Annotated in this window: 45 protein-coding genes and 1 pseudogene (2 of these 46 cut by a window edge); 27 read left to right on the top strand and 19 right to left on the bottom strand. The window is 55.2% G+C overall.

The features are described 5' to 3' along the window. From FF011L_RS02045 to FF011L_RS02080, 8 genes are all read right to left on the bottom strand, one after another. A protein-coding gene (locus tag FF011L_RS02045) for a hypothetical protein (protein ID WP_145349808.1) crosses the window boundary here: on the bottom strand, positions 1-1,828 show its 5' portion. It extends 11 nt beyond the left edge of the window; the window shows 1,828 of its 1,839 coding nt (coding positions 1-1,828); the start codon lies at positions 1,826-1,828; its stop codon lies beyond the left edge, outside the window. Positions 1,829-1,841: 13 nt separating this feature from the next. After that, positions 1,842-2,813 carry a hypothetical protein gene (locus tag FF011L_RS02050; protein ID WP_246109673.1) on the bottom strand — a complete coding sequence of 324 codons (972 nt, stop codon included), beginning with the start codon at positions 2,811-2,813 and terminating at the stop codon, positions 1,842-1,844. Positions 2,814-3,312: 499 nt separating this feature from the next. Then, on the bottom strand, positions 3,313-4,911 hold the full coding sequence (locus FF011L_RS02055; RefSeq protein ID WP_145349810.1) for a permease: 1,599 nt from the start codon (positions 4,909-4,911) through the stop codon (positions 3,313-3,315). Next, positions 4,908-5,387, bottom strand: coding sequence for a hypothetical protein (locus FF011L_RS02060; protein WP_246109674.1), 480 nt, complete (start codon positions 5,385-5,387; stop codon positions 4,908-4,910). The genes FF011L_RS02055 and FF011L_RS02060 overlap by 4 nt, the downstream gene beginning before the upstream one ends. Beyond that, a complete protein-coding gene (locus FF011L_RS02065) occupies positions 5,387-6,316 on the bottom strand; it encodes an AAA family ATPase (protein ID WP_246109675.1) in 930 nt (309 codons plus the stop codon). The genes FF011L_RS02060 and FF011L_RS02065 overlap by 1 nt, the downstream gene beginning before the upstream one ends. An 8-nt stretch (positions 6,317-6,324) precedes the next feature. Next, positions 6,325-8,544 carry a DUF3488 and transglutaminase-like domain-containing protein gene (locus FF011L_RS02070; RefSeq protein WP_145349813.1) on the bottom strand — a complete coding sequence of 740 codons (2,220 nt, stop codon included), beginning with the start codon at positions 8,542-8,544 and terminating at the stop codon, positions 6,325-6,327. Then, complete coding sequence (locus tag FF011L_RS02075) at positions 8,525-9,730, bottom strand: DUF58 domain-containing protein (protein ID WP_145349815.1); 1,206 nt, start codon at positions 9,728-9,730, stop codon at positions 8,525-8,527. Before FF011L_RS02075 ends, FF011L_RS02070 begins: the two co-directional genes overlap by 20 nt. A gap of 60 nt (positions 9,731-9,790) precedes the next feature. Continuing rightward, positions 9,791-10,243: a hypothetical protein gene (locus FF011L_RS02080; protein WP_145349816.1), complete on the bottom strand. Its 453-nt coding sequence runs from the start codon at positions 10,241-10,243 to the stop codon at positions 9,791-9,793. Positions 10,244-10,449: 206 nt separating this feature from the next. Here FF011L_RS02080 and FF011L_RS02085 point away from each other — a divergent pair, with 206 nt between their 5' ends. The 18 genes from FF011L_RS02085 (at position 10,450) to FF011L_RS02165 (ending at position 27,944) form a co-directional block, all read left to right on the top strand. Continuing rightward, positions 10,450-10,962: a DUF2946 family protein gene (locus FF011L_RS02085; RefSeq protein ID WP_246109676.1), complete on the top strand. Its 513-nt coding sequence runs from the start codon at positions 10,450-10,452 to the stop codon at positions 10,960-10,962. A gap of 38 nt (positions 10,963-11,000) precedes the next feature. Then, positions 11,001-11,345, top strand: coding sequence for a hypothetical protein (locus FF011L_RS26100; RefSeq protein WP_218933253.1), 345 nt, complete (start codon positions 11,001-11,003; stop codon positions 11,343-11,345). Between the two features lie 28 nt (positions 11,346-11,373). Beyond that, positions 11,374-11,685, top strand: a complete 312-nt coding sequence (locus FF011L_RS02090; protein WP_246109677.1) for a Flp family type IVb pilin — start codon at positions 11,374-11,376, stop codon at positions 11,683-11,685. 196 nt (positions 11,686-11,881) lie between these two features. Beyond that, positions 11,882-12,313: a prepilin peptidase gene (locus FF011L_RS02095; protein ID WP_218932957.1), complete on the top strand. Its 432-nt coding sequence runs from the start codon at positions 11,882-11,884 to the stop codon at positions 12,311-12,313. Positions 12,314-12,408: 95 nt separating this feature from the next. Next, positions 12,409-15,027, top strand: coding sequence for an RcpC/CpaB family pilus assembly protein (locus FF011L_RS02100; protein ID WP_145349819.1), 2,619 nt, complete (start codon positions 12,409-12,411; stop codon positions 15,025-15,027). Next, positions 15,027-16,214, top strand: a complete 1,188-nt coding sequence (locus tag FF011L_RS02105; RefSeq protein WP_145349821.1) for an AAA family ATPase — start codon at positions 15,027-15,029, stop codon at positions 16,212-16,214. Before FF011L_RS02100 ends, FF011L_RS02105 begins: the two co-directional genes overlap by 1 nt. Beyond that, positions 16,211-17,680, top strand: coding sequence for a CpaF family protein (locus FF011L_RS02110; RefSeq protein ID WP_145349823.1), 1,470 nt, complete (start codon positions 16,211-16,213; stop codon positions 17,678-17,680). The genes FF011L_RS02105 and FF011L_RS02110 overlap by 4 nt, the downstream gene beginning before the upstream one ends. A 2-nt stretch (positions 17,681-17,682) precedes the next feature. Continuing rightward, positions 17,683-18,573 carry a type II secretion system F family protein gene (locus tag FF011L_RS02115; RefSeq protein WP_145349825.1) on the top strand — a complete coding sequence of 297 codons (891 nt, stop codon included), beginning with the start codon at positions 17,683-17,685 and terminating at the stop codon, positions 18,571-18,573. 4 nt (positions 18,574-18,577) lie between these two features. Continuing rightward, positions 18,578-19,504: a type II secretion system F family protein gene (locus tag FF011L_RS02120; RefSeq protein ID WP_145349827.1), complete on the top strand. Its 927-nt coding sequence runs from the start codon at positions 18,578-18,580 to the stop codon at positions 19,502-19,504. 2 nt (positions 19,505-19,506) lie between these two features. Then, a complete protein-coding gene (locus tag FF011L_RS02125) occupies positions 19,507-19,881 on the top strand; it encodes a DUF192 domain-containing protein (protein ID WP_145349829.1) in 375 nt (124 codons plus the stop codon). Further along, positions 19,878-21,965, top strand: a complete 2,088-nt coding sequence (locus FF011L_RS02130) for a tetratricopeptide repeat protein (RefSeq protein ID WP_145349831.1) — start codon at positions 19,878-19,880, stop codon at positions 21,963-21,965. The genes FF011L_RS02125 and FF011L_RS02130 overlap by 4 nt, the downstream gene beginning before the upstream one ends. Further along, positions 21,962-22,699, top strand: a complete 738-nt coding sequence (locus FF011L_RS02135; RefSeq protein ID WP_145349833.1) for a glycosyltransferase family 2 protein — start codon at positions 21,962-21,964, stop codon at positions 22,697-22,699. Before FF011L_RS02130 ends, FF011L_RS02135 begins: the two co-directional genes overlap by 4 nt. Continuing rightward, the gene (locus tag FF011L_RS02140) at positions 22,696-23,085 is read left to right on the top strand and encodes a DUF2304 domain-containing protein (RefSeq protein WP_145349835.1); all 390 of its coding nucleotides are present in this window, start codon (positions 22,696-22,698) and stop codon (positions 23,083-23,085) included. The genes FF011L_RS02135 and FF011L_RS02140 overlap by 4 nt, the downstream gene beginning before the upstream one ends. Beyond that, positions 23,082-24,284, top strand: coding sequence for a glycosyltransferase (locus FF011L_RS02145; RefSeq protein ID WP_145349837.1), 1,203 nt, complete (start codon positions 23,082-23,084; stop codon positions 24,282-24,284). Before FF011L_RS02140 ends, FF011L_RS02145 begins: the two co-directional genes overlap by 4 nt. 17 nt (positions 24,285-24,301) lie before the next feature. After that, positions 24,302-25,642 (top strand): capsular polysaccharide export protein, LipB/KpsS family, encoded by a 1,341-nt coding sequence (locus FF011L_RS02150; RefSeq protein WP_145349839.1) that lies wholly within the window; start codon positions 24,302-24,304, stop codon positions 25,640-25,642. A gap of 35 nt (positions 25,643-25,677) precedes the next feature. Beyond that, positions 25,678-26,568: a capsular polysaccharide export protein, LipB/KpsS family gene (locus tag FF011L_RS02155; RefSeq protein WP_145349845.1), complete on the top strand. Its 891-nt coding sequence runs from the start codon at positions 25,678-25,680 to the stop codon at positions 26,566-26,568. A 21-nt stretch (positions 26,569-26,589) separates the two neighbouring features. After that, on the top strand, positions 26,590-27,261 hold the full coding sequence (locus tag FF011L_RS02160) for a class I SAM-dependent methyltransferase (protein ID WP_145349847.1): 672 nt from the start codon (positions 26,590-26,592) through the stop codon (positions 27,259-27,261). Between the two features lie 50 nt (positions 27,262-27,311). Next, a complete protein-coding gene (locus tag FF011L_RS02165; protein WP_218932958.1) occupies positions 27,312-27,944 on the top strand; it encodes a class I SAM-dependent methyltransferase in 633 nt (210 codons plus the stop codon). Positions 27,945-27,994: 50 nt separating this feature from the next. Here FF011L_RS02165 and FF011L_RS02170 read toward each other — a convergent pair whose 3' ends face one another. Then, positions 27,995-28,954, bottom strand: a complete 960-nt coding sequence (locus FF011L_RS02170) for a KpsF/GutQ family sugar-phosphate isomerase (protein ID WP_145349851.1) — start codon at positions 28,952-28,954, stop codon at positions 27,995-27,997. After that, complete coding sequence (locus FF011L_RS02175; protein WP_145349853.1) at positions 28,951-29,985, bottom strand: lipopolysaccharide biosynthesis protein; 1,035 nt, start codon at positions 29,983-29,985, stop codon at positions 28,951-28,953. Before FF011L_RS02175 ends, FF011L_RS02170 begins: the two co-directional genes overlap by 4 nt. Before the next feature lie 793 nt (positions 29,986-30,778). Here FF011L_RS02175 and FF011L_RS02180 point away from each other — a divergent pair. The 6 genes from FF011L_RS02180 to FF011L_RS02205 all read left to right on the top strand — a co-directional run bounded on the left by FF011L_RS02180 (position 30,779) and on the right by FF011L_RS02205 (position 38,453). Further along, the gene (locus tag FF011L_RS02180) at positions 30,779-31,276 is read left to right on the top strand and encodes a hypothetical protein (RefSeq protein ID WP_145349855.1); all 498 of its coding nucleotides are present in this window, start codon (positions 30,779-30,781) and stop codon (positions 31,274-31,276) included. 588 nt (positions 31,277-31,864) lie between these two features. Beyond that, positions 31,865-33,712 (top strand): type II and III secretion system protein family protein, encoded by a 1,848-nt coding sequence (locus FF011L_RS02185; RefSeq protein ID WP_145349857.1) that lies wholly within the window; start codon positions 31,865-31,867, stop codon positions 33,710-33,712. Then, positions 33,712-34,563 carry a hypothetical protein gene (locus tag FF011L_RS26105; protein WP_218932959.1) on the top strand — a complete coding sequence of 284 codons (852 nt, stop codon included), beginning with the start codon at positions 33,712-33,714 and terminating at the stop codon, positions 34,561-34,563. The genes FF011L_RS02185 and FF011L_RS26105 overlap by 1 nt, the downstream gene beginning before the upstream one ends. Before the next feature lies 1 nt (position 34,564). Continuing rightward, positions 34,565-35,302 carry a tetratricopeptide repeat protein gene (locus tag FF011L_RS02195; RefSeq protein ID WP_145349859.1) on the top strand — a complete coding sequence of 246 codons (738 nt, stop codon included), beginning with the start codon at positions 34,565-34,567 and terminating at the stop codon, positions 35,300-35,302. 83 nt (positions 35,303-35,385) lie between these two features. Then, a complete protein-coding gene (locus FF011L_RS02200; protein ID WP_145349861.1) occupies positions 35,386-37,131 on the top strand; it encodes a hypothetical protein in 1,746 nt (581 codons plus the stop codon). A 614-nt stretch (positions 37,132-37,745) separates the two neighbouring features. Beyond that, entirely contained in the window at positions 37,746-38,453 is a 708-nt protein-coding gene (locus FF011L_RS02205; RefSeq protein ID WP_145349863.1) for a HoxN/HupN/NixA family nickel/cobalt transporter, read from the top strand. A gap of 282 nt (positions 38,454-38,735) precedes the next feature. On the opposite strand, the gene FF011L_RS02210 is transcribed toward FF011L_RS02205, so the two are convergent. The 5 genes from FF011L_RS02210 to FF011L_RS02230 form a co-directional block, all read right to left on the bottom strand. Then, entirely contained in the window at positions 38,736-39,398 is a 663-nt protein-coding gene (locus tag FF011L_RS02210) for a PEP-CTERM sorting domain-containing protein (protein ID WP_145349865.1), read from the bottom strand. Positions 39,399-39,450: 52 nt separating this feature from the next. Beyond that, a complete protein-coding gene (locus FF011L_RS02215) occupies positions 39,451-49,614 on the bottom strand; it encodes a choice-of-anchor M domain-containing protein (protein ID WP_145349867.1) in 10,164 nt (3,387 codons plus the stop codon). 20 nt (positions 49,615-49,634) lie between these two features. Then, positions 49,635-50,387: a type II secretion system protein gene (locus FF011L_RS02220; protein WP_218932960.1), complete on the bottom strand. Its 753-nt coding sequence runs from the start codon at positions 50,385-50,387 to the stop codon at positions 49,635-49,637. A gap of 141 nt (positions 50,388-50,528) precedes the next feature. Then, positions 50,529-51,152 carry a MerC domain-containing protein gene (locus FF011L_RS02225; protein ID WP_145349871.1) on the bottom strand — a complete coding sequence of 208 codons (624 nt, stop codon included), beginning with the start codon at positions 51,150-51,152 and terminating at the stop codon, positions 50,529-50,531. Further along, positions 51,152-52,402: a GTP-binding protein gene (locus tag FF011L_RS02230; protein ID WP_145349873.1), complete on the bottom strand. Its 1,251-nt coding sequence runs from the start codon at positions 52,400-52,402 to the stop codon at positions 51,152-51,154. The genes FF011L_RS02225 and FF011L_RS02230 overlap by 1 nt, the downstream gene beginning before the upstream one ends. 737 nt (positions 52,403-53,139) lie before the next feature. Here FF011L_RS02230 and FF011L_RS02235 point away from each other — a divergent pair. Continuing rightward, positions 53,140-53,449 (top strand): annotated as a pseudogene (locus FF011L_RS02235) (Rho termination factor N-terminal domain-containing protein). A gap of 140 nt (positions 53,450-53,589) precedes the next feature. Beyond that, positions 53,590-54,411 carry an alpha/beta fold hydrolase gene (locus FF011L_RS02240; protein WP_145349875.1) on the top strand — a complete coding sequence of 274 codons (822 nt, stop codon included), beginning with the start codon at positions 53,590-53,592 and terminating at the stop codon, positions 54,409-54,411. A gap of 11 nt (positions 54,412-54,422) precedes the next feature. Here the strand turns inward: FF011L_RS02240 and FF011L_RS26110 are convergent, their stop codons facing one another. The 4 genes from FF011L_RS26110 to FF011L_RS02255 all read right to left on the bottom strand — a co-directional run bounded on the left by FF011L_RS26110 (position 54,423) and on the right by FF011L_RS02255 (position 56,849). After that, entirely contained in the window at positions 54,423-54,722 is a 300-nt protein-coding gene (locus tag FF011L_RS26110) for a hypothetical protein (RefSeq protein WP_218932961.1), read from the bottom strand. A 245-nt stretch (positions 54,723-54,967) separates the two neighbouring features. Further along, entirely contained in the window at positions 54,968-55,579 is a 612-nt protein-coding gene (locus tag FF011L_RS02245; protein ID WP_145349877.1) for an exopolysaccharide biosynthesis protein, read from the bottom strand. Between the two features lie 17 nt (positions 55,580-55,596). Next, on the bottom strand, positions 55,597-56,157 hold the full coding sequence (locus tag FF011L_RS02250) for a DUF421 domain-containing protein (protein ID WP_246109679.1): 561 nt from the start codon (positions 56,155-56,157) through the stop codon (positions 55,597-55,599). 179 nt (positions 56,158-56,336) lie between these two features. After that, positions 56,337-56,849 (bottom strand): ferritin-like domain-containing protein, encoded by a 513-nt coding sequence (locus FF011L_RS02255; RefSeq protein ID WP_145349879.1) that lies wholly within the window; start codon positions 56,847-56,849, stop codon positions 56,337-56,339. A gap of 637 nt (positions 56,850-57,486) precedes the next feature. Between FF011L_RS02255 and FF011L_RS26115 the strand changes: the two genes are divergently transcribed. Further along, on the top strand, positions 57,487-57,671 hold the 5' portion of the coding sequence (locus FF011L_RS26115; RefSeq protein ID WP_218932962.1) for a rhodanese-like domain-containing protein. The gene runs 187 nt beyond the window's last position; the window shows 185 of its 372 coding nt (coding positions 1-185); the start codon lies at positions 57,487-57,489; the stop codon falls past the right edge of the window.

The following is a 57,671-nucleotide window of genomic DNA, read 5'->3' on the forward strand; positions in this document are numbered from 1 at the left end:
GTTTCACGGAATGAGCGGCGCCATCCACTTGAGCGTCTTTTACAACGATCGTATCGGGAGCGTCTTTGCCGGCTCGAATGACAAACGTCTTGCCTTTTGGAGCACCAGGGACAAACGATGTTCCGCTGACACGGACGGTGTAAAGGATGTCACCGCTGTCCGAATCGACCAATTGGACAACGGGTGAATCAACGTCAAATGTCAGTTCACCAAGTTTTCCCCAGGAGGGCGGGCTGTAGTTGTCGAACTGCGAAATCGTCCGCGGCCAGCCTGGGTATTGCTTGGCATCTGGATCGGTAACGTCCACATTCCGAGGCCAGCATTCCATCGTGATCGTGCGTGTGTTTGTATTGATTCGCACGAATCCAAATCCGGCGGCTCGGGTATTCAGCAGGTTTCCGGCAGGCATTTTCTCGGGGTTGGCCGCGGCGTAGTTGGTGACTTTATTGTCGAAGCCGTCGAGAAGGTCTCCCGTGTATTCGGGGCTGCCAGGTTCCCGGTTCTTGCCAGGTTCAAGCGGTTCCCACCAGCGAAGGTAAAGATTGGCGATCGAAGGGACACAGAAGGACCAGATCGCATCACGGTGTTCATCCACGCCATGATGAAAGATGGTGGCCAAGTGTTGGTCGCCTGCATAGTGAAACGCAAAACCTTTTCGTAACGATTTCAATGCGAGATTTCGGCCCGTCTGTGGCCAACCATTCGAATCCATGTCGGCGTGCAGACGGCCGTTGGCTGCGCCATGGATGTGGGCGCCTCCGCAGAAGATGGTTTGTGAAAGAGCGACCTTGACCTTGGCGTTCTGCCAGTCTTGAACCCAGTTATTAATGAAGTCCAGTTGTCTTTGCCCAAGTAAGATGGCTCCTTCAACATCCACACTTGCCGGATCGTATTCGGGGTTGCGAATATGATCGGGACGAGGGCCTTGTTTAGGAACTCGACCGGCCGGACCTGTTTTAAATTTGCGGTCTTCAAGAATCGCAAAATCGATATTGCCCCAATTCAGGTTGGTGAAATAGACCCCAATCCCCTGCCCCACTTTGCGTGGATCGACCGGGTCCGGTAGATGGCTGGTCTGGGCGCGTTCGACTTCTTGAACATAGATGCCAGGTTTGGAGTATCCACCGTCAGCGGCTCCACTGAGCGTTGAGATCTTTCCGCTTTCGCCCCACAGGTTGGGCTGTCCTACGTCATGATCGTCGGGCAGGCAAACGGTGGGTCGGTCTTTGATGATGTCGCCAAAGTCGCGGCCGAATTTCAGCCAGGCCGCGTAGTGTCGATTGTGGTCGTAAACTTGATCGCCTGAGAAAAATAGCACATCGGCGTCGACCTTGTTGACGTTATCGATCAGGTCCTGACGAGCGATGTCGCCGCCATGGGCTGGCTGGATGGAGTTCCCGGTAAATCCGGCGATGATGATTTCTTCTTTGTCCACAGGGTTCTTGCGGATCGTTCCTTCATACTTGGCTTGGGGGCCATGCAGGACACGGTACGCGTACGCTTGGTTGTCCTGCCAGTTTTCGACTCGAAACGGTGCGGTCCAGCCAGGTTCCACAACCGTGGTGCGAGCGACTTCAACCCACTTGCCTTCTTTTTGAATTTCCAGCCGAACGGTTTTGGAGTCACCCGGTTTCAGAGGGTATAGCTGGGCTGTCAGTTTGAGAGTGTTGTCGCTAACCGTGTACAACGCAAAACAAATGATCTCACTACGCTCGACGTCGGGGATCGTCAGGTTGGCGCGTCTCGGTCGTTTTTGTTGTCCGAAAAGCGGCGTGCCAACCAGCAATATCAGAAGGCAGCTGAGGACAATTTGTTTGTGTTTTTGCATGGTCTTTCTTGGCCTATTGATCGGATGGAGTCCTGTCTAGTGTACACAGACGGTTCGTTGCTGGCAGCCCTAAATCGGTCACGTCAGCGTCCGTCACCGTTGGGTTTTGCTGCGGATCATCGGCTGTCTGTCCTGTTTCTGGGCCGCGTCGCTGACGCCAAACAATTAGTAAATAGACAGGGATTAGGAAGTGCGGGGCGCGAAGCACCGCTTCGTGCAGGAATTGATCAGCCCCCCAGTAATGAAGACCCCAGGACATTCCGGCAACCGGTCGAGCGATTGAGGTTAAGAATCCCCAAATGGTCGCGTACCAAGCAGACGGATGACGCAGGTAGGGAATGCAGATTCCGATGCAGACCAGAAAGTCCAGCATTCCCGCAACGCGTAGCAGCGATTGAGCCGTTGGGTATTCAACCTCCAGGATCAAGGAGGTCATGGCATAAAAATTCCCCGGCGTTGGCCAGTATCCAAGTGCGTAGCTTCCATGGCCGGCAAAGGTCATGATCACGGCAATCACCGCGGTGATGACCGTCAGTCGGTGCCGCGGTCCTAGGCTGAGTGCCAACACCAAGAGAATCGGAATTAGCATCTGGCTGCCATGTTCGACGAACATCGGCAACTGACGCTGGGAGGCAACATATTTGGCGTAGCAGAGAATGGTCAACATCCCGCTGCCGAACACCAGTCCAGCCATCTGAAACCAAGACTTCTTGCGGACTGTCAACGTCATCACCGTGCAGGCAAGGTAGAGCCACCAGATTTTGCCGAGCCATTTTTGCACGAACCCGTCGTCGGCACCGGTGCCGACAAACTCATCCCATGTGAGTCCAAGGCGAGTTGCCAGATCGAAGGTGGCGTCTTGCCAAAGAAGTACCCCATAGGGCGCTTCCCAGTAATAATGAACCCAGGTCCAGCCAGCAAAGCAAAGAAACGCACCTAAGCGAAGGGCTGCGATCGGTAGACTGAATGGTTTCGAATCGTTCACATTGGACCTGGAAGGTACGCTCACTTGGGCAGCGTGCTCCATTCTATTCCGATCCACTTCCCCTGCAAAGCGAATCGCCGATCGGCATAGCATTCGTTACGCGAGGGGCACCATTCGACGGTTGGGGGCCCTGCGAACAACCGAATCGACAGGTTGCAATGATGTCGGTTCTCTTCGTTTCAAGTCGATAGCCATCGCCGACTGGTTCTTTCGGGTCGTCGACAGCAGGGGGGCTTCTGAAGTTGCTGCACAAACCTGATGGGTAAACGTACGTCTCTTTCGCGTTTTCCCCGTGGACCGTTGATGGATGTTTCCATCTCCCGTCGTGTCGACGTCAACACGTGAGATAGCGGCCCTCCACCCAAGGGCCGGGACGTCCACGACTTAGACGCCTCCTGCTTTTTCCGAGACGTCGTACCGCTAGGTTCTCAGGTCAAGCGGACGCGCGTGATCGACCCGGTCCGACCACCCGCGATTCTATCGCTGGCGGAGTTCATGTCTATTCTGGTGGTCGAAAGGATCGTACCCACCGGGAATTCGAGGCCTGGATTTCCCGAACAACCTTTTTGGTTTCGTCCGGTTCAAACGGATCGTGCTCGAGTTCATGCTCGAGGTTCTCCAGCTTTTTTCGGATCAGATAGCCTTGCATTCGCTGGTACGGACGAACCTGACCGGTGCGAATGAACGTGCCGACTTCCAGTCGTCGGCTCCAGTCCTCCCAGACCGGCAACCAGAACAAAGCATGATCGATTTGCCCGCTGTTGGCCGCTGCCAGACATTCTCCCCTTGCCAGCCTGATTTCTTCCAAGCATTCGTTTGGCGACGGGTAGTACGCATAACAGGCGACGACGCTCAGCGCGACCAAACCCGCCAGCATCGTCGCACCGATCACTCCCGGCGGGACGACGACATCGAAACCCTGGCGTGGCTGGGCATGTTCGGTCTGCAGCGACGACGCAAACGATCCCGCCTTGGCGTTTTTGCGAAGCGAACTTTCATCAATTTTCAGTACCCGGAACAGCAACCCGAATGCCCCCACGACGGCCAGGACGACCAGGGATGCGATCACGCTGAAGTCCATTTCTTTGGTGACTTTGTCACGGATGATTTGCAAACTCAATGCGTGATTGTTCGGCAAGGGGTTTACATAGATGTCAAACGCATGCGTGTGCCCGGCCGGTTCGACGCCTGGCGGGACGAGCGGTTCATTGATCGCGTAGGACAATCCCACAACAATTATCAGCAGCGATGCAAACCACCACGATGCGGCTTTCCATCCGTAGTGACGTCCGAACCATAGCAGCGTGGCGAAGTTCATGCCCGCACCCAAAATCAAAAGGGTGAACGAAGCGCCGGGCGAATTAGCATGTTGAAACATCATCCCCATCTGACTCATTGCCAGCATCGGCGTGGCATAGACCGGAATCGCCACAAACAACATCTTCAACGGTGCCCACCAATCGTCACGTTCGACTGCATTTTGCATCGCACCGTACGGCAATACCGCGGCGAGCAAAGCCAAGCCCGATAAACCGACCAGAGCGATCAGCATCGTTGTTCCCGTGGTCTCGCGAGCGATGTGGACCATTGTCGCAAAGACTCGGCGCAGTCCGATCAGGTGATCCGACGCTGTCTGTTCTTCATCCATAGCTATCGGCAGCGGCGCAACACGTTTTGAAAACGCGTCCCAGAACAGGCCGAGGGCCGTCACAACCACCAACGACCCCAGCACAAACAGGATGATCACCAACGGTCGGCTGAGCGTTAATCCATACAACAGCGACAGCGGATTGAATAACGGAGCCGACAACGCGAACGCTGACATCGCCCCTGGTTTGATCTTGGCGCGTCGCATTTCGAACAGGATCGGCAGCACGCCGATCGAGCAAACTGGCAGCAGCATGCCGACCAACCACGATTGCGGCAGCGAACGTAGCCCGTCGCCACCAAACAGTCGTCGCGTACCCGCACTGCCCAGGTAATAACGCAGGATGGATGCAATTAGCAGGCCGACCAGCAACGTCGGTGCAGCAGCGGCAAACCCTTGTAGGACGCGAATGAACCCACCGATAAGTATCACGGAAATCGGTTGAATCATGGCGATGTTCCCTTTTGTCTGGCGAGTTGGTCGGGGATTACTAGGACCGTGTCATCGATCAATTTGCAGAACGATTGAATTTGCGATCGGTCATCACTGCTTAAGCCTTGCTTCGCTTTCTCAAGGTTTGCCATTAAGGATTCCGAGTGGTGATATAGCGGCAGCCAATCCGCTTCGGAGAGATTGGTGTCAGCGGCAATTTCCGCCGTCCAACTGACAAGATCTTCGATTTCTTTTTGTGCCTGTTCGTTCACTTCAGGCGAGGCCAGACGTTCACGAAGTTTCGCGGCAACGTCTGAAAGATCCGCGGGCCAATGTTCGGCGACCACGTGATCGTCTTCAAATAACGAGGTCTTTGGTTCGGAGTCTTGGGAACCACAACCGACCATCAGTAGAACGACCAAGGCAACTGTCATGGACCTTGCGAAAGATCTTTGCTGAGGAGGTGTCGCCGCGTCCTTTTTATCGAGAGGCATTATTTGTACTCCGGTGAAGGAACCTGGGTCATGATGCGATCGATCACCAAATCGGTATCGTCTGTTGTTGTCAGTAAACGAACCGACAAAACCGGATGAGCGACTTTTGCTACGTCGCTGGGCGTGACAAAGTCGCGACCTTGCAGTACCGCCCACGCTTGAGCGATCCGTTGCCAGTGCAGCATGCCACGTGGACTGACCCCTAATTGAATCGAGGCATCGTTTCGCGTTGCCTCTACAAGGTCTACCAAGTACTCGCGAACCCGTGGATGTACCGTGATCGTTTGGACTTGTTGTTGGATTTTCCGCAAATCCGACAGGGACAAAACGCTGTGCGGTACGTCATCGTCGCGGTTGATCCGTGAAGCGTTTTCCAAAATGCCCAGTTGTGCCTGGCGATCGGGATACCCGATTTGTAATTTAATCGTGAATCGATCGAGCTGGGCTTCTGGAAGCGGATACGCTCCGTGCGAGTCGATCGGATTCTGAGTTGCAATGACAAAGAATGTATCTGACAAACGATGGGGAACCGCGTCGATCGTCACCTGCCGTTCGGCCATCGCTTCCAATAGCGCGCTCTGCGTTCGTGGCGTCGTACGGTTCAGTTCGTCTGCCAACAACACGTCCGCGAACACTGGTCCGGCATGGAATTCGAACTCGCGAGTCTTTTGGTTGAACAGATTAAATCCGGTCACATCGGTCGGCAACAAATCGGGCGTGCATTGGACTCGTGCCAGACGTCCACCTAAACATTCCGCGAGCGCCTTTGCGAGTGTTGTTTTTCCGGTTCCTGGCAAATCGTCTAGCAATAAATGTCCTTGGGCGAGCAAGCATGCAATCACAATTTCAATTTGTTCGGATTTGCCCAGTAACACTCGGCCGAGCTGCTCACGCAGCCTGTTCAGCACCGTTTGTACTTCGTTTTCCATCACCACGCTCATACCGTTCCACCGTTGTTGAATTGTTTTAATCGGCGCGTATTCAAACCACGAACCACGCCGCTTAGACGTCCGCGGTCGATCGTGGTGCCGCCACCGAAAATGCTCATGTCCGCGTCATTGCAGAATTCACGCACGCGGGTACGAAGAGGAAGATCGCAAGCGACGAGTGATTCCATCCAATCTCGCTGTGGCGTGCCGACGGGACGTTGCTTTCCCGCTAATTTCGCTCGGGTTTCGACGATTTGCATGGCGAGGCGAAGCTGTCGCTGGCGACCGAGTGGCCATGACAACGACCAACCGACTGTTAGCAACCATTCGATCCAAATCAGACGCGTGAAGGCCAGCAAAGCGAACGCGAAGATGATTGCCAATCCATGGATCCAGTATGCGCCGGCAAACCGCTTCGCCACCAACCACGTCGAAGGTGTGTAAACCGGTTCACGGTAGCCGGGCGTCGGTTCGATTTCGAACCAACGACCGTCGTCAAGCCTGATTTCGGTCCAAACATGAACGTCGTCAGGTGTCAGGCAAGCGTGGCCTGCGGCAATATCAAACGAATCCGGCCGCACGTAAAACCCCGTCACAATGCGGGACTGCAATCCGATCTCGCGAGCTTTGAGTGCCGCGACCGTCGCAAATAGATGATCCCCGCCACGTCGATTGCGTAGGAATTCGGCAACTGGATCGTCAGTTGTGGTTGAAGTGTTTCGGTCAAGTGTGAAGTTCGAGCGAAGCTCTTTCACGATCGCTTGAAGTTGCTCATAGGCGGAAGGCCCCCGCCCGCTAACCCCTTTCGCCGAGGCGGGCTGCGGAGTGCTGGAATCGCTTGTTAGCAGCGTAAGTAATTCGTCTTCCATTACTTTGACCGAAGCCAAATTCACCACCGTCAATGGCGGAATTTTTTCACGGCCGGGCATGTACAGCGAACCATCGTTGTCAATGGCGAAGAAGTCCTTACGATCGACGTCCTTGATGTGCAGGCCAGCGGTCATCATCGGCGCTGGTAGGCGAGTCGAATCCAGTCGCAGTACCTTCAGTAGATTGACCTCGACATCATCGGAGTTCTCAAACGCTTTGGGTTGAAGTTTTCGATCAAAGAACCAAACGTGCTTGTCGATCTCGATGCGCTGTAATTTTTCGTCTGCAAGTTTTGCCGAATTCGTCCAGTCCTTGCCATCGAACGTGTCGAACCGATTCATTGCCAAACGAATACCCGTTGGCCCGTCCCACTGAACGACCGACGCTTCGACCGCATCGTCGAAATGGTGATGCTTCTTTGGTGTCATTCGATCGGTGCTGAACGACGCTCCACCCTTCTCGCTTTTCGCCGTCCGCTCGTGCGTCTGAATGGCGTTTTGATTTGCCAACCCTTGGCTGCGTTCCGATTTTTTCTTCTTGGGTTCGCCGATGGTATCGTTGAACATGTCGAATAGGGACGGCTCTGGGGACTCCAGAAAGATATCCGAATCGACGGCGCCGAAGGAGTCCGCGTGGTCCTTGGCCGCGATCGCGGCGTCCCCTGTTCCGACACCCGATCGAGCCGCCGGGTCGGACCATTTCGATCCGCCACTAGTGGGCATGAAACCGAAGGCCAGGTGATCGGATTCTCCAAAACGATCGTGAATCAATAATCCACCGATGATGCAAAGTGTGGCCGCAAGCAAGACGCTGGCTGGTCGCACGCCGCTGGTCGGTCGCACGGAATCTGGCAAACAGAGATCCAGTCTTTCCCAGTGGTTAGCGACCAAATGCCAAACACAAATGGTTAGCCAAAGGATCGCCAACCAGACGGCACGGGGATCGTCGGAAATCGAATTCGAAAATAGCACAAGAAAACCGCTGGTGACCAGCGACATCGCTCGGGTGCGTTCGCTGGTAGCAAGCAACGCGATCACCAGCGACGTGGTCCCGAATAGGGTCAATGCTGACGTCTCAAACGCTATCAGTGATCCACTGCCGCGCGCGACGACCGCAAACAAGACAGGGGCGATGATCAACAGGCCTATAGCAAAATTCGCCAGAAATTGTAGTTTTCGACGTCCCGGTTTGCCGAAAGTCTTCGCGATTTTTGCTACGAGAAGTGCGACAACTAAAACCCCTATCTCCGCGAATAGCCAACCCCGCGACTCCGCAAAGTACCGCAGCGGAATGACCGAAGTGATCGATAGGATGGCCAGTAAAATAGTTTCGTTGCGTTTACGCGGCGACGTTGGCATCTCTCACCTCCGTCCAAAAATCACGCAGCTGATTTGCGAACGTTTCTCCCCGGTGAATGCGTTTCGTTAGTAAACGACCTCTCGCTTGACGTCCGCCTTGTGGGTTAATCAAACGAACGATCGTGTCTCCACCATGGTCCGATGAAAATTCAATTGCTGCGTGTTGGGGCACCGTGTCTCGTTTAGGCGGAACGTCCGTTCCATCAGCCGGCACATCGGCTAGAGCATCCAAAATCTGCCGACGACCCTTTGTACCTTGCGCCAATCGTAGGCGTCGCGATCCGATCATCACACGCATCGGGACGTTCGCTTGATGCAGATTGACCAACAGACTTGCTGCAACGCGGATTCGATCAGCGAGTTGATCTCGTGTGCCTTGACAAAACGTATCGACCCACAAATCCAATTCCACGTTCTGGGGGCCGCCACGTTCGGTCACGATCAATGAATCGACACGGGCGGAAGCGACCCAGTTGATGTGTTTGGCTGCATCGCCCTGTCGGTAAGGTCGTACACCTACAAAATCACCGCTACGTCCACCGCGACTTCCTTCGCCGTGTAGCGAGTTGGTCCCGCCGGCGATGGGGCAAGTTCCGGTAATTGGGAAGACCTTCGGCCACACGGTTAATGATTTCGTTGCCGTCAGCTTACGCTTCGCCGTCCAAATTCCAAACGGAAACGAACAGGAAACCCGAGGCATTTGAACCGGGTAATGCCCACGCAGCGATGGGGTCACCGTGATTCCGAATTCGCTGACACAAAGCGGCGGCACACACGCCAGCCCCACCGTCGGCATCGCCTCGTCGCTTTCGCAGTCCAGGTAGCCCTCAACCGCCAGTCCCCAAACGGGAATAGGGATGCGGTTGCGAACCGACAAGATCATCCGGCACGCATCGTCTTCGGGAACCCAGGTCACTTCAGGCTTCAATTCGCAGGCAGTGACATGAATGGCGACCAAAGGCCACGTGATGCCCACACCTATGATCGCGGTTAACGAAGCAGCCAAAGTCCAGCCGATTGGGTTTAGGAACAGGCCGATCACGACACTGATCGCGGTCGCCAAAACGAACCAGCCGATCGGTTCTTTTAGCCAATAAACAAAACGATTCGCCCAGGGGCAAAAGTCGGTCGTCAACACACGAGACAACCAACCCGCCGAGCTGGGCGATTCATGGGCCATCGCCATGGGATCGCACCTTCGGTACAGAAACAAACAAAACGCGGAGAGAAAGAAACGGCGTAAGCGCTAGACGCTTGGCGGTCCCCGTACCGTGTGGCTGCGTGAAAGATGGCTTTGGGCGATCAGGTCGTCAATGAAAGCAAGCTCGCGACCAACTGCTAGCCGTTCCATGCAGACGACAGCGTCCGCAAGCATGATCGCGTGACGCGAAGCAAAGAAGCTTTGACAAATCGAACAGCGATCCGAATCGTGTTCCTCGGTTGGCTGCGCAGGATCGTGTTTTTCGTCCGGTTTGTCTGTGTGGGCGAGCGCGTCTGCTTGGCAGGTGTCGCCGTGATTGTGGTGGCAGCAAGAATGACTGCCGTGCTCACCCGTCGAAGTTTCGCCAGGATTGACCGCATTCGTTGAACAGCATCCCGCTGGGTGACTCGAGCATCCGACGTGAACCCAGCCGGTGACGTTGCCAAATAGCAATGCCGCCAAAGTCAGGTAAACGGTCAGGATTCGAGACGAACTCAAAGGTCGGTTTCCAGCATTGATAAAGAAAGCACCCTAAGGAATAGCTCTTAGGTGAGAATCAACGGTCCGACCAAGGATGTTAAGATTGTCTAAGCTGGTTTACGTTCTGTCAATCGTTTTGGTTCAGCACGCGTGCAATGTTCATGGCTATTTCACGAAACTAGTGAGTGCATCGAACCACCCGAACGCCTAAAATTTTTTGAGCCTTGACGAACCAGCTGAGTTCGATCATCGTAACAACTAACAATGATCTTTGGTCGGACCATTTTGTTACTCAGTCTCCTGAATTGAATGTCTTTTTGATGCATCCGTTGTTCCGACCCCTTCTGGCTAGCCTACTGTGCGGCACGATCGTTCTCGGTCATGCTCCCGCTTGGCTGCATGTCGGCACCTGTGAAGGTCATGGTCATGCATCGGCCGCCGTCGCTCCCGAGGGATCTGTTTCGGCTTGTTCGTCTGGGTGCATGCATCATGCTTCATCGCCAGCGGCGACCGAGACCGGGGCTGGCTTGCACGATTCGGGGGATCATCAACCGCATGATTCCGATAACTGTGTGACTTGTCAGTCTTTGGCGAGTCCAAGCGGTGTGACATGGGAATTGCTGGTTTCGCTACCATCGCAATTCGTTTCGCACCCTGCCTGTGTCGCTTCTGAGTCTAGTTTCTCGGCGACTCTTCTTTCGCTCCCGCAGCCTCGCGGGCCGCCCGCTGTGGCGTAATTGCTTTCACTGTCTGGCTGTGGAATTAGGCCTTTGGTTTGGCGTTTCTGCAGTTGTTTGGCAGGCTGGAAGCGTGTTTCACGATTGTCTCACCACGTTTGGATTTTGATGGGTTCGCGGTTCGCGAATTCGTCAAGGTAAATGGGCTACCGACCTTATGCGTCCCGCCGCGTGCGGTGCGATCGGTCAATGGTCCGACCAAACCCGATCGGTTGTGCCTGCGCGGTGGGGCTCCTTATGTAAAGCAGTTTGTGGTGGATCTTGTTAAGGATCGACTGCGAAGAAAGCTAGCAAGTCAAACGTGTGCGGACTGTTCGTCGCCGCCGCACACGCCTGCATTGGTCATGCGGAACCTTTGGTCAGGCGGCAATACGTTTTTTTAGTAACTCGTTTTCTAAAAAGGAAAACACCATGCGTAAGTTGTTTAAGAACAAAAAGGGCCAAGGCCTGGTTGAATACGGAATTCTTGTCGGTGGCATCGCTTTGGTTGCCCTGGCTGCCACTGCCATCCTCGGGCACAAGACCACCGACCTGATCGGTACCGTCGCTGGCGCCCTGCCTGGTGCTCATAGCGAAGATGTCGGGCCGATCGTTAGCGGCCAGTTGGTTGCCACGACGACTCAGTCGAGCGGAACGGGGCTCGTGCTAGCCGCGAACGCTGGTTCGTTTAGTGATAACTTGGGAATCGACGTCGAAGGTTTGATTGTCGAGCCAGGTGAATAGTTAAGTGTTTATTGACGAGTTCGCTGTAGGCTTTCAGTGCCTGTAGTGAAAAGACGTGCTGTCTGGCGGAGTTGTTTCCGTCAGGCAGCGTTTTCGATAGGCAATCTATGTGTATTGGGCGGGGCAGTTACCTGACGCTTTGCGTGGTCAAGTTTTAACGGCGACGTATGAACGGATCCCGATGGAGATCGACGAAATGCTTTTTTGGTGGTTGCCAGCGGTTGTCTGTGGCGTGGCTGTGTACCACGACCTGCGATCGCGGGAGATTCCCGATTGGTTGCCAATTGCTCTGGTCCTGTTGTTTCCGGTTCGGCTGCTGCTTGCACCCGATGCGGGCGTTTGGTGGCAACACCTGGTTGGCGGAGCCCTGGCGTTGTGCTTGGGGTTGGTCGTTGGCCGCGGTGATCGATTTGGCGGCGGTGACATAAAACTGTTCGCAGCGATCGTGATGTGGTTTGGTGTTTCGTCGCTACTTCCGTTAGCGATGTGGATTGCCATTGCGGGTTTGCCGTTGGCAATCTTTGCGGCGGTGAGGAAACAGGAGGATTTTGCCTATGCACCGGCGATCCTTGCAGGTGTGTTTTTGTATTCGGTCGCTCCGGACTTGGTTCAACGAATTATGGTGTAGTAATCGAGCGTTAACGTAAGCGTAAAAAATATTTTCGACGACAGATGGAGCGTAAATGATCGGCCAGGATGGCTTGAGTTACCAAAGAGTTTTCCATGGCAAAACAACGGCGTACCGCAGTTCGAGGGTCTTACCTCCCCATCATCTTGATGGCTGTTACCGTGATCGGCATGCTCGGTTTTTCCGGCATGGCTGTGGCCTGGACGCTGGGGTATTTTGACGCGGCTTCCAAGCCCAACGTTGCGGCGGTCGACCGGACGGGGCAGCTTGCCTTTCCGGCAATCGTGCGACCGATGAATGCCCACGAAGCGGTCACCAAAGACGACTTCATTCACCCGCAAACCAAGCAGCTGAACGTTGTCTGGCTGCCCGAGGCCACCGAGAAAGTGGTCTCCCGCAAAATGTCCGACCTGATCGGTCGCGTGCTGCGGCGTGACAAACAGGCCGGGATGGTGCTTAGTGAGGCGGATTTTCTTGAAAAGGGAACTCGCCCTGGATTGGTTGCCGGCATTCCTGCTGGCAAATTTGCCATGTCGATTCCGGCTGCGGAGATTGCTGGGCTGGATCAGTTACGCGGTGGGGATCGCTTTGACTTGCTGGTTTCACTGCCTAAACGAGACGATGGGGGGCAGATCGCCAACAGCGAACCCGCCGCTTTGTTCGGTGGCATCAAGCCACCTTCGCTGCGCGTCGGCCAGCTGTCCCGACGCCATGGCGTCATGCATCTGGTCACCGATGGCATGTTGGTCACGCTGTTTAGTGGCAAAGAGCGTTCGACGAGTGGCCCCAGTGGGTTGACGGTGGCTCCCGGTGGTAGCAAATCCAAGAAATCCACACCCGCCATTGTGTATGCCGAACTGGCCGTTTCCCCCGATGAGATCGGCCCGCTGACTGAAGCCATTTCGCTCGGCACCAAATTGACCTGCGTCCTTCGCAGTGGATTGCCCAGTGATGATGTAGGCGATGCGACGTCCACCGAAGGAATGGTGCCGGTCATCACAGCCGCCAAGGAGGTCAGCGCATTCAGTGCGTTGACCGACGAAAACCTGATGGATGATTCGACTGGGCAGTTGCACTATTACTACTTCCCCGCCGAAAAAATTTCCGATGAATGGATTACCGAGCCTTCGCAGTTGTACGGCCGAGTGGTCGCGCGGCCGCTACGACGGGGAGCGTTAATTTCCGAAAATGACTTGCTGCCTCCCGGAACGCGGCCAGGTATCTCGGCAGGGCTGCAGCCCGGTATGGCGGGAATGAGTCTGTCAAAAGCGAACGTGTTGGGGTTTGAGAATTTGTCGGTCGGCGATCAATTCTCGATTTTGACGCGGGTCCCCGGTGAAGTCACCGCTTCAAGTCCCAGCACCACCTGGGCGACGTTGCTGGGCGGCCAGCCGACCGAAGATGACGCACGGATCGCCGAGATGGTGCGCACCGGCATTCGCGAAGTCGTTCGCAGTGCCATCTATTTAGCTCAAACCGATGGCGATTCGGTCATCATCGGTGTTCCCGAAATGGAAGTCGCTAAATTGGCCCAGCTCATTCGTGATAAAGCAGAAGTGTTCGCAGTGGCGAGGTCGAGCCAGCAAGAGCTGGATTCGACAGGGATTCCAGGAATCCCCGCTTCGCGAGTCAAAGGGGCTGGAAACATAGATACATCCCGTCAGGAGTTTCGTTCGGCCCAGCAAGGCAAAGAAAGTCTAGGTGACTTCCGCTACGTCAGAGCGAGTCCATCTGAGACCGCTTTTTCTAGTCAGAGATTGGTCAGCCAAAACCAATCCGGCAATCCATTCGAATCACCAGAAGGGCAAGGCGACAAAGTTTCGGTGCCGATTTTGGTCCAAGAAGTTCCCGCGTATGAGGAGCTCTGGATCGATGACTTTATCGACCCCACGACCGGACGCATCCAAACGTTTTACTTCGATCCGGCGAATGTCGACGATGATTGGGAACTTGATATCCGCAAACTGATCGACCGTGTCCCACTGCGTCCCTTGCGAGCCGGCCGCCCCGTAAAGTCAATCGACTTGGCACCCCCTGGATCGCCAGCGGGTCCTGCGCTCGGATTGGAGCCAGGCATGCGAGCGGTGACGGTGAATGCAACCCAGTTGGTTGGTCTAGAGACGCTCAGGGTCGGTGCGGTTTTTGATCTGGTCTCCGCCCGCGGCGTGCAAGTCAATTCGCTGGCTGACAGTGTCCGGCAATCGATTGCTAGTAGCGATGCTGTCAAAGAAGCGACCAAGCTTCCCGCCGGACGCGTTGCTGCGTCGCGTACGGTCGCATCGGGAGTGAGGCTTTTGTCGAACACGGGTGTGACGCAAATCATGGTGCCCAAGTCGACGGGCAAGAAGGAAACGCAGACGCAAACCCGCCTGGCAGCTGACGGTTCGACGGTCACCGAAACCTTGATAGCGGACCCCGTCGTATTCGAAGAACGGACCGTTCAACAATTTGTGCTTGCGATTAAAAGCGAATTTGTCGGTTCCGTGCTGGGGCTGTTGGACGATCAGAATCCGATGTACGTATCCGTTCGGCCGTTGACACACGACAACGGATCGGACGACGCAAGCGATGAAGTCGATCGTCCAGTGCGGGCGGTAATCCAGGAACATGTCCGTGGCACGGATATTACGAGCGAAGTCTTTCTCACCGATCGCCCCGAACCGCTGTCGACTCTGGACAGTGCCGCCGCGAAACACGCACGCGAGGCTGGTTGATGACGGAATCCAAACTTGCTCCTCGAGTGCTTGTCTTCACACAAGATGAAGCGGTGGGTCGAGAGATCCGCGAGGCGATTCGCAATGTTGCCGCCGATGGGCCGATTAATGTCTACGTCACCACCGACCTGACTCAGGCCGTCGATACCGTGCGCGACCGCGAACCGAACGCAGTCATGCTTGAACTCTCTGGCGACCTTGCCAGCGACCGAACTCGGATCGGCGAACTGCGTTCAATCCACTCGGACTTGATGTTGGTTGGGGTCTATAGCGCCGAATCGAACAGCGCCAACATTCATTCAGGCTACATGGTGGAATTGGTTCGGCTGGGCGTTAGCGATTTCCTCCGTCGCCCCATCGCCGAAGGCGAATTAAGCGGTTTCATGAACCGCTTGGTCTCCACCGGCCAGGCCAATGAACCGGCCCGAAGCGGGACATGCGTTGCCTTTGTCAGCAACAAAGGGGGCGTCGGAAAATCTAGTCTGGCTGTTAACACCGCGACCGCCCTGGCGCTGCAATATCCCAACGAAGTTTTATTGATCGACGCTTCCCTGCAGATGGGCGTTTGCGCCCCGATGTTGAATCTGACGCCCGAAACATCGTTGCTTGACGCCTTCGAGCAACGCCAGCGTTTGGATAGCACCCTGATCCGCCAATTGGCTACGCCCCATGAGTCGGGATTGATGTTGCTGGCCGCGCCCTCGGACCCCATTGCTGCCGCCGACATTGACGACCAATCGATCGTGCGGGTTTTGAACCTCGCTCGACGTACCTTTCGCTTCGTCATCGTCGACACCTTTCCCTTGTTCGACCAGGTCGTGATGAGTGTGCTGGATATTGCCACTCGCGCGTATGTGGTTTTGGATAATGTCGTCCCCACGGTTCTCAGTGTGGTTCATTTGTTGCGACTGCTGGAAAATCTTCAGTACCCGCATGAACGTCTGCGGATCGTCGTCAATCGCTATCAACAATTGGCTGGCAATCCACTTATCGATGATGTCGCGCGTTCCTTGCGAATGCCGGTCGATCACGTATTGCCTTATGACAAACGTATGATTACCGCAGCCAATGTGGGGCGTCCGTGCACGATGGACTTGGTGCGATGGTCCAAGCTGCATCGCGAATTGAAACAACTGGCCAATGAAATCATCGCGTTGCAGCCCGTCCAAGACGAGGGCCGGCGATGAACCAATTACCTCAAGACAATGTCCCCCCAAGCGATCCGGGCAAAGAGGATTTGGGCAAAGAGGAAGCGGGCAGATTCGCACGTCAGCAATTGTCGAAGGTCCGCTTTAAAGTTCCCGCAGAACGGGCGACCGAGCGAGAATCGTCGAAGAATGCCTTTAGCGTTTCCAGCGATGGTGCAACCCGATCCAAAACGAAGACGGCCGACTACATCACGGTCAAATCAGGTCTGCACCAGCGTTTGTTGGATCTGCTGAACGAAAGCCGATTTGTCGGAGCCTCGGACGAAGTCCTGGAAGACGCCGTGCAGGAATTCGTCGAACGGATTCTTGATACCGAAGACTTGCCGCTTAACGCGGCCGAACAGCGGCAACTGGCCGATGACCTGACGGAAGAAACCTTGGGGGTCGGTCCGCTGGCGCCGCTGTTGGGCGACCCCGCGGTGACGGACATTTTGGTCAACCGCTTTGACCAAATCTATATCGAAAGATTTGGGAAGCTGGAAGCGACCGATGTTCGTTTTCGAGACAACGAGCACTTGGTGCGGATCATCCAGCGAATTGCCGCCCGGGTCGGTCGTCGCATCGACGAAAGTTCGCCGATGGTCGATGCCCGCTTGGCCGATGGAAGCCGTGTTAATGCGACGCTACCGCCGGTCACGATCGACGGACCAACGCTTTCGATTCGGCGATTCGGTAAACGTCGACTTCGCCAAGACGATCTGATGCGTTTGGGGATGTTTTCATCCGCAATGCGTGAGTTCATGCATTGGATGGTGCTGTCGCGCAGCAACGTTCTGGTAGCCGGTGGTACCGGGGCAGGTAAATCGACGTTCCTGGGGGCTCTGTGCGAAGCGATCCCCGATTCGGAACGGATCGTCACCATCGAAGACGCCGCGGAACTACTTTTGGACCAGGTGCATGTGGTACGCATGGAAACGCGCCCCGCCAACCTGGAAGGAACGGGGCGGATTGCGGCCCGCGAACTGGTGATCAACGCGCTGCGGATGCGGCCCGACCGGATCATCGTGGGCGAGGTCCGGGGTGGCGAAGCGCTCGATATGCTGCAAGCGATGAACACCGGCCATGATGGAAGTCTGACGACGGTGCACGCCAATAGCCCCCGCGATGCCGTCTCACGATTGGAAACGATGGTGATGATGGCGGGGATCGATTTGCCCTCCCGCGCGATCCGCGAACAGATTGCCTCGGCGGTCGACCTGATCATTTCGGTTCGTCGCTATGACGATGGTATCCGCCGCGTTGAATCGATTTCGGAACTGACCGGGATGGAAGAACTGACGCCGCAATTGCAAGAGATTTTTGTCTTCAAGCAACGCGGCCGAAAAGATCGCCAGATCGTCGGAGACTTTCAGCCTACAGGCATCGTCCCCAGACGGGTTCATAACCTTCGCGAACGAGGTTTTGATATTCCGCTGGAGATGTTTCGAAGTGAGCGTGAGGGATAGCCATGGCAATCTTCTTGTTCACACTGTTTGGCTTGATGTTAGCCGGAGGCCTGGCTGCCGTCGCTATCGCCATGTCGCGAAGCCAACAGGCGACCACGGCTCGCCGACGCTTGTTCGAACAGGTGAAACGGGTCGACGATGCGACCGCGGCTGAAGATATCCAGGAATTCTCGGTTCGGCACCGCCGTAGTCCTGTGCTGATGCGCTATTGGTGGATCGGCATTCCCGTCGCCCTGTTGATCGTAGGCTTGGTTTGGTTTTTGCTATCGATCCCTTGGCCTTATCTGCTCGCTTTTTTCGTCATGATCCTGCTGTGTGCGGGGCAAATCGACGCCATCTTTGTGCAGATGCGCGTCCAAAAACTGGAACAACAGCTTGCCGATTCCATCGACATGATGGTGGCCGCGGTGAAGTCGGGGGCTGGGTTGCAGTCCGCCTTGGAATCCAGCGTGAAACAGGCACGACGCCCCTGGCTGACCGAAGCCGAACAATTGACGCAAGCGGTTCGCTATGGCGACGATCCGGTCGATGCTTTGGGAGACCTGTCCGAACGTCTGCCCTTGGAAAGCGTGCTGCTGTTTTCTCAAACCCTGGCCGTGAATTGGCGTGTGGGAGGGCGGTTGGCGTTGACTCTGGCGAATGTCGGCCGCACGGTGCGCGATCGGATCGAACTGTCGCGGCGGATGAATGCCATGACCACGCAAGCCAGATTGTCGGTTGTGAGTGTGATCGTAGTGACGTACTTCATTGGCGCATTGATATGGCGGAATGACCCTGAACGGATGACTGGTTTTTTGACCAGCATGGTCGGTCAGATAATGGTCTCCGTTGGCATGATGTTGCAAGCTGTGGGTACCGTTTGGATCTCGTGGATAAGTAAGCCGAGGTTCTAATACGATGACAGGCTTACAAATCTTTCTGCTCTGTTTGGTAGGGGCCGGAATTGTCATCGGTCTTTGGGGGCTGCGCTGGTTGTGGCTGCTGGCCCAAAGCGAGCAACGACTTGCCGCGGGGACGGCGGCGTTGGATGTTCGCGATGCCGATCAGGTCCCTACCCAAAGATCATGGTTGGGGTGGTGGTTGTTTCGAGCGGGGTTCCGCAAAAAGAACGCAGTGACATTGTTCATGCTGGCCACCGGCGTTTCGGTATTAATGTCCGTCCTCTTTGCCTACGTCATCTATCAAAGCCAGGTGTTGACGGTTTTGGAAATGGTGCTGCGGGCGATTCCAGGAAACGTGGGAGAAGTCTTTCTGCCCCTGGCCTGGCTCAGTCCGGTTGCGGCGATTTTTGTGCTTGCTGGATTACCGGCGGTGATCGTCCGCGGGCGTCGTCGCAAACGTGTGACTCAGATCGAACAGGACCTTCCATTGACGCTTGATCTGTTGGCAACGCTTGCCGAAGCGGGATTAAGTTTCGATGCAGCACTCGATCGAGTGCTCGAAACACAGCGACGACAACGACCGCTGGCAGAAGATTTTCGGCTCTTCCGTCTGGAAATTCTGACCGGACGAGGACGCGTCGATGCGCTGCAGCGTTTGAACCAATATGTCAACGTTCCGTGGTTTGGCATCTTTGTTTCAGCACTGATCCATGCCGAGCAAGTCGGTTCGGGCTTGGCCGCCACGCTGCGAGCCCAAGCGGATGACCTCCGCAGCCGTCGCCGTGAACGGGCCTTGGCGATGGCCATGGCCGTGCCGGTGAAGTTGCTGTTTCCCCTGATCACCTGTTTCCTGCCAGGCATCATGATCGCTTCACTGGGGCCGATCATTTTCCAGATCGTGCAGGTGCTTGATCAATTCACTCGCTCCGCGTTCGGAGGGTAACCATGAAATTCTCTCCCTTGGGACGCTGGGAAGATGCCGCGACTGGCGATGTGCTGTTAGATCAATTGCTGGTCGCCAATACCTTTTGGCAACGACTTCGCGGGCTCCAGTTTGCACCAACGCTGAATCCAGATTGTGGGCTCCTGCTTCGCAATTGCCGGTCGGTGCACACGATGTGGATGCGATTCTCGATCGATTTGTTTTTCCTTAGTGAAGACTTGGAAGTGGTCGAAGTGCGGAGGGGAGTGAAACCCTGGCGAATGGTCATCCCAAAATCAAAACAAGTCGCTCACGTGATCGAAGTCACTGCGGGGCACCACAGCCATCTAACCGTCGGAAACAAGACGCGTTTTCAATCGTTCGATATCCAGAAATGACAGCAGCTGACCGCAACGACCGCCAAACGCACGACGCGCCCAGTCCAGGCCCCGCCATGGTCTTTGGCATCGCGCTGATCCTGTGCGCGTTCTGGATGTTGGTCTGGCGCGGATCGCTTGAGGGTGTCTTTCACTTCGACGATTACGGCAACATTGTCGACAACGAACGTATTCGTCAATTGTGGCCCCTGGACGATTTTCTGCAAAACAATCGTCCGATCGGTCTCTACTCCTTTGCGATCAATTATCACTTTTCGGGTACCGATACGTACGCCTACCACATCACCAATTTGGCGATCCACATCACCAGCGGGCTGCTGCTGTATGCTGGTTGCCTGCTGATGTGGCGTCTGTATCGCAAGCATTGGGCGAATGAAACACAACCAGCCTGGACTTACGCTGCGATCTTGACGGCCGGGCTGATCTCCACCGCTTGGGTCGTGCATCCGCTGACGACCCAAGCGGTCACCAACGTGGTGCAGCGATACGAATCGCTGGCTTCGCTGGGATATCTGGGCGTTTGGGTGGGCATGCTGTTGTACCTGGACGGCCGACGCTGGTGGGGGATGGCGATCATCCTACCGCTGGCGTGGATCGGCCTGATGTCCAAAGAAGTCTTCGCCACGGCGCCCTTGGCGGTACTGTTGCTGGATCGTTTGCTGACTCGACAACCGTGGCTTGCGATCGCTCGCCTTCGTTGGCTTCCCTACGCGTTGATGATCTCGCCCTTCGTATGGTTTATTCCCAGCGTTTCCAGATTCTTCGATACCGAGCGAACCCGTGGTAGCTCCATGGGGCTGGGCATGGATCGGATCACTCCCTGGGAATATCTGCGCACGCAAGCGGAGGTGATTTGGCATTACGTCGGCTTGGTTGTTTGGCCGAAAGACCTGTGCTTTGACTATGTCTGGCGGATTCAAGCCAATCCTTGGATCTATCTTCCGCTCGGTGCCGCCCTTATTGCGGTCATCGTCGGTGCGTTGGCGTGTTACGGACGAGCCATTCGCCAGTCCGCCGCAACGTCCACACAAACTTTTGCCATCGGCTTGGCCGGTTGGCTGGGGCTGATTTTCTTTTTTATCCTCGCCCCCACATCCAGCTTCATGCCGATTGCCGACATTGCTGTCGAACATCGCATGTACTTGGCTTCGGCAACGATCATTGCGGGCATTGTGTTGCTGATGCGACACTTGTTAAGCGTTTTGATGCGTCGCAGCGAACGACCGTTGGTCCTCCAGTTGGGGGCCAGTTGTATCCTGATTGCCTGCATCAGCCTGTTGGCGTGGCGCACCCATTTGCGTAACCAAGACTATCGCGACGGGTTGGTGTTGTGGACGACCGCCGCGCAGATCTCGCCCGAAAATCCTCGCGTTTGGTACAACCTGGGGCAAGAGCTTTATAACCGAGGAGACAAGCGTGCCGCACTGCGTCCCATGGTCAGCGCTGTTGGTCTTTCAGCAACCAGCGTGCCGCTGTTTGATGTTGGGTTGGCGGATACGTTGCGGGACGTTGGACGATACCAGGACGCAATCACGCTCTATCAACGCGCCATTTCAAAGCAGCACCGTTTTCCGGAAGCGTACAACAATCTTGGCGCCGTGTTTTTCAAATTGGATCGGCTGGACGATGCTCAACAGGCCTTCGAAGCCGCGGTCGATCAAGACCATCCCGAAGCCAAGTACAACTTGGCGCTGGTCTATTTGAGACAAAACCAGCCTCGTCAGGCGATTCTCTTGTTTCAAGAATTGATCGACAGGCACCCCGAATTCACGGTGGCCAATCGACGACTGGCTTGGATCCTGGCAACGGCGAAAGAGGACTCGTTGCGAGATATCGAACGGGCTCGGCAACTGATGCAAACGCTCTATGACCGAAACACCACGCAAAGTGTTTCCGTGCTGGACACCTTTGGCGTCATTCAAGCCGCGCAGGGCGATTTCGCAACCGCCATCCAGACCGCTCGACAGGCGCTGTCACTGGCCCAAGCAGCTCCAAAACCGAATGCAAAATTGATCGCGGATCTTCAGTTGCGGATCCAGCATTACCAAAACAATCAGCCCTGGATCGGAGGAAGCCAACCATGAATGCTTCGTCAAACTTGGGCTTACGTCCAGCGCAAACTTCGGCCGGCTTGTCTGGAGAGCAACCGCAAAACGTATGGATCGTGATTGCCGCTTACAATGAAGGTAGTCGTCTAGCGACTACATTGAAATCGCTCGCGAATTGCGGCTCGGTGGTGGTTGTGGATGATGGCTCACGCGACGACACCTTCGAAGTGGCCTGCTCGTTTCCCGTTTGGGTTCTGCAACATCCACTTAATTGCGGACAGGGAGCGGCCCTGCAAACCGGTATCGATTTTGCCTTGTCTCAGGGGGCCGATGCGGTGATCACGTTCGACGCCGATGGGCAGCATGACCCGGCCGAACTTTCTCAGATGCTGCAACCGGTTGTCAGCGGGCAAGTCGATGTGGCCCTCGGTTCACGCTTTTTGGGCTCGACGCAAAACATGCCCTGGTCGCGGCGAATCCTGCTCATGCTGGCCATCTGGTTCACGCGGCTGACTAATGGTTTAGCACTGACCGATACGCATAACGGGTTTCGAGCCTTGTCACGTTCGGCCGCACAGCAAATCCGGATTCGCCAACCGCGAATGGCGCATGCCTCGGAGATCCTGGACCAAATTGCCAAACATCGTTTGCGATACGTCGAAATTCCGGTGACGGTTCGCTATCACGCGGACACTTTGGCCAAGGGGCAAAGTTCCTGGGATGCGTTTCGGATCACCGGGCACCTGTTGGCGGGGAGGTTCTGGCAATGAATCCATTTCAATGGATCACGATATCAGGGCTGGGGTTGTTGGCCTTGCTGGAGGTTCGTGCCTTTTTGAAGAACCGCCAGCCAATCCACGTGTTTCGGGAATTTGTCTGGCTGGCTGCGGTCCTGATGATTTTGTTTCCGGGGCTGACCACGCGGATGGCGGATTGGCTGGGCATTGGCCGCGGCACCGACTTGGTATTTTATGCCTTCATGCTATTGGCCACCGGAGCGTTCTTTCATTTCTACGGGCGCATTTATGTGATGCGTCGCGACATCGTCGAACTGGCGCGGCGAGAAGCCCTCCATACGGCCACGCCGGGCGAGGGTCTGCAGCGTCCCGCACATCCCGCGACGATCGCTTCCCGCAATGAAGGAGGCGAACGATGAGCATCGCAGCAAATGATTCACCGACCATCGCCCTGGTAATCCCGGGCCGCAACTGTGCCGCCACGCTCGACCGCTGCCTGCAATCCGTCGTCCCCCTACTATCCCGTAGTGGACGAGGCGACGAGTCCCCCACGGACCACAACGGACGATACGACGAGTCCAGCGCAACCGGACTGGTTGCCTCCTCCGCGACGCCCAATAACCATCGCGCCGGACTCGTCGCCTCGTCCACTACGGCCTCGCCGCCTGCAGCCCGCCTGCAAGAGATCATCTTCGTCGACGACGGATCGACCGACGCGACCGCCGAGATCGCGGCGCGGTATCCCGTGCGAGTGATCGCAGGCACGGGCCAAGGCCCCGGCGCAGCCCGCAATCTGGGCTGGCAAGCGACCGACGCGGATTTGGTGTGGTTCATCGACAGCGACTGCGTAGCTGAGTCCGACGCCTTGGCAAAACTGCTCCCGCACATGAGCGATCCCGAAGTCGCCGGAGTCGGAGGCAGTTACGCGAACCTCTATCCGGACTCGCTGGTCGCCACGCTGATCCACGAAGAGATCGTCGCCCGGCATCGTCGGATGCCGTTAAGGGTTAATTTCCTTGGAGGATTCAATGTTTTGTATCGCCGAACCGCATTGAAAACTTTAAATGGCTATGACGAGTTGGTTACCAATGGCCCGGGAGCCGCTGGTGCCGAAGATTGCGACTTGTCGTTTCGCGCCGTCGATAGCGGTATGCGCCTTCATTTTGAATTGAAGTCACGAGTCGGGCACTATCATCCAACGAGCCTTTGGGGGTATCTACGAACTCAATTTCGACACGGACGTTTCCGCGCGAGCCTTTTCCGGAGACATCGCAACAAGATTTCCGGTGATTCGTATGCTGGATTAATCGACTACGTGCAGCCTCCGGTGGCTTTGGCTTCACTGGCAGTTATCCCGCTGATGGCGTTTGGTCTTTTGGGAGGGATTGCGTTTGGGCTACTGATCGGTCTGCTGTTGATCGTGCAATTGCCTATGGCCGCGGCAATTGCAAAGACTTCGTGTCGACTGGCTCTTATATTCGTCCCATTTGGATTCATGAGAGCCTACGCCCGTGGGCTCGGTTTGACACAGGGCATACTGCTCATAACGCGTTCCGACCAACAGGATTGTACTCCAGCTACTGAATCAAAATCGAACCAACACGGGGTAGCCGGCTAGTGAGTATCAGGAATTCCATGTGTTCGAAAAGCCGCATCAACGTCTTGGTATGTCCGTTTGGAGATCTCAATTTGTTGTTGTTTCTGTTTCAGGAGCTGGAGGCAAAATTCCCGGGAAAGTACTCGCCGACGTTTCTTTCTTTTACTGAATATGATCGTCTTGTCTATCGGAGCTTCGAGTACGAACACATCCATATTTCGCCCGCAACGCGCGCAGGCTGGTTTACGGAAAGCGATCTGGATGAGGTGTGCCGCTTCACCATTGGTCTTTCACGCTACCATGGAACGGCGACACCTGACGACTATTTTCATTCTGTCGCCAACCACTATGGTTATCAAATCAGCAAAGTGCTGTGCTCGAAAGAGTACGATCACGTCGTCCTGTTCAACGGCAGAATGAACTTGTTCATTGCCTGTCTCGATAAAGTCGCCGAGAACGAAAAGCTACCTCGACTCATTTTCGAACAGGGACTGTTTCGCCCGCGATGGATCACGCTGGACGGCCAAGGGGTGAATGCCAGAAACTCAATCCATTCAATTGAGCAGCTTCTTTCGGATGAACCATTCGATTATCAACGGCGCGAGCTTTTCAAGGATATCTCGCTGCTGTTTCCTTTTGAACGGAAGCGGATTCCGGATTTCAAGCGGCGAGTCTCGAAGCCTGGGTTATTCCGCGCCTATATTTCTTCGAAAACACAATCGCGACGGAATCTGTTTCTGCGCACTGCCGAAAACAAAGATTTCTTCGATTCGACGGTGTTTCCGCGCAAGGTGAAACAGACACGGCAACCCGAAATAAAACTCAGCGAGCTTTGCGAGGATAGGAACCACCATTTTATCTTCTGTCCATTCCAAGTCGAAACCGACACACAGATCATTCTGCACTCACCGTGGATATCAAGGATGTCGGAATTTGCCGACATCATGTGCGATGTCGCGGATCGCCTTTACGCTGGCGGAGTTCCGATTCGCGTCTTATTCAAGCGTCATCCCATGTCAGCTACGCAGGTTCCAATATCTCACCCTCGTGCAGATCTGATCGAGGATGTCCCCGTGGATGACATTCTACGGCGACTCAAGCCTTTGGTCGTCACGATCAATTCCACTGCGGGGATCGAGGCGATCGATGCTGGACTGCCGGTGGTCACCTTGGGTGAGACATTCTTCAATCTGCCGGAAGTGATACTTGGGACATGCCGTGATATCGATGCATTGACAAACCTGTTGTCCAAATTTTTTCTTGGTAAAGCGAAATATTCTGCTTTCGCCGGCAGACAGCTTATGGACGCAATGCGTGATAAATATCAAGTATTGGCGTATTCCGATTTGCCTGCTTGCTTCGAGGAGAAAGGCTCTTGATCGCGAAGAGACATTGCACGATAGCAGTCGAGAAGATGGCCAGCCCTTACGCCCGTATTGGGCTTGATTGCGTTGCTGACTGTTTGGCCATGGACGGATACCGCGTGATTCGGTGGCAAGGACCCTACGCGAGAAGGTTCAAGTTTGTTGCATCGGCGATCCCGGATTGCGACGCTGCGGTCATTTGGAATGGGTTGAAACCACGCTATCAAAGTCCAGTGAAGACCCTTAAGCGTAAAAAGATCCCGTTTCTCGTAATGGAAGTTGGGTGGTATCCGCAAGCGGGGACCTATCAAATCGATAGCGACGGCATCAATGTTGGCGCAAGCTGGGTGCAGACGCTACTCAGGCAAAAAAGTTCAATGAGTTCACCCGTCACATTGAATCAAAACGGAATGGATCTGCTGGTGATCATGCAGAATGATGCCGATTCGCAAATCACGCATTTCTCACCATATTTTGACCGGATGTCTGAGTTTTTGAGGTTTTTAATTGGGGCTTCATATTTGCCGTTGCGTATAAGGTTTCATCCGCGACATCCTCCAGGGATCCGCCTCAAGAAGTTGATTCGTCGGCACTGTGACAAACTCACTGTCGATCGCTCCCCAAGTTTGTCGTCAGCACTTGATCAAGCCCTTGCCGTAGCCTCGGTGAATTCATCTTCGGGGGTTGAGGCGATGGATCGTCAACTGCCGGTTCTCTGTTTCGGCGAATCGATCTATGGCGTGACGGGCGCAGTTTACCGGCTCAATCGCGATCCTGAGAAAACGAGACACGTTACGCAGGAATTGTCCCAGGGACGGTGTGACCTCGATTCTGCATTGATTCAGTTGGTCGTGTCGACGATTAAGTCACATCAGTTGCCAGTGGAACAAATTCCCAAACAGATTAAACCTATGATTAAATCCCTCGTTTCAGGCAGTTAACAATTGCAAGGCTTAACGTCAATGCGTCTCAGACAGAAATCAGAACGGCTTGTGGTCAGCCTGTTTCGCGCCATGGGCTACAGTATTCGAAAGATTCCTAAGTTGCCAGAGCGAGTGCGTGGCTACGAAGGAGCAGACTATGCCGACGCACGCGTAAATGTAGGCTGCGGTGAACGCGTTGAAGGTAGCTATATCGGATGCGACGTTCGCGATCTTCCTCATGTAGAGATCGTGTGCGACGCTTGGAACCTTTCTCAACATGCCGCTAACCTTGCCGAAGTCTACACGCGGCATATGGTCGAGCACCTTACGATTTGGGAAGTCGAGCTCGCCTTAAAAGATTGGTTTCGGGCTCTTAAGCCGGGCGGGCAAGTTCACATCATCGTTCCAGACCTGCGGTTTCATATGGAACAGTACATGCGGGCGACGTGGACCGATCTGAACTGGGGTATGTTGACATCTGATGCACGCCAAGGATTTGCGGGGCTGTTTGGGTGGCAACGGGAAACAGAATTTGACCCGGACGTGGAAGAATCGCTTCCCCTCTACTGGGACGTGCATAAGAGCGGATTCGATATTTATTCTCTGACTTTCTTCCTGCAACGCGCAGGTTTTGTCGGAATTGAATGCGTCGTTGAAGATGAATGTCATCTGCACGGTCGCGCGAGAAAACCAGCCAAAAACCTTTCATAAACCTATGCAGCGGATACCTCAATACGATGTATTTCGATTACAACCAAGCGTTGTTTCACCCCGATCGCGACGAGATCGTCGTCAAGCGATGCGGGGGAAAACGAGTCTTGCACATTGGCGCCTGTGACAGCCCACATGCTCAGGAAAAACTCAACTCGGGCATGTTGTTACACACAAAAATCACGGAAGTTGCAGGTGAATGCTTGGGTATCGATATCGATCAAGAATCGATCGATTTGCTCAGGAAAAGGGGCATCGACAATATCGAATTGCGCAACCTGCACGACCTTGATCATTCCAGTTTTGATGCTGATGTGATCGTTTTCGGCGAAACAATTGAACATCTCGAGAATCCTGGAGAATGTCTCGCCAGTCTTCATCGCTATATGGGCGAATCTGCTCAGCTAATCGTTTCCACGCCGAATTGTTTTGGTCTTTGGCTATTCACGCAGTCGCTTCGGAATTTTGAGAAGCTTCACGACGATCACCAAATAGGATTTACGCTAGGCCTGCTTTCTCAGCATTTGAATCGTTTTGGCTTTAAGATCGATCAGTTCTATTTTACCTTTCTTCCAAGAGCGAAGTCTAAATGGTGGCGGAATTGTTGGCGTGGGATAGCAAAAGTTCGTCCGGGAGTTGCTGAAACACTGTGCGTGGTCTGTTCCAAGAATCAAAGAACGTAATCCATCGACTTCACTGAAGAAAAAAAACAGGGCTTGAATTCCTGAAGGCTTCATGCCAAGCCTGCGCGTAATACGTGATGCATGTGGAGGATCCCGGAGTTCTTTCCTTCCTCGGTGACAACAAGGACCATGATTCGGTTTTCTTCCATCAGGTGGAGGGCTTTGGCGGCCAATTCCTGAGCCTCGATCGATTTCGGATTCGCTGTTGCTACCTGGCCGATGGTCTTGTCAGTGAGATTTACGCTCGATGCGATCAAACGTCTTAAGTCTCCATCGGTAAAGATGCTCCACTGGGAATCCTTCTCACTTCGGGACAGGATGCATCCAAGCCCACCCGACGACATTGTTTCAATTGCTGTGGACAGAGGCGTGCTGTAGTCGATTAGAGGTACAGCGTCTTCTGTGAGCATCAAGTCTCGAACTCGCAGCAGTGACTTCCGTCCGAGTGATCCACCTGGATGAAATCCCGCAAACTGATCGGCGGTGAATCCACGTCGCTCGAGATGCGAGATGGCCAATGCATCACAAATTGCTAGCACAACCATGGTGGAGCAAGTCGGGATCAAGTTCCAACCGTCTGCTTCCCCGGTGTGTGGTACAACCAGTGCCTGATGGGTCCGCCTCGCCAACGTAGATTCGCGGCGGCTGGTAATGGATACCGTCGTGACTCCCAAGCGTTCGAAATGCGGAATCAGCGAGAGAACCTCGTCGGTCTCCCCACTGTGAGAGATGCAGAGGGCAATATCATCACTGGACACGATTCCCAGATCGCCGTGGAGTGCTTCGCTGGGATGGAGGTAAACTGCAGCTACACCCGTACTGTTGAACGTAGCGGCGACCTTTCGACCGGCGATTCCAGACTTGCCCAGGCCAACAACGATCAATCGTCCCGCGAGACCATCTAACAAATCTAATAGTTCACCGACCTGATCAGGAATCGCATCGACCAGCCGTGAAAGGGCATCTCTTTCAGCGATCAGAACGCGCCGTATCACATCAAGATCGTTCATTCGAGTGACTCAGAGTTTGGGGGGGCGGACAATCCGACTAGGCTGAGCAATGTTATCGCCGCTGAAACGATCGTTGAAAAAGCCACCTGACTGCCGCCGGCGATATCAATTGGAAGCGAAAGAGATACTGTGAACGCTACGACGCTCAAAATAGCAATCACGGTTAGTTGATGTTCCTTTTGCTGGGCAATTAAGTACATGTTGCCGATGATCCCACCGACGCGAACAGTCGCAGCGACCAGCATGAGTGCGATCATCCAGCGTGCATGTACGAACTCTTTCGGCAACACGTAACGAATCCCTAATTCACTGCAAACCGCTGCCATGATCGTCAGCGTCAGCGTCACTCCAAAATAGGCTGCAAATAAGCGGCGTTTGAAGGACAGCGTTTCACCAAACCTTCCGATCACGTGTGGATAGACTGTTCGCGTCAGGAGACCAATCAGCATTGCGTGAGCTCGAAAAACAAATGCCGCGACGGCAAACAGGCCCGCTTGAATCGGCCCAAACAGGATCCGTGTGAGCGTAACGCCAATCGCAGCTGGTGCGACGTTCAGTATCGTACCCACAGACAAAACCCTCGCCGACCTCCAGAGTTTAAGTAGAGTAGAATGGTCGATTCGTGGCCGGAAACTTCGATGCCTTCGTTTAAAGTCGGCCAGACCGATTAACGCGCAAGCCCACCACTTGGCTCCAAAGAAAACCGCTGCAATAGGAACGGTGATCCATTCGATCCACCAGCAAAAGGCAAGTGCAGATAGAGTGCACACCTCACATATGGTTGCGATGACAGCCGCCTCAACTTGCAATTGTTCTGCATCAAATAATGCCAGCGGAAATAAACATGCACCTAAATTTCCGAACGCGATTAGCCAATACGCTAGCTTCTCGTCATTCCCGATCGGAAGGAAGCACACAGTCAGAGCCGTCAGGAGGAATGCCAGAACCCCGACGCCAGCGCAAAGCAGGAAATAGGAACCAGCGATGTATTCCTTGTTCTGCGGATTTTGAAGGCTCTCACGAATGACCACGTTTCGGAGCCCAGAGATGCCGATGGTTGCTAGAAGTTGCTGCAAGAATAACGCGCCACTCAGTTGTCCGAATTCGGAAGTCGTAAGCGCGTTCGCTAGAATGGCGAATGTAGTGGCTCCGGCAGCCTGCGAAAGGCCAGTGCAGACGACGAGTCCTGACATTGTCCTTTGGACTTGTTTTTCACCGGGAGTCGCAGATCTCTGCAATCGACGTAGGATTCTTTGCACTTTCATACTCGTCTTATTGATGACGCCGCGTACGGCGTGCCCGTCTTCCAGCATCCGCTGACGAATGGATGTAGATGCGCTCAACTTTGGGTGCAACGAACCTAAACGGTCAATTGCCAGTATCGCAGGTCCAGCCCGGGCAAAGCGTAACAAGTGCATAAGAACTGCAAAAGAGGCGAGGTAATTTGGAGAAATCGTTCCTGCATGGTCTCCAGCGTGGTTCGCAATCGCAAAAACTCCGGTGCAATCGCTGTGCAAAAGGGATGTATCTTGACATCAAGACGTCATCCCTTCACTTCGAGTGCGCCGTAAATGAATCATTGTTTGATCCATTAGGTCATAGCTGATTCCTGCTAGTGATACTGATGCCCCGAAGTCGTTTTATCCTGGTTTCGAAGAGCATGCCTTTGGGCTAGCGAAACGTTTGTTTCTCATAGCAAGCAATCGCAGAAAGTCGTGTTAAGCGGTTCTTCACGGGAAGGTCACGAATTTGCTATACTTGCCTTTGGGGTTTTGGTCGGACCTGGAGTCTTGATTTTCTATTTCCGTTCTGAAGGAATGACCTATGTTGCTGTTTCGTTTTGCTGCTTTGACGCTTGCCGCTGCAGTACTGTTTCCACTTGCCACTCCCGCCTTTGCCGATGATTCGGACGACCACCAACACATGCTTGAGGAACATGCTGCTGCCAAACAGCAGCATGCTGCTTGGTTGGCTAAAGCCGAAAAGATGAAGGTCGATCACCGCAAGGCGCTGGCCGCTATGGCTCGTCTGGAAGCCGAGATCTTGGATCACGAAGCGGAGCTTGAAGAGCAGATCTCCAAAATTCGTGTTCACGAAATGTTGATCGAAGCCCATGAAAGCTCGATCGCCGCTCACGAAGCGGGGGATGATGTCGATCACGAAAAGCTGTCTAAACAGCACCAACAGATCCATCGTCAGCATGAGCAAATGGAAAAAGGCATGAGCGCCACAACCGATGACCATGCGGACTTGATCGGTCAATTGATGAAGTTCCTGAAAAATCACACCAAGAAGTTTCACGCCCATGGTTCAGGTGAATAAAGAATCGGGTGGGAGAAGACGTGGGCCGGAACGATGCGTTCCGGCCGCCTTCTTTGTGGAGTGTTTGCGGGCCGGAGGGCTCGGGCCCTTCCGCTAAGAATTCTTGGTTTGCGATCACTTTCTTAGCGGAAGGGCGCAAGCCGTCCGGCCTTTTTGTGGAGTGGTTGCAGGGCCGGAGGGCTCGCGCCCTTCCGCTAAGAATTTTGGTTTGCGATCACTTTCTTAGCGGAACGGCGCAAGCCGTCCGGCCTTCTTTTGTGGAGTGGTTGCTGGGCCGGAGGGCTCGCGCCCTGCTGCTAAGAATTCTTGGTTTGCGATCACTTTCTTATTCGCAACGGCGCAAGCCGGACGCTCTCTCAGGCGTCGCGAATCTTGAAATCAACAAGCCGTGGATGAGTTTTGCTGGAAATTTCCACGGTGTTGGCCAAAACGGTTGCTGAAAAATTCTGGTCAAACGCATGCCCCCCCAGCCGGAAAAACCGGCACAACCGCTCAAGTCGCTGTCCGGGATTGCCGATGATAACGACTATTAGCGGGGTTGGTCGCCCGGATTCATTGGCCCTCAAACCCGTTTTCATAGGGTGACGCATGCCTGGCTTGGGCACACTTCGACGAACCATTCTGCGGCTGGCGTCCGCTGTGGTGTTCGCATTCGCTTGCGTGCCAACGGCGTCGATCGCACAGGGCTTATCCAGTCCTCAGAATCCTGCACTGGCACTGCCTAGTCCCATTGCCTCGCCCCCGGTGCGGCGTGCTCCGGAAGCTTACACGGTTGACACAAGTGGCCCGCAAAATCCGAGTCGCAAAGAGCAACGTTTCCTGATCGAACGCATCGATCCGGAACGAACGCTCGACGTGACCGTCGGACGCCCTTCAATTCTGCGGTTTAAGGTGCCTGCGTTTCGCGATCAAGTGGGGGATCCCGGGATCGTTGATGTGTTGAGCCTGACGGAAACCGAGTTGAGCATCACCGGCAAGAAGGTCGGTTCGACCGTGCTGAATCTGTGGTTCAAAGATCCCGCTAACCCAAGCGGCCAAGAGGTGCTGAGCTACCTGATCCGGGTCTCGGACGATCCGGAACGATCGCGTCATTACGACGTTCTGTTGGAAAACTTGGAGCGCGATCTCAACCATGGTTTCCCCAATAGTGTCGTTGATTTGAGCTACGTTGGTTCGCAAGTCGTCGTCCGCGGGAAAGCTCGCGACATCGAAGAGGCAACGCACCTTTTGAGGATTGTCTCACAGAGTTTGCCTACGGATGATCAGGTCGACCAATCGGTGAGCACCGTACCCGCCGTTTCGCAGAATTCCGCTGCTCCCGGTTTGCTGCAGCCAACGTCATTTCAGGCGGTCGAAGGTTTCACGATTGATGAGATCACTAACGCTGGCGGCGTGAATTCGGTCTTTCGAGGCGACTCAGTGACGGGCGCTAATGCCACTCAAATCAATAACCGCGTGGTCAACATGTTGGAGATCGCGGGCGTTCATCAGGTGATGCTAAAAGTTACGCTGGCGGAAGTCGTTCGCGATTCGGGGCGCAGTCTGATCGCCACGACGCGATTCGGTGTCGATTCCGACAATACCAGCGACATCTCGTTCACCCAAGAAACGGGACTGGGGCGATTGACGTTTCAGACCGATCAGTTCTTTTTGCGATTCGATGCACTGAAACGACTGGGAATGGCTCGCTCGTTATCCGAACCGAACCTGACCACGCTCAGCGGCCAACCGGCAAATTTCCTGGTCGGAGGGCAGTTCCCCATCCTCGAGTCGGTGTCGACCGTCGCGGCGGTTAATCAGAACATTTCCTATGTCCCATTCGGCGTCCAGCTTTCTGTCCTGCCGACAGTGACCGACGGCGATCGGATTCGATTGCAATTGCAGGCAACGATCTCGGAAACGGACAGCGGCGGGATTGGCACGGGGAACGACGATCAGAACAACGATCCCAGCCAACCACCTAGCCTGACAACGCGAACGTTTACGTCGACAGTGGAGCTGCGGGACACCGAGTCGTTGGCGCTCGCTGGATTGATTCGAAATTCACTAAGCAGTTCCTCGGCACGAGTTCCTTTCCTGGGGGACCTGCCCTACGTCGGGAATTTGTTTTCGCAGAACTCGTCGAATTTCCAAGAACAAGAATTGCTGGTCATTGTGACGCCTTATTTGGTTTCGCCGGTTTCGGCCACAACTCCGCTGGCGCTCCCCGGCAGCGATACTTTTGAACCGGATGACCTGGAGTTCTTCTTGCGAGGATCGATTTATGGATCCGTTCCGGAAGACTATCGCACGCCGGTTCGCAGTGACGTGTCGAAAATGCACGCATTTCGTAGCAGCGAACAGAAATACATCATCGGACTTCCTGGGCATTCCTCCGGTCGCCCGTTGCCAGCGTGTCCGTCGCCTGCCAACCAAATCCTGCGTGAGGTGCCCTGATGTTCCGAATCGCATCGACGTTCAAAAAGACGAAGGCAATCGAAAAATCACCGGCTCCACAGGATGACGCAATGGCAGACGATAAGACGCGATCACGGTATCGCAAACGCATTGTCGCTCGGAGCCGAGATGCGGCGGTTGTTATCGTGTCCATGCAAGTTTTCATGGCTAGTGGATGTGCCAATCTCCCTTCGCCATTCGGTCAACGGGAAACCTGTTGTGCCGATGGGCAAGTGGGGTGCTTGCCTATCGATGCGAGCGAAGTTCCACCAGCGGCTTCGATTAATCACACATATCGCTGTGTCGAGCCAATGCCTGAAGATGCGGTTCCCGCTCCGATCGGAACCTACATGGGGCAGTGGCGAGGCGCGATGTCCGACGGGGCCCAAAAGCAAAATTGGATCGTCACCCGAAACGAATGGTTTGACGGAGGCAGCCAGCTTGGACCGAAAGGGCAACAGCACGTTCAAAGGATCGCCCATTGCCTGGTTACTTATCCGCAACTGGTGGTTATTGAAAACGAGCCTGTGGCGCTGGCATTGGGGGACCGTTACGAGGAAGCGGTTCGGGCCAATCAACAATTGCAAATCAAACGTCGTAACGTCGTCGTAGAGGCTTTGGCCGAAGCCGGCGTTCCGGATGCACCACAGTGGGTCGTTTTCGCGGATGACCGGAGTGTTGGCGTCCGTGGCGTGGAGGCTCCACTGATTTATAACTCGCAGTTCAGCGGCACAGGGACCGGGAACCGCGGCGGCATCGGGCAGGGGCAAGGTAGCGGTTTCGGAGGTGGCAGCGGGATCAGCGGTGGTGGTTTTGGTAGTGGTGGATTCGGTGGCGGGGGAATCTTTTAAGATGATGAAACCGCAAATCTTGTGGCTGATGCTCGTTTGTCTGACCGGCTGTGCCGGACTGCCGAGTTTCGACCGATCGCCTGCTTCAAATGAACGCAGCGAATCGAAATCGAATCCTCGCACGCAACCGAGTTTGACCGATCCAGGCAATCAGGAGTTGGCGATTGCCTGGGAGACCGCACGCTTGGCCGAACAGCGGGGCATGGATCCTGAAGCGATCGATGCCTACTTGCAAGTTCGTAAACACGCCCCAAATAAGCCAGGTGTCGCGCACGCATTGGCGGTGCTGTACGATCGGTCGGGAATGACCGACGCCGCTTCACGCGAATACCAAGCGGCACTGCAGGAAAGTCCCAGTGACGCCAACTTGCACTGTGACTATGGCTATTTCCTCTACTCAACCGGCGAGAGCGAAGGAGCGGAAGCGAGCTTGCGGGAAGCCTTGCGGCTGCAGCCGGATCACCAGCAGGCGACGATCAACTTGGCTTTAGTGATCGGCAGCCAAGGCGGTTACGACGAAGCTCACGCGTTGTTTACCAAAGCGATCGGTCCCGCAGCAGCGCTGCACAACGTCGGAATGTTGCGGCTTCGAGCTGGCGACACCGAAAAGGCGAAGACGATGCTGGCGGAAGCAAAACGCCGGGATCCCAGCATTTCGCAGGGCGAATCGGTGTTGAGCTGGCTGTCGTCGTCCCCCACCCCTAACGGGTTAGGCGTCGCAGCCCGCCCGTCATCTTAGGCGAAGTTGCCATGCCGGGGCGTCCCAATGTATAATGCAATAAGATTGCAATTGTACATTTTGGTGAACGCCGGGTGAAAGAAATGGCTGAAAATAAGACGGTTCGCGGGTCGCAAGCGACGGCACATCGGCGGGGGCAGGCGCTGGTTGAGTTTGCGATTATTTCTTTTGTGTTATCGGCGATCGTGGCGGGATTGTTGGGGATCATGGTATTGGCCCTGGGGTCTTTCCAGAACAACATTGCTGCGGAAGGCGCGGGGCGGATACTGGATCAGCACGAAGCACTAACTGAAGCGAACTTCCTGACGCATTTTGAACTCAATCCCCAAGAGTTCAGCATCGAGGACGCGACCGCTCAGCAGGTGTACCAGTTTCTGAACGAGTTTGGCGTCGACAGCTACGAACGACCCGAAGTCGATGAGGCCGGTGAGCAAACGTATGAAACGGTGGATTTGCCGCTGTACGACGAAACGCTGTTGATCCTCAGCATTGATAGTTGGTTGCATTTAGGCGCCCCTGAAAACGCGAACAAGGTGCCGGCGATCAACCGTCTGTTATTGCCGAGTTATATCTTCGATCCCGATATCACTTCCGTCGACGGTGAAGCAGAAGATGGGGCGTATCGGTATCCCGGTGCCGTGGTGACCAATGGGGATGGAAAACCTTCCGTATTAATCCCATTGCTGGATGACGACCGCGACGGCACAACCGTTCCAGGTATCGAGCGTACGTTTAATATCGATCCGGATGAGTTGGACGACGAAGAGCTGGAAGGGGATTACGCCTACCCCGTCGCTTCCAATTGGGTCGCGCCGGTGACGGTCGTCAAATGCGAAGAGTGTGGAGACGTGGATAACGGGGTGGCGTTCAAGCTGGTCATTTTCTATCCCTCCCAACCGGCTTCGATGATTAGTCTTGAGGTTGTTCGAGACGCCGAAGGCAGAATCGAATCACAGACGCCGGTCGAAGCGGATGATGAAGCTCTGGAAACGCAACAAAGTGGTCTGGCTACGCTTCCAACGGGATACGAACCCTTGACGGAGGCATCTGATGTGACACTTGAAGAGAATTCCGCGTTTGGTGCGTCCGCTTCGCGAGGAAAGTATGGTTTGGGTGAAAGCTATGCCTTTCTAATGAAAGTTCGTCCTTATCGCAGGGTGTTTGAGACGGCAAGTGTGTTTCGACTTCAGCACGATCGGTTGATTGCGAAGTATGAATACATCGATGAAGTAGAAGACCCATTGAATGTTGGCGAGACCGTTGCAGTCAGCAGACAATTGCAAGACGACATACCGGAGGCTCTAATGTTTTTGAATCCGCTTATCGAGCGAGATTTCGATTCTTTGGCCGATGATTCGCTAGCATCGAGGCTTCGCTTGGTCCGTCCAAACTCTTCCATGGTCGGCAATGAGAATATTCAGCTGACAGTACCACAGTCAGGGAAGGGGGCATGGCGCGTGGTAGTTGCGGCGGAAATTGAGCCAAGGGAGTTGGGCCAATCATGGCTGGAGGGGCACGTTCTAGAAATCCGTGTATATCGCAATGACACTTTCGTTCAATTAATTGCAGCCCAAACATTGGTACCTCCAATTGCAGAGCCGATTCCTCAAAGCGGAGACCAAACCGGAGACGAGACCGGAGATGGAACCGAGGATGAAACCGAGGACAAAATTCAACTGGTCGGCCAAGCCGTCATCGATGCAGAGCCGAAGGACGTTATCCAAGTTCGTATCTATTCCAAAAGACCAGACGACGCGACTTATGACGTTCAACTTACCGGCGCGCCGGAGCGGAACTGGGTCACCTACGAGTTTCTTGGGGCTCGGTAGATTGGACGTGCCGCGCCGGACAATAATTTGCGCAAGCCTGGGCTGGTAAAAATTCGGAAGTGTGGCGTCTTCGGCTTTCGCACGTTTCATTCCCGAGTCACGAAGTGACGGTAAGTGATAGCCTGGGACGCAAGTCCCAGGAAAGGTAAGCGGATGCAACGAGAGTCACGAAGTGACGGCAGGTGTAATTCGGCAGCTAGCGGGATTTGCTCAAAAAACACATGCCGTCGCTTCGCGACTCTGCTATTCGAATAACTTCACAACCCCGGACTTGCGTCCGGGGCTATCACATGCCACCGCTTCGCGGTTCTGTCGCTGCTCCGCAGCTTTGCGTATGGCGGGTGCACGCAGTCATGGGGTTGGCACCCCAGGCTCTATGCGACCGCCGCGGCCGATGCGCGCCCCCGGGCCTAAGGCGTCTAGGATCTACCTTGAGCCCCCACCACACACATGGACCCAGCGTTGATGGCATGGGGCGGCCGCCCTTTGGTCACCTCACACCGCCGCTACGCGGCTGACGCTGTGCAAAATCTATTGGTTTGCGTCGAACCGCTGGCTCTCATTGTTCGTACTACCTGTGATAGGCTTGCCCACGCTCCCTTGCGGACTCCTCTATGCACGATCATGCCCACGAATTGACGCTCGGACTGGCGTTTGGACTGGGCATGCTTCATGCGCTCGAGCCGGGGCATGGGAAAACTGCGATGCTGGTTTACTTGTCGGGCGAACGCCGCAGTATCTGGCATCCACTGGTGATGGGCGTCTCTAGTGGCTTGGCCCATTCGGTTTCGTTGATTGCGATCGCTATGGCGGTGCATCTGACTCATCACCTGGTTACGGGCGATCATCATCACGATGATGAAGTCCTTACGCAGTCGTTGCAGTGGATTAGTGCGGCGTTGGTGATGTGCGTGGGCGTGTGGATGCTCTGGGCTGCGTGGCGGTCCAAGCCGATGAGTTGCGGTTGTAAATCGCATCGCGAGCACGCGTGTGAATCGCAAAGCGTTTCCAAACGATCGAGCTATTCGATGAGTGCTCTGCTGGGTGTCGCTTTTGGGCTTTTGCCTTGCCCTTCGGCGCTGGCAGCCTACTTCACCAGCATGTCGACCGGTTCGCCAGTCGCCGCTTACACCGTGATCGGCTTATTCGCCGCCGGCATCGCTACGTCCCTGACCGTTGTCGGTATTTTGCTGCAACGCTTCGGTGGAAAGCTAATTCGCAAAGACAGCCGACTGGGAAAATTACCCTGGTCCTATATCCGCGCCCTGCTGATCCTGGCCGTCGGCACTTTCTACTGCGGCCGACTTGCCCTGACCGTCTGAGCGGGCAAATGACAAACAAGCGTCGGCAGGAAGAAATGAGCAAAGCCGGCAGGTGGGTAGTTGGAGATAAGTCGATTGGGCAATAAAGCTTCGAACAGGATGATGATGCTGGCGGTTCCGTATCTGGGCCAGCGATCTATCGTTCTCTGACCATTCTGTTGAACATCGTTCGGTGACTAAGCTTCCGCCGCCGAAAGCTCCGGCGGGCCTCCATGCTCGCCCGAACCGTTCGGTCGCAGTGCCAAGCTGTCTGTTGCGTGGCACGCCCTTTAGGCTTGTCGCTTAACTTGCCGTCACGGCGGCCGTCCGTTTGCGGCGACGATGCGTCCATCCCGCGCCGACGCAGGCAACACTGAGTATCAAGATGCTGGCCGGTTCCGGAACGGCGGACGCATTCACCGTGATGCTGGTACCCGTGGCGGTGAGTGCGAAATCGTTGAAGCTCTGATCGAAAAACGTTGAGAAAGGATCAAAATCGAATTCGACCAGTCCGGCAGAAATCGCTTCGAATTCTAGCTGAGCAAGCATCTTTGGTGACCCAATGCCCGGCAGTGCAATGGGCAATGGAGTAAAAGGGAGGAGCGGGTCTTCGGTGTTGTCGCCGACCGTGATCGTGCTTCCGCCACCGCCTACCAAGGTTGCGGGCCAGGTATTGAGGAAGTTCGCACTGCGACCAGAAAAGACGTAGTCCCCGTTGGTGAGAAAATCTTCGCTCTGCGGATCCGTAAACACGACCCCGCCGCCGGTAATGTTCAGGCCGTAAAAATAGGAATCCAGCTCGTCGGATGAGTCACTGTAGATCAGCAGATTCAGCACGCCACTGTCACCGACCTCATAGCTGGCCGCGGACGGAGTGGCGGTAATCATGATAGCGGCATTTGCGGATCTGGCTCCGCAGAGCATCAGCAGGATTATCGTTAATAAAAATAGGGTTCTGGAATTCATCGGTTTCTCGATTGGGTTGAAAGATCAAAGGAAAGTGTTTGTGGAAGGAACATCAAGGGGTGTCGTCGCCATCGGTGAGTAATCCATCCTTGAGTTTCTTGCCAAACGCTCGACTGACCAAAGCCAAGTCGGCACTATTGATCACTCCGTCTCCGTTTACATCCGAATCTGGATTCTGATTTCGCAGTGACGACATGACGGCCATCCGGTCGGCGATGTCCACCTTGCGGTCGCCGTTCAGGTCACCAAGCATGCGGTAGAACGATTGAACCGTTTCGAATTCACCGTCACCGTCTGCATCGATACCGATCTGGTAGTAGCCATCTCCGGCGTTGGAATTACGATTGCCTCCCAGGCCTTCTGCGCCAAAGTCGAAGCTCAACGCGTTTCCGGATGCACTTAACTCGAATGCGGATCCGGCCATCAGCGAGCCGTTTTCGCCGTTGAGGTCATACTTCATGATCTGCACTCGGTCAGAATCGGCGAGAATTTCATCCAGGCCGTCATCGCTGCCGAACAAAATGTCCAGGTCGCGAATGTAGGACCGTTGAGTCATCCCGTTCTGCACCTCGATCGCGTCGGCGGTGTTACCGACCTTGAAGAAGTAGGTGACATCTTCGCTGGCAACTACGTCGCCGTCGGCCAGTGTGCCGCTTGCCTGGAAAGTGATCCGATAGGTTCCCATTTCTGTGAAACCAAAGTTGACGTGAGTGTGGTTGCCTTCCAGCAACTCGATCAGGTCCGTTTCGGTGATACCATCTGACGTGGCCATGGCCACCGCGGGGGATCCGTCCAGGGCTGAAGTCCACATTGAAAAATGTCCGGGACCGCTGGCTGATTCCAGACGCAGCGTCAGTGAACCATCCAGGAACGTACCGTCCTCGATCTCTTCCGTTCCCAGTCCAAGGAAAAGAAGGTCCGGGTTTTCAACGGCAGGCAGCACGAAGACCGATTCACCGGCATCTGTTCCGATGAAATCGTATTCCGCACCAGCAGGGCGCTGGGCGATCGCATCCATGCCGACGTAGAGCAGTGCTTCGTCGGGATGATACTCGGCCTCGCTGTCATGGTCGTGGACGTGCAGATTCCATTCGGGATCTTCTTCGCCTTCTGCGTGGTCATCATGATCGTGATCATGCCCGTCATGATCGTCTTCGTCGTGGTCTTCCTCTTCATGGTCATGGGCTCCGATGGCGACGCCGATGTCCACGTGCCCTTCCGTTAGAACGGCCTCAAACTCCCGTTCGGCAGCCGCGCTGATCAGAACGGTCCCTGTCGACGTTCGGCCTGTTCCGTCGTTCACCGAATAGGCAAAACTGTCGGACCCATCAAAAGCGTCGGACGGTGTGTACACAAACGATCCGTCCGGAGCGAAGCTGAGGTTCCCCTTCAACACCGTTGTCCCCAGTTCCGCGACCAGAACATCTCCATCCGGGTCCGAGTCGTTGAACAGCACATTGCCGTGGACCGCGTTGCCACGCCCGACGACGTAGGAGTCGTCGACGGTGACGGGGGCATCGTGTTCCGGTGTGACTTCAATCGTCACGGTCGCGACGTTTCCAAAGAGACGGTTGTCATTGTCGGGTGACACAGGAGTGAGCAGGTAGGCCTGGGTGGCTCCATTGAGCTTGCCGTAACCAACAATGCTGCGTCCGTTGTTGATTCCTTCTCCGATCAGGAGCGTCCAGTCGTCGTTGTCGATCAACTCATTCAGGTCGATCATGGCCGTTTCTTCTCCGGCCAACTCACCTAAAACGGCGGCGCCGCCGAATGTCGGGTAGTTGTAGAATCCAGCCACGTAGCCGACGAATTGATCCGTCGCGTTGATGTCTTTGAGTTCACTATGGCTATAGCTCAAATAGTCCAGTGTCCCAACATCGATCATGTGCCCATCGTGATAGATGAAACCATGGTACAGGCTGGTGGAGCTGGTTGGCGAAACGGTTCCTACCACCGAAGCTCCCACTGCATTGCCGGAATCATTCACGGCATAGGTGTAGCTGTAATTGTGTTCATCCATGAGGGCTCCCATGTCGACCACGGTATAGCTATCGTCAGCTTGGCGTTCCCACAACGTTGCATGCGACAGGAACTCCGCATCATCGGCGCGGGTGACACCAACAATGAACTGACCTTCAGGACTGATTCCCCACGCTCTGCCACTGGAAGCGGCGTTGCCAGCAATCGTTGGCAGTTCCAGCATCGCTCCGTCGACATAGACAAACGGTTTGGTTGCCGTTCCGTTGCTGCTGCTGCCGACGATCTGGTTGAGATTGTTGATGTCGCTTGCGACGGCAGAGGTTCCGCCAAGCGTTCCAAGATTCGCGATGATACCGTTTTCCCAGCGGAAGGCCTTGGAAGCATTGTTGTCACTTTCACCAACCACAACGCCCAGGTCGTTGATCGCGTATCCGCGACTGAAGTTGTTGCTGCCGGTTCCTGCTACCACGCCTAGGTCTTCCAATCCGCCGTCCGTCCAACGGAAGGCGTGAAGTGGATTGCTGGCCCCAACGACGATGCCGGAATTGCCGCTGACCTGGTTGAGGTTGTTGACGTCCAGGGCGTAGCTGGTGGTGCCGCCGAGCGTACCAAGTGGTGTCACCTGATACCGTACGTCGGTCGTGGTGTAGGTGAAGGTGTCGCTGCCATGAAAGTTCGGATCTGGCGTATATGTAAACGAACCGTCTGGATTGAGCGTCAGCGAACCATTCTCCGGTCCGGAAACGACCGCCGTTTTCAAAGTGTCGCCATTTGCGTCGGTATCATTATCCAGTACTCCCGGGCCGGGCACCGTCAGGGTCCCGTCTTCGACGACCGCATAGGAGTCATCATTGGCGACAGGGGACTGATTATCGGCCGCAATCGGGTACGGCTGCGGTCCCTCGGATGGGTCGATACTGAAGTAATAGGTGACGATGCCGCTTTCGGTGTAGCGATCGACTCCTTCGTCAAAGGTTCCGTTGGCGTTTCGATCCAAGAACGCGCTGGCAAATACGTCCACCTCGTAGATCCCGGGCTTGGTGAACGCCCAGTTGAGGTGGTTGTGGCTGCCGGCTTGAATAAAGACACCGTCCTGGTCGGTGATGCCATCGCTCGTCGCGATCCACGCGTTCGGTCCCTCGAGTTCCGAGGAATAGACGCTGAACTGTCCGCCTTCGGGGCCACGCATGTCGACCAGTTGCAGCTCAACCCATGGTGCGGTTGCGTCAACGCGTGGATCGTCGCTGTGGTAGCTGGCGAGCGTCCCCGTGGCAATGCCCGAGCCACCGATGCCCAAGTCGGGGATGGTTGGAGGCACGTTGGATTGCGGCAGGACATAGATGTCCGATCCCGCCTCAGCCCCCAGGAAGTCAAACTCCGGATCGGAGGGAGCCGTCACCTGACTGTCGGGGCCGCCGACAATCAAGACCTCATCGGCCTCAAACGGACCATCCAATGCATCGGGATTGATGTCAAGGTTCCACACGCGGTCGGCATAAGCGACGCGGATGTCGCCGTGCCCTTCGGTATAGAAGTTCGTAATTTCGCGAGCCGGACGACGATGGATCGAGAAGACCTCGCCACCAAAGAAGTCCTCGACAAGCGGATTGCCCTCTCCGTCTTCGATCGTGGCTGTGTCAAGCACTTCCAGTCCGATCGTACCGCTTCCGGTGCCGGTCGAGACCGTCACCATGTACTCGTCGCCTGATCCGCTCACGCCGGTGATTACCGCTCCGCTTACCTCGTCAAGGGTGAGACCAAAATCCTCGGTGTCGACATCGGTAACCGCTTCGCTGAACGTCACCTGGAACGTCAACTCAGCGGCCGCCGTCGGGTTTATCGTGGACGCCCGCTCGACCGTTTGGACAAAAGGCGCCGATCCATTGACCAGCACGCCGGACAGATCGACCGCTGGCAGCGTCAAGTCGACCGGATTGCCGAACGGGCCGAGGATCGAGCCGCCATTTAGATGGATCGAGCTCCCGACCAATTCAATACCGTCATTGTCAGCGTCCGTCGGTACAACCGTGTAGCGGAACAGCAGCGTCGTCGTGCCGCTGCCCGATAGGTAGGTCGCCTCGACGTCTTGGTCCCCGACCTGCAGCGTCACACTGGGTGTCCCGGTCACCGTCACTGGGATTCCCAAGTGGATCGACAGGTCCAAGTTTTGGCCCGCTGGGTAGGTCCGAGAGATTGGCGGCTGTACGGTGGTGGCGAATTCTCCAAGCCTATTTGGAATGACGAAGACCTCGCCGCGAGCCAATGCGGCAGCCACCACGTCGGGATCGCCATCACCATCGGTGTCGGCGGTCGCGATGCCGTTGACCTGTCCGACTTCACGCGTGATCTCCATCGGGTCGCTGAAGTTGCCGCCGCCAAAATTTTGAAGCCAGACGACGGGGCCACCATACGAACCGATCAGGACATCAAAGTCCCCGTCCTGATCAAAGTCTGCCGAGGTGGCGGCGTAGGGCGTACTCACACTAGGCAACGCAGTGAATGGCCCGACTGTTCCGTCCGACTGACCGGGATGGAAACCGATGTCCAAGGAGTTGAGACCGACCACCAGAAGGTCGTCAATGCCATCCCCGTTCAGGTCGTCGGCGGCGTAAACGACCGCTCCTGATGTCGAAGCGACCGTTTGCTTCGCTCCAAACGTGCCGCCGCCCTCATTGACGAAGTATGCGAGTTGGCCCGCCCCGGATTCGCCAGTGATGGCCTCAGGAAGACCGTCCCCGTTTAGGTCGCGGGCCACGAATCCAGCCGCCTCGTTCAAGCCGGTGGCGATGACGTTGCGCGAGCCGAACACGCCATCCCCTTCGTTGCGATACCAGTAGATGTCTCCGCCCATGTCTCGCGCGACGAGCACATCCAATTTTCCGTCCCCGTCAACATCGGCCGATCGGATGAACGGCCCATACAGGTCCGTGCCGATCGACTGAGCCGGGCCGAAGCTTCCGCCTAGATTTTCGTGCCAAACCAAATCGCCGAAGTATCCACCCACGATGACGTCCGGGTCGCCGTCGGCATCCAGATCGGCGAGATGAGCTTCCCATGGATAGCCCGCCGCAGCGGACACGATTTGTTCCGGTCCATAGGTTCCGTCACCGAGGTTCTCGAACCAGACAACCTTGTCTGCCCCGAGCGATGCTGTCAAAACGTCGACGTGACCATCCCCATTGATGTCGGCAAGCTCCGGTTCAAAGACGTAATCTAAACCCGAGCCTAGCGAGTCCGGTAAACCAAATGGCACCACGTTTTTTGTAGTGATTGTCAAATTGAACGTGGTGCTGGTTTGTAGCCCACCGCCATCGGTGACCGTCACGGTGATGGTTGCGGTATCGGTTGGATCCGCAGTCGGTGTGATGGTGAGCGTCCGATTGTCTCCGCTGCCACCAAGCACGATATTTTCATTGGGAACGACGTTGGTGTTCGACGAGGTCACCGTGACGCTCAACGCTTCGGCCGCGGTTTCAGCATCGCCGATGATCAATGGAATCGCACCGGTGGAACCTTCTTCCGTGACATGTTGATCTTCAATCACCGCAATTGTGGGAGCAATGTTCACTGGATCCACCGTTACATCGACGGTCGCCGTGGCGATCCCACCGTGTTCGTCGGTGACGGTGTAGGTGAAGCTGTCGTTGCCGTAGAAGTCGGGATCGGGAGTGTAGGAGAGCGATTTCCCATCGGCGGCAATTCCGACGGTACCATGCGAGGCCGCACTGGTTGACGTAATCAACAGGCTCTCGAAACCGTCGGGGTTTGACGAATCATTGGCAAGCACGTCGATTGCGAAATCGATGCTGTCTTCCGGCAACGTGGCTGCATCATCCTGCAATGCGGGCGAGTTCTCGCTACGCGAGGCATCGCCCGAGATCGTATCGACAGCAACATGGAAGGTTGTCTCGGGGCTTGTCACAAATTGGCCGTCAATACGGACGGTGGTTTGGAAAGTCAATGCGTAATTGCCAGGCTCGGTGAAAAACCATGCTGGGTGCGAGTGGCTATTCGAAAGAGTCCAGTACGTATCGCTCGCGTTCCCGCCGCTCGCGGTGTCGTCAGCGGAATTCAGCCCATCGAATGTATCGAAGGCTACATCACCGCCTTGAAATACCGTGGCATGCCCAGGACCCGAGAAGCCGACAAGTTGAATGGCCATCCATTCGTAATTGCCCGTCGCGCGAGCATCCCCAATCGGTGTGTAGCTGTCGATTCCGCTGGTGCTTTCGGTCGCAAATCCCAGAAACAATTTGTCTCCGCTGGCGCTGGTGGGGCCGTACCAAATGTCGGCACCCGCTGGAACGCCCAGAACGTCGTAGAAGGCGTCATTCGGACGCGCGAGCTTCGTCGACGGATCGATAAACAGGACGCCTTCATCCGAATCAATGATTGTCGGACTATAGGTTCCGCTTTGCACCGATCCCACGATGCTCGCCCCCGTGCGGATGCGTTGGATCCATTCGCCCTCGATGTAGTCAAAGTCCATGTCGACGTGTTGGGACGCGGTCGCGGAATCGACAACCACGTAGCCGCCGATTTTGACGTACGCGATTCCCGTAAAGGAATATCCGTTGAACTCATCATCTGACGAGATCGTTACGGTGTAAGTGAATTGGTCGCTGGCAGCCGTTAGGTTCGTCGGGGTGTAACGCAGCAACTCGCCATCGGAGTCGATCTCGAGCGTTCCGTGAGCTGGACTTGATACGCTTGTTATTTCAAAGCGGTGACCGTCCATCGGCGTGACGTCGTTGGCCAGCACGTCTAACGTGCTGGTGGTGCCCGGGATGGCGAGCAGATTATTGTCCGCCACCGCTCGTGGGTTGACGCGGACGTTGAACGTCTGCGGTTCGGGAACGCCGGTTCCGGTGAAGCCCAAGGTCACCGTTGAGCTTCCATATCGGCCCGCGCTGGTGCTGAGATCGCTTGGTCGGATTCTCAATGTCCGATCGGAACCGCCCGAACTAGGGCGAGTTCGTAGATCGCTGCTGGAACTGGTGCTGGGAGTGTTGAACAACGTCGTATTGCTGCGGCTAACCGTCGTCACCCAGGTTGGGTCGGCAACCGAATAGTTCAACGTGAACGCATCGTCCGCCGTTAACACGACGTCCGGGATGGCGTCCGGAATTGCGATGGCATTTTCCGAAGAGGTGGCTCCCACGAAGACGGCGAAGTCTCGCGTGATCGAAGCCCCATTTGCATCGGTCAGCGTAAGGTAAACCCGAGCGGTTCCTGACACGCCGGCAAGCGGCGACAGCGTGATGCTCCGTTCCGACCCGCTGCCCGCCAACAGGATTCCACTGTCGGGAAGCAGGGCGGGATTGTTGGAAACCGCCGAAACCACCAAGGCTGCGGAATCGGTTTCCGCGTCGGAAACCGTAAAGAAAATTGGTGCCGTAGAGGTGCCCATGGTCGTGGATTGGCTGGGAATTCCCGTACTAATGAATCCCGATTCCAGCTCTCTGGTAATGGCTGGCGTGTCGTTGATTGTCAACACGCTGGTCGCCTGAGCCCCAATCGTTCCCAAAGTTCCCGACAGAACTAGGCTGAACGTCTCATTAGCCTCGTCCAGTGAATTGTCGCCCAGCTGAACGGTAATAACTTTGGAGGTTTCCCCAGGGCCGAATACCAGCGTCCCTGAGGAGGCGACATAGTCATCGCTGCCTGCCGTCGCCGTGCCATCGACGGTTTCGTAGTTGACCACAAGTGATCCCTGGGAACCGCCTGTGCGCTGGACCTTCACCGTTTGATATCCGGCTTGCTCGTTGACAAGCGTCGCCGCCGATTCAAACTCGACAACTCCCTGTCCCACCAAGACATCGAACGTCTCCGTCGCTGTCAAGGTTCCATCGCTAACCGTTAGCGTGATGGTTGTGCTGCCGGTTTGGTTTTCCGCTGGGGCGATCGTTACCGTTCGGTTCGTACCGCTGCCACCGAGCACGATATTCGCATTAGGTACAAGCGTGGTGTCGGACGACGTGGCCGTCACGCTCAGATCGCCAGCGGCGGTTTCCAGGTCACCGATAGTGAACGCAATCGCTGCCGTCGGGGTACCTTCATCGGTCGCTTGGGTTTCGATAGGCGAGATCGTCGGTCGATCGTTCACCCCACCCACCGTCAACGCGAACGTCTCCGTCGCTGTCAAGGCTCCATCGCTCACCGTCAGCGTGATGACTGTGCTTCCGGTTTGATTTTCGGCGGGGGTGATCGTTACCGTCCGGTTCGCATCGCTGCCGCCGAGGAGAATGTTCGCGTTGGGCACAAGCGTGGTGTCGGACGAGGTGGCCGTCACGGTTAAATCACCAACCGTGGTTTCGAGGTCGCCGATGGTGAACGCGATCGCACCGGTCTCCAGATCTTCGCTTGTCGATTGATTCGCAACGCTGGAGATCGTCGGGGCGTCGTTGACGCTATCGACGGTCAGCAAAAAGTTGTCGGTCGCTGTCAGTCCCTCTTGATCGGTTACCGTGATCGTGATCGTGGTGGTTCCGAATTGATTCGGAGCTGGCGTGATCGTCGCTGTGCGATTGGCGCCACTGCCGGCGAATACGATGTTTCCCTCGGGAACCAACGCCGAATTGGAGGAGGTGGCGGTCACCGCGAGATCGCCGACCTCGGTTTCCGGATCGCCAACAACAAACCCGATGGCTGCGGTTGCGACGTCTTCATTGGTTGTTTGATTGCTGATATCCGAAAGGGTCGGGGCGGAGTTCACCGGACTCACCTCCACGATAAACGTCTCCGTGGTGGTCCCTCCATCGCCGTCGGTGACCGCCACGGTGATCGTGGTCAGTCCGGCCTGATCGGCGGCCGGAGTGACCATCAGTGTTCGGTTTGTACCGCTGCCGCCAAGCACCAGATTTGCGTCGGGAACAACGGCTTGGTTGGAAGAGGTCGCGGTGACGGTCAATTCAGTCGCTGCTGTTTCGGCGTCGCCGACCGTAAATGTTAGATTCGGCGTTGAGCTATTTTCTGCCACCACCTGATCCTCCACGTCTGAGATCGTCGGTGGCGAGTTGATTGGTTGATCGTTGTCAACGATGGTGACGATCGTCGATCCATTTGTGCCAATCAGACCGTTGGCATCCAGTTCAACCTCGCGGATGTAGCCGTCCAGGTTGCCGGGCGACGGTGAGGTAAGCACGACGTTAAAGGTTTCATTACCTTCAACGAGCAAGTCCTCGAGGATCGGAATGGTGATCGTTTGGCGAGTCTCTCCATCAAGAAACTCAAGCGACCCCGCGGCCGTCGTGTAATCACTGCCGGACGTTGCCGTACCACTGGTGGTTGCGTAGTTCGCGCCAATCCGACCGTCGCTTCCTCCGATGCGGACGACATCGATCGACGCGGTGCCCGCATCTTCGCTCACCGAATAGCTGGACGCGTCAAACTGCAGTTGCCCAACGCTGCTTATCGAGAAGTAAAGCGTGATGTTGTCGCTCTGACTGAACCCATCCTCATTGGGCGTTTCAGCAAGACTGTCATCGCCGAAATAGGCCGATAGTTTGACATCGACCTCATAACGCCCGGGGTCGGTAAAACCAAAGCTGAAATGGGAATGGCCGCCGTTAAGAATCCACATCGCGTCGTCGGTGGAGATCCCATCGGTCACATCCAGCCCGTTCGCATCGGGGTTGACCACGCCGTCGTCGTAAGATGACATGGCCACCACCGCACCCCCAAACGATCCGGATTGCCACATCGAGAAGTGCCCGTCTCCGTCGGTTCCGTCTGGGTTCGTATGACGCACTTCGGAAAGAGTGGCTTTGACGTACCGACCGCTACCGGAAACCCGCCCCTTTGACTCGGTGGTGGGACTGTAGCGGTCGACCGAACCTTCTACCCCATAGGAAGCAAAACCGAGATACAGCGATTCAGGATTCTGTGACTGAGGCATCAGGTAGAAATCCTGCCCCGGATCGACGCCAATAAAGTCATATTCTGAGCTGGCTGGCCGTGGGAAAACCGATTTTTCGCCAGCATACAGAACCGCTTGATTGTTGTCGTATTGAACCGGTGGGTCGCCGTCGGAATTTTTGGCGCCAAGGGACCACTCGGAGCCCGACCGCTGAATGTTCAAATCCACATGCTCAGTCGTCACAAAGCTGACCAGTTCAGCGGTCAGCAGTCGCCGCTGTTCCAGTGCCTCCACACGACACCTGTGCTTGGCTCGCGCACGGCGATTCTTCGCGGCTGTTTGTTGACGACGTTTGGATTTGCGGAATGAAGGGAACATATTGTTAATCCTGGGAAGAACTATTTGACGACTGGGCAAAGATCTGGAAGAGCAAAGTTGATATTGGCTTCGGCCCACCCTTTGACGACTTGACAGGGGATCAATTCCACATGTCCATCGGCAAACAAGTAGTTGGCGTATCCGGTGCTGCGTTCGGCTGAGGGGCGGGGCTGGAGCGGGTCGCCGACACCTTGGAAACGATCCGCTTTCACGTCGGCAAGCACGCGAGCCCAATTGGTCGACTGGGGATAGCGAATCCAATTCCGTGAATGGGTGTGGTCTTCGGTGATTGCCGTACCACGCGAATCCGAGATAGTGAACACCATGATTGTGCGGTGCGTCGACTTTAGGTGGTTGATCGACAAAGCCTGGTCCGGTCCAGCGACGCACAGGTACTCGTTGAAAATGTAGCTGGTGCCTTGGTTTTCACGACGCTCATCAATCCGTGGATCGACCGGGCAAAGCCGGATGCTGTCAACGTTTTCAAAATAGGGCGAAAGCGTGTAGATCCATGCACCTTCGATACCCGTATCATGGGTTGATTTGGGAAAGACGCCGCGATGGGTATCGCAAAAGGCATGGGTGGCGATCCCGATCTGACGCAAGTTGTTCGCATCGGTGACACGATCGGCTGCCTCGCGAGCTTTCTGAATGGCTGGCAGCAAAAGTGAAATAAGGATCGCGATCACGGTGATCACAACCAGCAACTCCACAGCTGTAAAGCCATGCCTCTGAATCAGAGCCGATTTGCACAGCGTTGTGTTTTTGTGCATTTTTCTTTTGTGTAAAAAGTGCATTTGCATGGTGCATGCAAATGCATTGGTTTGGGGAGGTAGCGGTCGCAGAAAAACTCTGAGCTGAATGCCTCACTGATCGTGAGGCATTGCCAATGCTCAGAGTCGTGCCTGTGAAAACTATTGGTCAGTCGGTGTTTCGCAACATCCGCACGCACATCGATAACGATGGTTGAGCAGGTGGGCGGAAACCAATAGCATGCCGCCTATCGGTGTGATCCATGGAGTTAGCCCGGTTAGGTAAGTCGATGAAAAAAATGAGGCGGCGATGTGCGTGTTCTCACCGCTGAGCGTTTGTGTGTCAGTGTCGGTGACGGTGTCTGCGGCAGCGTGTTCACAGCAAGTATCGGTACATGCCGCTACGGTCAGGTTGGTTGCTGCTGGCGACTCGCAAGCGACACAGCAATCGTCCGAGAACCCGAATGCGGCGACGGTGATCATCGACAATCCTGCGACGGCAATCGAGCCAGGCATCCAGCGTCGATGATGGCGAAATCCTGGTACAAAAGCAGCGATCGCAATCACGAAGCACGCGATAGCCATCACGCGATGAAATCCCTCGTCGGCCAGAAAACTAACCCCAAACGCCGGCAAGAACGCGATCACGAACGGCATTGCTGCACAGTGAATCGCACAGCCGATTGACGCGACGATGCCGACCCAGTCCTGCCAACGAGACATCGCCTCAGACTTCGACGCTGAGATGCGTGAAACGATCGAATTTGGTTCTATGGTTTCCAACATTACAAAACCTCCTCTTCCACATGCTGTTCGGTGACTTCCACTTCGATAGGCGGAAACGTCGATTCCAGATTCGCCCAGTGTTCCGGTCCCTGTACATATTCCAGATCGGTCAGTAAGCAATCGTCGAGAATCTGGATGATTCGCTCCTGATTCATTGCGTTGCCGATGAACACTAATTCCTGATGCCGGTCGCCATGCTCACCGACGAACTTGGCTTGAATTTCTGCTATCGACTGGTCGTCTGCGGGCCACTGGTCGTCCGGTGCAGCGGCCCACCAGAGGCCGAGGGGAGCCATTCGAATGGAACAACCGGCCTGCGACCAGTCGAATGCCCAGTCGTGGCGAGATGCGATCCACATCAAACCTTTGCTGCGTAATACTCCGGTGAACATGCCGGCTTCCATATCCGCGTCAAGCGCGTCCGTCAGGCGTTTGGGGTGAAACGGCCGCTCCCGCCGATAGACGAAATTCGATATTCCGTACTCTTCGGTTTCGGTCTCCTCTTCTCCACGCGGCACGGCACGCCATTCCGGTTGCGATTCAGCTTCGCTAAGCGAGAACAATCCGGTCCCCATAATTTCTGTCAAATCGACTCGGCTTTCGGTCGTGTTGAGGATTTTGGCGTTGGCGTTCAGTTGTCGTAGGATACGATTCAGTTGTTCCAGCTCATGCGGCGAAACCAAATCGGTTTTGTTAACGATGATCACGTTTGCGAATTCGACCTGATCGACCAATAAGTCAACGATATTTCGCGTGTCCTCGTCATTGAGTCCCAATCGCCGGTCGGTAAGGTCGTCCCATGAACCAAAGTCCTTCATGAAGTTTCCGGCATCGACGACGGACACCATCGTGTCGAGCTCGGCGATCAGCGACAGACTCTGCCCTTCTTCGTCCTCGAATGTGAACGTTTCGGCAACGGGCATCGGTTCGGAGATGCCAGTTGATTCGATCAACAGATAGTCAAATCGCCCATCGCGAGCGAGTCTGCGGACTTCGACCAATAGGTCTTCTCGGAGTGTGCAGCAGATACATCCGTTGGACATCTCGACAAGCTGCTCTTCGGTGCGAGACAAGTTCGCATCTCCCGATTTAACGAGCGCCGCGTCGATATTTACTTCGCTCATATCGTTGACGATTACGGCAACTTTTAGGTCATCTCGATTGGTCAAGATATGATTCAGCAGCGTGGTCTTTCCGGCGCCAAGGAAACCGGAAAGAACGGTGACGGGCAGGCGGTTGTGTTGATCCATGGAACCTTTTCGCGAGTGTGCGGGCGGCTAAGTGGGGAATGCGCACGGGGGCGTCGCCCGTGACCTCCCCCGCGTTTTTAATCCTCAACAGCCAATGCTACTGTAGTTGCAAGTCGTGTGCAACTGCAGGCGTTGGTTGTATGTGGGGTAGGGGAAATCCCGCCCAGCTTGCTATTTCCGAGATCGCCAGTCATCGCAAACGCTGCCGGGCACGGATTTCCTAGCCGGGGAATGACTCGAGGATCGATTTGTCCTCTATATCAAGCCACCTTTCAGCATCCGTTCCTGCTGCGCAATCAATCCCGGCGGCAGTCGGGACCACCCCCGAAAGGTCAATTTCAAATGGCAAGGAATCGAAAATGACGACGTCAGCCGCATGGGGCTGCGTGGCACTGAAGCAAACGGGCTTGCTTATGTCGCCAATTGAAGTCTCGCTGGCGGCGCACGACCGCTCGAGTCGCGCCGATTCCCGTGTATTCGGCTGCAGCAGCGAAGGCGAGGCATCGTTATTGGCTCGGCATGAAGAAACGAGCCGAACTTGAATTTCAACTACCGCGGCAACGGTGGCGACGAACCTTAATTGCGGGACGTCGCTACTCTGCATAATCTGCCACTGACGTTCAATATTGGCACGGAAATCGCAATACTGATTGATGCTGACTGGAGGCCGTGCCCACGTGAGATGGGGCGTTCATCTCGCGCGGTGAAACCACTCTTCAACTTGTGGAGACAGGACGATGCCCGAATGGACGGACAAAGATGAACGACAGTACGAACACATTAAGGAGAGCGAGCTTGATCGTGGCAAGTCAAAAGACGACGCGAAAGAGATAGCCGCTCGGACGATCAATAAACAACGTCGCAACGAAGGCCGGACCCCGAACAGAACGACGCAGGGGACCGGTAACCCGAACACGTCGCTTGACAAACGCACCGTCGATGAGCTTCGCAATCGAGCCGCTGAATCGAGCCGCTGAATTGAGCATCAAGGGGCGAAGTAAGATGAAGAAGCAAGAATTGATCGGAGCCATCCGCGGTTCAAGCTGATGGCGAACGATCCGCCAGGGATGTCCGGTCGGTTGAAATGTGAATTTTTTGTGGCTGCTATCCTCGGAGGAGGCGGCTAAGAAAGCGTCGTCGTTTTGCCAGTCGCCGCGTACATAACTCATTTAGGATTTGATTCCGCCATGACGATGATTCCGACCCGAGATGGACAGGCGATTTACGTCAAACAGTGGGGTGACGGTCGACCGGTTGTTTTGCTCCACGGTTGGCCACTTTCGGCCGATAGCTGGGATTTTCATGCGATGAAAATCGCTGATGCTGGATACCGGGTGATCTCCTACGACCGCCGTGGCTTTGGTCGGTCGGATCAACCGTTTGGCAACTACGATTACGATTCGCTGTCGGATGACTTAAGTGATGTGATGACGGCGATGAGCGTCGAAGACGCCACGATCATCGGTTTTTCGATGGGCGGTGGCGAAGTCGCTCGGTACATGTCACGTCATGCTGGTCGACATGTGAAGCAGTGTGGTTTGATCTCGTCGATCGTCCCGTACATGCTAAAGGGCGACGACAATCCGAACGGTGTCGACCAGTCGGTTTTTGATGAAATGACTGAATCGATGCTGACCGACCGACCGAAGTTCTTTGCTAACTTCTTCAAGGATTTCTACGGCGTCGGGGAGATGTCCCACCCCGTCAGCGATGAATACTTGCAGTGGACTCGCACGGTCGCGATGCAAGCGAGTTTGAAAGCTACGCTCGCCTGTGCAAAGTCCTTTGCGACCACCGATTTCCGTCTCGACTTGCCCGCCATCACGATTCCGACCTTAGTGATCCACGGCACCCAAGACGCAATCGTCCCGATCGACGCCAGCGGCCGACCGGCGGCAGAAGCAATTACGTCAGCGACGTTGAAGGAATACGATGGTGCTCCGCATGGACTGTTGGCTACCCACAAAGATCAATTGGCGGACGACTTGCTCGCGTTCTTGAGAAGTTGACGCGTTCGCCATCAATCGGCCGCTGCAATCAAACGGGCAATTCGTCCCGAATGCCAAGGCGGATACGAAGCGGCTTTGCGCTGAACGAGAAACCTGACGTCGAACCGTTCTGTCAGGAAGTTCAATAGCGATTTTGCCTTTGCCAGTGACTTCTCACTAAACTTGATATTCGCAATCGGCACTTCGATACAAAACGTGAAGAAGCAAAATTCACGCAGGATAATGCGTGACCATTCCACCTGAATGTGGTCTTCAATCGCTGCGAACTCCTTCTCGATACAAGCATCCCTCTCTAAACAAAAACACTTCAAGCAACGGTGCTTGGTAACACAACCCAATTTTTCGGGCAAGCGCGGTCAACGGTTGCACGTCGTCGTTTGGTTTGATTGAGTGCTTGGACCACAATTGAAACTCGTCGAATTGTCTGACCAAATGTTTGGTTTCTAAGCGGGGTGCCGAGTCGCCGCGCAGCTTGACACTGGATCGACCATCGGCCAAGTGATTCCTGAAATCGTCGTAACCTATGAGGAACCGACAAGCACGGCATGCGAACCTGTCACAGGATCGTCACTGGTCCCCCGATGAATTGGTATACCACCAGTCCCACGGTCGTGAAGGAAATCGCGATGGCAGCACCGGCGACCAAACCGTCTTTTGCCATCAAAGCAATCGCAAACGCGGCAATCGCAGCGCCCGCCAAGTTCGCACTAAACGGTATGAATTCTAAGATGGGCGTTGCCATTGCGACCAAGATACATGCGACCGCAATCAGCGTCGTGCCAGCGTGATTGACCAGCCACTGGAGTCTTGGCTTGGTGATGCGATCCAGCCAGTGCGCCGGCTTGCGTAGCCAAGAGACCATCTTTCTGGCCCGCTTTGCCTTCAACTGCCTGCGTTCCATCCAGGCTGGGATCCAAAGGTGGTCGCGATGCATGACAATCTGACTGGCAACGACAATGACCAGCAGTCCCAGAACCACAGGAACACCTGGAATATCCGCTGGCCCGGGCACCAACATGATGAAACCAATCAATAGAAGCACCGGCGCAAAACTATGCTGTCCGAGCACGTCCATCACGTTGCCAAACGTCAGTGGGTCGTGCTGGTCCGCAGCCTCGTCTAGTTGGTCCAAAACGTCTTCGGTGGGATGAATGGATGATGCAGGCAATGAACCGTTCCTTTGAATTACACATTAGGCGTCCCGTCGATGCCCAGATTTCTCAACTCTTCGGCCGATGCGGGGCCTTCCGGGATGACCGATAGCGTTCCTTCGGTTTCGATAACGACTGCTGCCACTTCGCTGGGCTGGGCAATTTTGCTTTGACGCATCGCTGCAAGAATCTCTTCCTTCGTTACACGCTGCTTCTTCATGGCTTCACGGAGACAACGCCCCTGAAAGAAGACTAATGCGGGTTCGGACTTGACCAGTTTTGAATACCATCGGTAGCGGACGGCAAGCCAAGTCGAGACGAGCTGCAGGAGGACCAATAGCCCCAAGGCGGTGATCCCTTGGACAAGTGATACGCTCTGTGACGTGAGCGCCGAAGCCAGCGTCGACCCCAGTGCAATCGTCACGATGAAGTCGAACGCATTCATTTTTGAAAGCGTTCGCTTGCCGCTAACCCGTAAGATCAGGATCAACGCCGCGTAGCCGATCGTGCCAAGTACCAGCGTTCGAACGACCGGTGCCCACCCATCGAAAAACATTTTGCCGCTGATAAAGTTGGCCAACAATGTCGTCTCCATGATGGTTGACCCGATCTGTTTTCTTCATGAGATCGCTCGTCCTATCAATAAACCAGACAAACGCAAAAGTACCGTCGGCTAGACGGAGTCCCAATGCTTGCCGCCGCAGCCTAGACATCTAGGCCAGCCCTAGATATCTATGGCTATGACGCTCTTAGCAGATTTTGATGTTCAACTCTTTATGCCTGAGCGGCCGCTGAATTGATCGACGATTCGGCAATCTGCGTTAGCTTCTTGTTGGCATCCCCCTCTTCTTGAAGAGTTTGCTGTAGGAGATCGGCAACGTCTTGGCGACCACATCGCTGGGCAAAGTTTCGCGCCGATCCGTAGCCAGCCATCTCATAGTGTTCGACTCGTTGTGCCGCCGCGATTAGCGCTGCATCCTTGATCGCCGCATCGCCCTTGGCCCCGATCATTTCGTCGCCTTCTGAGACCAGTCCTTTCATCGCGTCACACGTTTTACGTTTGGCTGACGCATCCAAGAGTTGAAAGGCTTCTTCAAGTCGATTGACATGTCCTTTGGTTTCGTCCAAATGGCCGCGGAAGGCTTGTTTCAACTCCGGCGACGAAGCGGCGTCGGCCATTTTGGGCAACGCATCCACCAGCCTGCTTTCGGCGTCATACAGGTCTTGCAGTTGGTCGACAAGCAAGCATTCGAGTGAATCAAATTCGGTACTGGTAAAGAGTCCCATTGGTTTGGCTCCTTGCTGAGGATGAAGAGTTTGACTGAAAACTTGTGTGTCAGAAACGCTGCAACTGACGTTCCAAAACCGCGGACCGGAGCCTCCGCACGTGATCATGACTTGCCCCCACGCGACGAAGCGATAGAAGAACCACAACAGAAGTGCTGCGGAATCGCTTAAGCAAAAGCCGCCCCGTCATGCGGCTACACGAACTGCTTCCCATCAGACTCGATCGACGAGAATATTTTGCACAACGCTTGAGTGTTGGATTCCGATGTCGCAGGACCGATCTAATTGAGCGATGAGACACCAATGATGATTCAGGATGACGGGATTCAACGCAATATGACCAGCGGTGCGAAAATGGGGCGATGCCCAATCGCCCCAGTGCATGCACGTGTGCGATCACCGTCATGGCGATACCGGGATACGACAGAGACGCAGGCAATTGCAAGGTGTTCGGGAAAGGACGCATCAAACAGCTTTGAGTCCAAGAGAGACGGCGTGGTTGCTTGATGGTGTTACAGGACAAGCTGAAAGCGAAACCGTCGTGCCAACGGGCATAGCATTTGCTTCGGGCATGACCGGTATGAAGTGAGAACACCGAATTCACATATGCTCAGCATCTAAGCGATGGATTTTGCAAATGAGCGCCCTCTCCGCCTCGCAAATTCGCCCAGACTTGCGACGTGACCCAAACGCTCCTGCCAGGGTTTCATTGCATGGATCATCGTCTGATCAGCAAGGACAAAAATCGCTGAACGTTGGATCGAAGGAGCGAAAGATTGCAACCTTCGGCGGCTCGGCTTTGGTTTTTGGCGGGACTGTCGC

Origin of the sequence: Roseimaritima multifibrata, assembly GCF_007741495.1 — a bacterium.
Lineage (GTDB): Bacteria > Planctomycetota > Planctomycetia > Pirellulales > Pirellulaceae > Roseimaritima > Roseimaritima multifibrata.

Coding starts and splice junctions, on each gene's coding strand:
- FF011L_RS02110 (WP_145349823.1), top strand. CDS start 16,211: ATGAACCAATTACCTCAAGACAATGTCCCCCCAAGCGATCCGGGCAAA.
- FF011L_RS02255 (WP_145349879.1), bottom strand. CDS start 56,849: ATGGGACTCTTTACCAGTACCGAATTTGATTCACTCGAATGCTTGCTT.
- FF011L_RS02065 (WP_246109675.1), bottom strand. CDS start 6,316: ATGGAAAACGAAGTACAAACGGTGCTGAACAGGCTGCGTGAGCAGCTC.
- FF011L_RS02200 (WP_145349861.1), top strand. CDS start 35,386: ATGGCTGAAAATAAGACGGTTCGCGGGTCGCAAGCGACGGCACATCGG.
- FF011L_RS02090 (WP_246109677.1), top strand. CDS start 11,374: ATGCGTAAGTTGTTTAAGAACAAAAAGGGCCAAGGCCTGGTTGAATAC.
- FF011L_RS02140 (WP_145349835.1), top strand. CDS start 22,696: ATGAATCCATTTCAATGGATCACGATATCAGGGCTGGGGTTGTTGGCC.
- FF011L_RS02075 (WP_145349815.1), bottom strand. CDS start 9,730: ATGGCGATGGCCCATGAATCGCCCAGCTCGGCGGGTTGGTTGTCTCGT.
- FF011L_RS02105 (WP_145349821.1), top strand. CDS start 15,027: ATGACGGAATCCAAACTTGCTCCTCGAGTGCTTGTCTTCACACAAGAT.
- FF011L_RS02095 (WP_218932957.1), top strand. CDS start 11,882: ATGCTTTTTTGGTGGTTGCCAGCGGTTGTCTGTGGCGTGGCTGTGTAC.
- FF011L_RS02195 (WP_145349859.1), top strand. CDS start 34,565: ATGATGAAACCGCAAATCTTGTGGCTGATGCTCGTTTGTCTGACCGGC.
- FF011L_RS02180 (WP_145349855.1), top strand. CDS start 30,779: ATGTTGCTGTTTCGTTTTGCTGCTTTGACGCTTGCCGCTGCAGTACTG.
- FF011L_RS02060 (WP_246109674.1), bottom strand. CDS start 5,387: ATGCCTCTCGATAAAAAGGACGCGGCGACACCTCCTCAGCAAAGATCT.
- FF011L_RS02055 (WP_145349810.1), bottom strand. CDS start 4,911: ATGATTCAACCGATTTCCGTGATACTTATCGGTGGGTTCATTCGCGTC.
- FF011L_RS02150 (WP_145349839.1), top strand. CDS start 24,302: ATGTGTTCGAAAAGCCGCATCAACGTCTTGGTATGTCCGTTTGGAGAT.
- FF011L_RS02135 (WP_145349833.1), top strand. CDS start 21,962: ATGAATGCTTCGTCAAACTTGGGCTTACGTCCAGCGCAAACTTCGGCC.
- FF011L_RS02240 (WP_145349875.1), top strand. CDS start 53,590: ATGACGATGATTCCGACCCGAGATGGACAGGCGATTTACGTCAAACAG.
- FF011L_RS02210 (WP_145349865.1), bottom strand. CDS start 39,398: ATGAATTCCAGAACCCTATTTTTATTAACGATAATCCTGCTGATGCTC.
- FF011L_RS02250 (WP_246109679.1), bottom strand. CDS start 56,157: ATGGAGACGACATTGTTGGCCAACTTTATCAGCGGCAAAATGTTTTTC.
- FF011L_RS02220 (WP_218932960.1), bottom strand. CDS start 50,387: ATGCACAAAAACACAACGCTGTGCAAATCGGCTCTGATTCAGAGGCAT.
- FF011L_RS02145 (WP_145349837.1), top strand. CDS start 23,082: ATGAGCATCGCAGCAAATGATTCACCGACCATCGCCCTGGTAATCCCG.
- FF011L_RS02070 (WP_145349813.1), bottom strand. CDS start 8,544: ATGCCAACGTCGCCGCGTAAACGCAACGAAACTATTTTACTGGCCATC.
- FF011L_RS02225 (WP_145349871.1), bottom strand. CDS start 51,152: ATGTTGGAAACCATAGAACCAAATTCGATCGTTTCACGCATCTCAGCG.
- FF011L_RS02120 (WP_145349827.1), top strand. CDS start 18,578: ATGACAGGCTTACAAATCTTTCTGCTCTGTTTGGTAGGGGCCGGAATT.
- FF011L_RS02215 (WP_145349867.1), bottom strand. CDS start 49,614: ATGTTCCCTTCATTCCGCAAATCCAAACGTCGTCAACAAACAGCCGCG.
- FF011L_RS02185 (WP_145349857.1), top strand. CDS start 31,865: ATGCCTGGCTTGGGCACACTTCGACGAACCATTCTGCGGCTGGCGTCC.
- FF011L_RS02230 (WP_145349873.1), bottom strand. CDS start 52,402: ATGGATCAACACAACCGCCTGCCCGTCACCGTTCTTTCCGGTTTCCTT.
- FF011L_RS26105 (WP_218932959.1), top strand. CDS start 33,712: ATGTTCCGAATCGCATCGACGTTCAAAAAGACGAAGGCAATCGAAAAA.
- FF011L_RS02115 (WP_145349825.1), top strand. CDS start 17,683: ATGGCAATCTTCTTGTTCACACTGTTTGGCTTGATGTTAGCCGGAGGC.
- FF011L_RS02160 (WP_145349847.1), top strand. CDS start 26,590: ATGCGTCTCAGACAGAAATCAGAACGGCTTGTGGTCAGCCTGTTTCGC.
- FF011L_RS02170 (WP_145349851.1), bottom strand. CDS start 28,954: ATGAACGATCTTGATGTGATACGGCGCGTTCTGATCGCTGAAAGAGAT.
- FF011L_RS02155 (WP_145349845.1), top strand. CDS start 25,678: ATGGCCAGCCCTTACGCCCGTATTGGGCTTGATTGCGTTGCTGACTGT.
- FF011L_RS02100 (WP_145349819.1), top strand. CDS start 12,409: ATGGCAAAACAACGGCGTACCGCAGTTCGAGGGTCTTACCTCCCCATC.
- FF011L_RS02125 (WP_145349829.1), top strand. CDS start 19,507: ATGAAATTCTCTCCCTTGGGACGCTGGGAAGATGCCGCGACTGGCGAT.
- FF011L_RS02205 (WP_145349863.1), top strand. CDS start 37,746: ATGCACGATCATGCCCACGAATTGACGCTCGGACTGGCGTTTGGACTG.
- FF011L_RS02130 (WP_145349831.1), top strand. CDS start 19,878: ATGACAGCAGCTGACCGCAACGACCGCCAAACGCACGACGCGCCCAGT.